Origin of the sequence: Microbacterium sp. bgisy203 (assembly GCF_965345155.1) — a bacterium.
Classification (GTDB): Bacteria; Actinomycetota; Actinomycetes; order Actinomycetales; family Microbacteriaceae; genus Microbacterium.
This window is the reverse complement of record NZ_CBDRLZ010000004.1, coordinates 228,464-285,453: the sequence shown is the minus strand read 5'-3', so window position 1 is coordinate 285,453 and position 56,990 is coordinate 228,464. Positions and strand designations below refer to the sequence as shown.

General features: G+C 69.1%; 49 protein-coding genes and 3 tRNA genes (2 of these 52 running past the window's edge). 18 read left to right on the top strand and 34 right to left on the bottom strand.

The genetic code is table 11. The annotated features are described in order from the left end of the window. Nucleotides 1–2,459, bottom strand: partial view of an ATP-dependent Clp protease ATP-binding subunit gene (locus ACRVYW_RS09080; protein WP_431803822.1) — the 5' portion only. The gene continues 67 nt to the left of window position 1, outside the view; only the first 2,459 of its 2,526 coding nucleotides appear in the window; its start codon is at nt 2,457–2,459; the stop codon falls past the left edge of the window. Nucleotides 2,460–2,672: 213 nt separating this feature from the next. Here ACRVYW_RS09080 and ACRVYW_RS09075 point away from each other — a divergent pair, with 213 nt between their 5' ends. Continuing rightward, on the top strand, nt 2,673–3,293 hold the full coding sequence (locus tag ACRVYW_RS09075) for a hypothetical protein (RefSeq protein WP_431803820.1): 621 nt from the start codon (nt 2,673–2,675) through the stop codon (nt 3,291–3,293). Continuing rightward, nucleotides 3,290–3,532: a helix-turn-helix domain-containing protein gene (locus tag ACRVYW_RS09070; RefSeq protein ID WP_431803818.1), complete on the top strand. Its 243-nt coding sequence runs from the start codon at nt 3,290–3,292 to the stop codon at nt 3,530–3,532. The genes ACRVYW_RS09075 and ACRVYW_RS09070 overlap by 4 nt, the downstream gene beginning before the upstream one ends. Nucleotides 3,533–3,679: 147 nt before the next feature. On the opposite strand, the gene ACRVYW_RS09065 is transcribed toward ACRVYW_RS09070, so the two are convergent. From ACRVYW_RS09065 to ACRVYW_RS09040, 6 genes are all read right to left on the bottom strand, one after another. Then, complete coding sequence (locus tag ACRVYW_RS09065; protein WP_431803817.1) at nt 3,680–4,615, bottom strand: endonuclease domain-containing protein; 936 nt, start codon at nt 4,613–4,615, stop codon at nt 3,680–3,682. A 288-nt stretch (nt 4,616–4,903) separates the two neighbouring features. After that, on the bottom strand, nt 4,904–5,500 hold the full coding sequence (locus ACRVYW_RS09060; RefSeq protein ID WP_431803815.1) for a hypothetical protein: 597 nt from the start codon (nt 5,498–5,500) through the stop codon (nt 4,904–4,906). A gap of 2 nt (nt 5,501–5,502) precedes the next feature. Beyond that, nucleotides 5,503–5,667, bottom strand: coding sequence for a hypothetical protein (locus ACRVYW_RS09055; protein ID WP_431803813.1), 165 nt, complete (start codon nt 5,665–5,667; stop codon nt 5,503–5,505). Continuing rightward, nucleotides 5,664–6,239, bottom strand: a complete 576-nt coding sequence (locus ACRVYW_RS09050) for a hypothetical protein (RefSeq protein ID WP_431803811.1) — start codon at nt 6,237–6,239, stop codon at nt 5,664–5,666. The genes ACRVYW_RS09055 and ACRVYW_RS09050 overlap by 4 nt, the downstream gene beginning before the upstream one ends. 117 nt (nt 6,240–6,356) lie before the next feature. Then, nucleotides 6,357–7,817 carry a cardiolipin synthase gene (gene cls / locus ACRVYW_RS09045; RefSeq protein ID WP_431803809.1) on the bottom strand — a complete coding sequence of 487 codons (1,461 nt, stop codon included), beginning with the start codon at nt 7,815–7,817 and terminating at the stop codon, nt 6,357–6,359. A 47-nt stretch (nt 7,818–7,864) separates the two neighbouring features. Then, the gene (locus ACRVYW_RS09040) at nt 7,865–8,068 is read right to left on the bottom strand and encodes a hypothetical protein (RefSeq protein ID WP_431803807.1); all 204 of its coding nucleotides are present in this window, start codon (nt 8,066–8,068) and stop codon (nt 7,865–7,867) included. Nucleotides 8,069–8,187: 119 nt separating this feature from the next. Here ACRVYW_RS09040 and ACRVYW_RS09035 point away from each other — a divergent pair, with 119 nt between their 5' ends. Further along, entirely contained in the window at nt 8,188–9,375 is a 1,188-nt protein-coding gene (locus tag ACRVYW_RS09035) for a DUF4192 family protein (RefSeq protein WP_431803805.1), read from the top strand. A gap of 9 nt (nt 9,376–9,384) precedes the next feature. Here the strand turns inward: ACRVYW_RS09035 and lysS are convergent, their stop codons facing one another. The 11 genes from lysS to hpt form a co-directional block, all read right to left on the bottom strand. Continuing rightward, nucleotides 9,385–10,920 carry a lysine--tRNA ligase gene (lysS, locus tag ACRVYW_RS09030; RefSeq protein WP_431803803.1) on the bottom strand — a complete coding sequence of 512 codons (1,536 nt, stop codon included), beginning with the start codon at nt 10,918–10,920 and terminating at the stop codon, nt 9,385–9,387. Nucleotides 10,921–11,102: 182 nt separating this feature from the next. Next, nucleotides 11,103–11,798 (bottom strand): DUF2520 domain-containing protein, encoded by a 696-nt coding sequence (locus tag ACRVYW_RS09025; RefSeq protein WP_431803801.1) that lies wholly within the window; start codon nt 11,796–11,798, stop codon nt 11,103–11,105. After that, nucleotides 11,795–13,516, bottom strand: coding sequence for a PH domain-containing protein (locus tag ACRVYW_RS09020; protein WP_431803799.1), 1,722 nt, complete (start codon nt 13,514–13,516; stop codon nt 11,795–11,797). The genes ACRVYW_RS09025 and ACRVYW_RS09020 overlap by 4 nt, the downstream gene beginning before the upstream one ends. Then, the gene (locus ACRVYW_RS09015; protein ID WP_431803797.1) at nt 13,513–14,151 is read right to left on the bottom strand and encodes a PH domain-containing protein; all 639 of its coding nucleotides are present in this window, start codon (nt 14,149–14,151) and stop codon (nt 13,513–13,515) included. The genes ACRVYW_RS09020 and ACRVYW_RS09015 overlap by 4 nt, the downstream gene beginning before the upstream one ends. After that, nucleotides 14,096–14,587: a DUF3180 family protein gene (locus ACRVYW_RS09010; protein ID WP_431803795.1), complete on the bottom strand. Its 492-nt coding sequence runs from the start codon at nt 14,585–14,587 to the stop codon at nt 14,096–14,098. The genes ACRVYW_RS09015 and ACRVYW_RS09010 overlap by 56 nt, the downstream gene beginning before the upstream one ends. After that, nucleotides 14,584–15,153 carry a 2-amino-4-hydroxy-6-hydroxymethyldihydropteridine diphosphokinase gene (folK, locus tag ACRVYW_RS09005; protein ID WP_431803793.1) on the bottom strand — a complete coding sequence of 190 codons (570 nt, stop codon included), beginning with the start codon at nt 15,151–15,153 and terminating at the stop codon, nt 14,584–14,586. Before folK ends, ACRVYW_RS09010 begins: the two co-directional genes overlap by 4 nt. 13 nt (nt 15,154–15,166) lie before the next feature. Next, complete coding sequence (folB, locus tag ACRVYW_RS09000) at nt 15,167–15,535, bottom strand: dihydroneopterin aldolase (protein ID WP_431803791.1); 369 nt, start codon at nt 15,533–15,535, stop codon at nt 15,167–15,169. Further along, nucleotides 15,532–16,371, bottom strand: coding sequence for a dihydropteroate synthase (gene folP / locus ACRVYW_RS08995; protein ID WP_431803789.1), 840 nt, complete (start codon nt 16,369–16,371; stop codon nt 15,532–15,534). The genes folB and folP overlap by 4 nt, the downstream gene beginning before the upstream one ends. 1 nt (nt 16,372) lies before the next feature. Then, the gene (folE, locus tag ACRVYW_RS08990) at nt 16,373–16,957 is read right to left on the bottom strand and encodes a GTP cyclohydrolase I (protein ID WP_431803787.1); all 585 of its coding nucleotides are present in this window, start codon (nt 16,955–16,957) and stop codon (nt 16,373–16,375) included. Nucleotides 16,958–16,977: 20 nt separating this feature from the next. Beyond that, nucleotides 16,978–18,993: an ATP-dependent zinc metalloprotease FtsH gene (gene ftsH, locus ACRVYW_RS08985; RefSeq protein ID WP_431803785.1), complete on the bottom strand. Its 2,016-nt coding sequence runs from the start codon at nt 18,991–18,993 to the stop codon at nt 16,978–16,980. A 103-nt stretch (nt 18,994–19,096) separates the two neighbouring features. Further along, nucleotides 19,097–19,648, bottom strand: coding sequence for a hypoxanthine phosphoribosyltransferase (hpt, locus tag ACRVYW_RS08980; protein ID WP_431803783.1), 552 nt, complete (start codon nt 19,646–19,648; stop codon nt 19,097–19,099). Between the two features lie 102 nt (nt 19,649–19,750). On the opposite strand from hpt, the gene ACRVYW_RS08975 reads away from it, so the two are divergent. Continuing rightward, nucleotides 19,751–20,326 carry a DUF937 domain-containing protein gene (locus ACRVYW_RS08975; RefSeq protein ID WP_431803781.1) on the top strand — a complete coding sequence of 192 codons (576 nt, stop codon included), beginning with the start codon at nt 19,751–19,753 and terminating at the stop codon, nt 20,324–20,326. A 14-nt stretch (nt 20,327–20,340) separates the two neighbouring features. On the opposite strand, the gene tilS is transcribed toward ACRVYW_RS08975, so the two are convergent. Then, nucleotides 20,341–21,327, bottom strand: coding sequence for a tRNA lysidine(34) synthetase TilS (gene tilS, locus ACRVYW_RS08970; RefSeq protein ID WP_431803779.1), 987 nt, complete (start codon nt 21,325–21,327; stop codon nt 20,341–20,343). Between the two features lie 180 nt (nt 21,328–21,507). Here tilS and ACRVYW_RS08965 point away from each other — a divergent pair, with 180 nt between their 5' ends. Then, the gene (locus ACRVYW_RS08965) at nt 21,508–22,041 is read left to right on the top strand and encodes an inorganic diphosphatase (protein WP_431803777.1); all 534 of its coding nucleotides are present in this window, start codon (nt 21,508–21,510) and stop codon (nt 22,039–22,041) included. Nucleotides 22,042–22,108: 67 nt separating this feature from the next. Here ACRVYW_RS08965 and ACRVYW_RS08960 read toward each other — a convergent pair whose 3' ends face one another. Further along, nucleotides 22,109–23,563 (bottom strand): peptidoglycan DD-metalloendopeptidase family protein, encoded by a 1,455-nt coding sequence (locus tag ACRVYW_RS08960; protein ID WP_431803775.1) that lies wholly within the window; start codon nt 23,561–23,563, stop codon nt 22,109–22,111. A gap of 278 nt (nt 23,564–23,841) precedes the next feature. On the opposite strand from ACRVYW_RS08960, the gene ACRVYW_RS08955 reads away from it, so the two are divergent. The 3 genes from ACRVYW_RS08955 (at nt 23,842) to ACRVYW_RS08945 (ending at nt 24,159) form a co-directional block, all read left to right on the top strand. After that, a tRNA-Glu gene (locus tag ACRVYW_RS08955) sits at nt 23,842–23,914 on the top strand. A 27-nt stretch (nt 23,915–23,941) separates the two neighbouring features. Then, nucleotides 23,942–24,015, top strand: a tRNA-Asp gene (locus tag ACRVYW_RS08950). Between the two features lie 68 nt (nt 24,016–24,083). Then, a tRNA-Phe gene (locus ACRVYW_RS08945) sits at nt 24,084–24,159 on the top strand. A gap of 1 nt (nt 24,160) precedes the next feature. Here ACRVYW_RS08945 and ACRVYW_RS08940 read toward each other — a convergent pair. Together ACRVYW_RS08940 and ACRVYW_RS08935 are read right to left on the bottom strand one after the other, a co-directional pair. Further along, entirely contained in the window at nt 24,161–25,267 is a 1,107-nt protein-coding gene (locus ACRVYW_RS08940; RefSeq protein ID WP_431803773.1) for a tyrosine-type recombinase/integrase, read from the bottom strand. Nucleotides 25,268–25,422: 155 nt separating this feature from the next. Continuing rightward, on the bottom strand, nt 25,423–25,620 hold the full coding sequence (locus ACRVYW_RS08935) for a helix-turn-helix transcriptional regulator (RefSeq protein ID WP_431803771.1): 198 nt from the start codon (nt 25,618–25,620) through the stop codon (nt 25,423–25,425). Nucleotides 25,621–25,761: 141 nt separating this feature from the next. Between ACRVYW_RS08935 and ACRVYW_RS08930 the strand changes: the two genes are divergently transcribed. Beyond that, nucleotides 25,762–26,472 (top strand): hypothetical protein, encoded by a 711-nt coding sequence (locus tag ACRVYW_RS08930; protein ID WP_431803769.1) that lies wholly within the window; start codon nt 25,762–25,764, stop codon nt 26,470–26,472. A 151-nt stretch (nt 26,473–26,623) separates the two neighbouring features. On the opposite strand, the gene drmB is transcribed toward ACRVYW_RS08930, so the two are convergent. From drmB to ACRVYW_RS08900, 6 genes are all read right to left on the bottom strand, one after another. Next, on the bottom strand, nt 26,624–28,549 hold the full coding sequence (gene drmB / locus ACRVYW_RS08925; RefSeq protein WP_431803767.1) for a DrmB family protein: 1,926 nt from the start codon (nt 28,547–28,549) through the stop codon (nt 26,624–26,626). After that, nucleotides 28,546–32,049: a helicase-related protein gene (locus ACRVYW_RS08920; RefSeq protein ID WP_431803765.1), complete on the bottom strand. Its 3,504-nt coding sequence runs from the start codon at nt 32,047–32,049 to the stop codon at nt 28,546–28,548. Before ACRVYW_RS08920 ends, drmB begins: the two co-directional genes overlap by 4 nt. Continuing rightward, a complete protein-coding gene (locus ACRVYW_RS08915; RefSeq protein WP_431803763.1) occupies nt 32,046–33,755 on the bottom strand; it encodes an NERD domain-containing protein in 1,710 nt (569 codons plus the stop codon). The genes ACRVYW_RS08920 and ACRVYW_RS08915 overlap by 4 nt, the downstream gene beginning before the upstream one ends. Beyond that, entirely contained in the window at nt 33,743–35,275 is a 1,533-nt protein-coding gene (locus tag ACRVYW_RS08910) for a hypothetical protein (protein WP_431803761.1), read from the bottom strand. The genes ACRVYW_RS08915 and ACRVYW_RS08910 overlap by 13 nt, the downstream gene beginning before the upstream one ends. Continuing rightward, nucleotides 35,272–35,736 carry a hypothetical protein gene (locus ACRVYW_RS08905; RefSeq protein ID WP_431803759.1) on the bottom strand — a complete coding sequence of 155 codons (465 nt, stop codon included), beginning with the start codon at nt 35,734–35,736 and terminating at the stop codon, nt 35,272–35,274. Before ACRVYW_RS08905 ends, ACRVYW_RS08910 begins: the two co-directional genes overlap by 4 nt. A gap of 548 nt (nt 35,737–36,284) precedes the next feature. Beyond that, nucleotides 36,285–37,307: a DNA cytosine methyltransferase gene (locus tag ACRVYW_RS08900; RefSeq protein ID WP_431803757.1), complete on the bottom strand. Its 1,023-nt coding sequence runs from the start codon at nt 37,305–37,307 to the stop codon at nt 36,285–36,287. Nucleotides 37,308–37,807: 500 nt separating this feature from the next. On the opposite strand from ACRVYW_RS08900, the gene mobF reads away from it, so the two are divergent. Both mobF and ACRVYW_RS08890 read left to right on the top strand, forming a co-directional pair. Further along, a complete protein-coding gene (gene mobF, locus ACRVYW_RS08895; RefSeq protein WP_431803755.1) occupies nt 37,808–41,242 on the top strand; it encodes a MobF family relaxase in 3,435 nt (1,144 codons plus the stop codon). A 24-nt stretch (nt 41,243–41,266) separates the two neighbouring features. Next, nucleotides 41,267–41,599, top strand: coding sequence for a DUF3024 domain-containing protein (locus ACRVYW_RS08890; protein WP_431803753.1), 333 nt, complete (start codon nt 41,267–41,269; stop codon nt 41,597–41,599). A gap of 119 nt (nt 41,600–41,718) precedes the next feature. Here ACRVYW_RS08890 and ACRVYW_RS08885 read toward each other — a convergent pair whose 3' ends face one another. Beyond that, nucleotides 41,719–43,404 (bottom strand): ATP-binding protein, encoded by a 1,686-nt coding sequence (locus tag ACRVYW_RS08885; protein WP_431803751.1) that lies wholly within the window; start codon nt 43,402–43,404, stop codon nt 41,719–41,721. A gap of 406 nt (nt 43,405–43,810) precedes the next feature. Between ACRVYW_RS08885 and ACRVYW_RS08880 the strand changes: the two genes are divergently transcribed. Continuing rightward, complete coding sequence (locus tag ACRVYW_RS08880) at nt 43,811–44,362, top strand: putative immunity protein (RefSeq protein WP_431803750.1); 552 nt, start codon at nt 43,811–43,813, stop codon at nt 44,360–44,362. A 192-nt stretch (nt 44,363–44,554) separates the two neighbouring features. On the opposite strand, the gene ACRVYW_RS08875 is transcribed toward ACRVYW_RS08880, so the two are convergent. Both ACRVYW_RS08875 and ACRVYW_RS08870 read right to left on the bottom strand, forming a co-directional pair. Continuing rightward, nucleotides 44,555–45,232 (bottom strand): hypothetical protein, encoded by a 678-nt coding sequence (locus ACRVYW_RS08875; RefSeq protein ID WP_431803748.1) that lies wholly within the window; start codon nt 45,230–45,232, stop codon nt 44,555–44,557. 80 nt (nt 45,233–45,312) lie between these two features. Beyond that, nucleotides 45,313–46,479 (bottom strand): pyridoxal phosphate-dependent aminotransferase, encoded by a 1,167-nt coding sequence (locus ACRVYW_RS08870; protein WP_431803746.1) that lies wholly within the window; start codon nt 46,477–46,479, stop codon nt 45,313–45,315. A 93-nt stretch (nt 46,480–46,572) separates the two neighbouring features. On the opposite strand from ACRVYW_RS08870, the gene ACRVYW_RS08865 reads away from it, so the two are divergent. From ACRVYW_RS08865 to ACRVYW_RS08840, 6 genes are all read left to right on the top strand, one after another. After that, complete coding sequence (locus tag ACRVYW_RS08865; RefSeq protein ID WP_431803744.1) at nt 46,573–46,908, top strand: nuclear transport factor 2 family protein; 336 nt, start codon at nt 46,573–46,575, stop codon at nt 46,906–46,908. Between the two features lie 138 nt (nt 46,909–47,046). Next, a complete protein-coding gene (locus ACRVYW_RS08860; protein ID WP_431803742.1) occupies nt 47,047–48,216 on the top strand; it encodes a polysaccharide deacetylase family protein in 1,170 nt (389 codons plus the stop codon). 175 nt (nt 48,217–48,391) lie between these two features. After that, a complete protein-coding gene (locus ACRVYW_RS08855) occupies nt 48,392–49,522 on the top strand; it encodes a glycosyltransferase (RefSeq protein ID WP_431803740.1) in 1,131 nt (376 codons plus the stop codon). Continuing rightward, nucleotides 49,519–49,806, top strand: coding sequence for a glutaredoxin family protein (locus tag ACRVYW_RS08850; protein ID WP_431803738.1), 288 nt, complete (start codon nt 49,519–49,521; stop codon nt 49,804–49,806). The genes ACRVYW_RS08855 and ACRVYW_RS08850 overlap by 4 nt, the downstream gene beginning before the upstream one ends. A gap of 116 nt (nt 49,807–49,922) precedes the next feature. Further along, on the top strand, nt 49,923–51,728 hold the full coding sequence (locus tag ACRVYW_RS08845) for an aldehyde dehydrogenase family protein (protein ID WP_431803736.1): 1,806 nt from the start codon (nt 49,923–49,925) through the stop codon (nt 51,726–51,728). Further along, on the top strand, nt 51,725–53,416 hold the full coding sequence (locus ACRVYW_RS08840) for a GMC family oxidoreductase (protein WP_431803734.1): 1,692 nt from the start codon (nt 51,725–51,727) through the stop codon (nt 53,414–53,416). Before ACRVYW_RS08845 ends, ACRVYW_RS08840 begins: the two co-directional genes overlap by 4 nt. Before the next feature lie 202 nt (nt 53,417–53,618). On the opposite strand, the gene ACRVYW_RS08835 is transcribed toward ACRVYW_RS08840, so the two are convergent. The 3 genes from ACRVYW_RS08835 to ypfJ all read right to left on the bottom strand — a co-directional run. After that, a complete protein-coding gene (locus ACRVYW_RS08835; RefSeq protein WP_431803732.1) occupies nt 53,619–55,184 on the bottom strand; it encodes a DEAD/DEAH box helicase in 1,566 nt (521 codons plus the stop codon). Between the two features lie 201 nt (nt 55,185–55,385). Further along, nucleotides 55,386–56,372, bottom strand: a complete 987-nt coding sequence (gene pip / locus ACRVYW_RS08830) for a prolyl aminopeptidase (protein WP_431803730.1) — start codon at nt 56,370–56,372, stop codon at nt 55,386–55,388. Beyond that, nucleotides 56,369–56,990, bottom strand: partial view of a KPN_02809 family neutral zinc metallopeptidase gene (gene ypfJ / locus ACRVYW_RS08825; protein ID WP_431803728.1) — the 3' portion only. It continues 251 nt past the right edge of the window; the window shows 622 of its 873 coding nt (coding positions 252–873); its start codon lies beyond the right edge, outside the window — the gene reads right to left on this strand; its stop codon occupies nt 56,369–56,371. Before ypfJ ends, pip begins: the two co-directional genes overlap by 4 nt.

The window sequence follows — 56,990 nt, the reverse complement described above, 5'->3', positions numbered from 1 at the left end:
TTCTCGCCGCGCGGGCCGTGCTCGAACGTGAACGCGCCGTTTTCCGCGTCGACCTTCACGTGATCACCGGCATTGAGTTCGCCGTGCAGGATCCGCTCCGACAGCTGGTCCTCGACCTCGCGCTGCATGGCGCGGCGCAGGGGCCGGGCGCCGAGGGTCGGGTCGAACCCGATCTCGATGAGGCGGTCCTTCGCGGCATCCGACAGCTCCACCGTCATGTCGCGGTCGAGCAGACGCTCCGAGAGGCGCTTGGTGAACAGGCCCACGATCTGGCGGAGCTCGTCCTTGTTCAACTGCGGGAAGACGATGACGTCGTCGACGCGGTTGAGGAACTCGGGCTTGAAGTGACGCTTCAGCTCCTCGTCGACCTTGCCCTTCATCCGCTCGTAGGTCGTCTGCGCATTGCCCTCGACCTGGAACCCGACCGGGCCGCCGGCGATCGCCGACGATCCGAGGTTGGTCGTCATGATGATGACGGTGTTCTTGAAGTCGACGACGCGGCCCTGACCGTCGGTCAGGCGACCCTCTTCGAGGATCTGCAGCAGCGAGTTGAAGATGTCGGGGTGAGCCTTCTCGATCTCGTCGAAGAGGACGACCGAGAAGGGCTTGCGGCGCACCTTCTCGGTGAGCTGGCCGCCCTCTTCGAATCCGACGAATCCGGGAGGGGCACCGAACAGACGCGAGACGGTGTGCTTCTCACCGAACTCCGACATGTCGAGCGAGATCAGCGCACCCTCGTCGTCGAAGAGGAACTCGGCGAGCGCCTTGGCGAGCTCGGTCTTTCCGACGCCGGTGGGGCCGGCGAAGATGAACGAGCCCGACGGGCGCTTCGGGTCCTTGAGGCCCGCACGCTGACGGCGGATCGTGCGGCTGAGGGCCGCGATGGCCTCCTCCTGCCCGATGACGCGCTGGTGCAGCGCCTTCTCCATGAAGACGAGGCGGCTCGTCTCCTCTTCGGTGAGCTTGAAGACGGGGATGCCGGTGGCCTGCGCGAGCACCTCGGCGATCAGACCCTCGTCGACGACCGCGTGGCTCGCGACGTCGCCCGAACGCCACTGCTTCTCGAGGCGGAGGCGCTCGGCGAGGAGCGACTTCTCCTCGTCGCGGAGAGAGGCGGCCTTCTCGAAGTCCTGCTCCTCGGAGGCGAGCTCCTTGTCCTCGCGGACCTTCGCGATCTTCTCGTCGAACTCGCGCAGCTCCGGCGGCGAGGACAGGATCGACAGGCGCAGGCGCGCGCCGGCCTCGTCGATCAGGTCGATCGCTTTGTCGGGCAGGAACCGGTCGGAGATGTAGCGGTCGGCGAGGTTCGCCGCCGCGACGATCGCGCCGTCGGTGATCTGGACCTTGTGGTGCGCCTCGTAGCGGTCGCGCAACCCCTTCAGGATGTTGATCGCGTGGGGCAGCGACGGCTCGGCGACCTGGATCGGCTGGAAGCGGCGCTCCAGCGCGGCATCCTTCTCGAAGTGCTTGCGGTACTCGTCGAGGGTCGTCGCACCGATCGTCTGCAGCTCGCCACGGGCGAGGAGCGGCTTCAGGATGGATGCCGCGTCGATCGCGCCTTCGGCGGCGCCCGCACCGACGAGCGTGTGGATCTCGTCGATGAAGACGATGATGTCGCCGCGCGTACGGATCTCCTTCGTGACCTTCTTCAGGCGCTCTTCGAAGTCTCCGCGGTAGCGGGACCCGGCGATGAGCGAACCGAGGTCGAGCGAGTAGACCTGCTTGTCCTTCAGCGTCTCAGGCACGTTGTTCTTGACGATCGCCTGCGCAAGGCCCTCGACGACGGCGGTCTTGCCGACGCCGGGCTCGCCGATGAGGACGGGGTTGTTCTTCGAGCGGCGCGACAGGATCTGCATGACGCGCTCGATCTCCTTCTCGCGCCCGATGACGGGGTCGAGCTTGTTGTCGCGCGCGGCCTGCGTGAGGTTGCGGCCGAACTGGTCGAGCACCGCCGAGCCGCCCTGGGCGGACGCAGACTGCTGCTCGCCGGCGCCGGTCGCGACACCCGCGGGCTCCTTGCCCTGGTAGCCCGAGAGCAGCTGGATGACCTGCTGACGCACCTTGTTGAGGTCGGCGCCGAGCTTGACGAGCACCTGCGCCGCGACGCCCTCGCCCTCGCGGATGAGGCCGAGCAGGATGTGCTCGGTGCCGATGTAGTTGTGGCCGAGCTGCAGCGCCTCGCGCAGAGACAGCTCGAGCACCTTCTTCGCGCGCGGCGTGAAGGGGATGTGGCCGGTCGGCTGCTGCTGGCCCTGGCCGATGATGTCCTGGACCTGCTCGCGGACGGCATCCAGGGAGATCCCGAGCGACTCGAGCGCCTTGGCGGCCACACCCTCACCCTCGTGGATCAGGCCGAGCAGGATGTGCTCGGTGCCGATGTAGTTGTGGTTGAGCATCTTCGCCTCTTCTTGGGCGAGGACGACGACGCGACGGGCACGGTCGGTGAATCTCTCGAACATGTCAGGCTCCTCCGGGTGCCGAGTCTTCTGGCACCTACGTAGAGGCTAACGACCCACGGATGCCGGTATGCCCGTGTTCGCTGGGGGCGCACCCGCGGGACTGCCGGGCCTCCCTCCGCGGGGCCGCCCGGAATCACGACTCCCTCCTTGACACCGCACGCCCGGCATCCATATCGTTTATCAATACCAACGATTATCGATATGGAGGATGCTGTGACCACGACCATCCCATCCCGCACTCTGTCCCGCGCCGACACCGCTGCGATGTGGCTGTTCATCGTCGTCGGCATCGGCGTCTTCGTCGTCTCCGTCGTCGCCGCCGTGACGCGCATCGCATCGGCGTTCGGATCGGCGCCTGTCCACGTGCCGGCGTGGTTCGCGGGCACGCGAGCCGACGCGCCCATCGGGCCGGACGGCGCTGCCGTGAGCGTCGAACTCGACCGGGCGATCCTCACGACCGATGCCCTCTCGGCCGCCGGGAAGGGCGCGCTCGTGCTCGAACAGGTCGTCGCGGTCGCGGCGATCGGCTCGCTGATCGGATGCCTCATCGCACTCACCGTCTCGACGATGCGCGGGCGGGTGTTCAGCCGACGCAACACGGTGCTGGTCACGACCGCCGGCATCGCGCTGTTCCTCTGGATCTTCGGCGTCCCCTTCTTCGGCAACATGGTCGCCAACGACGCGTTCCGCGCGATCTCGGCCGGCACATTCGACAACGCCATCGCGACGGTCGACGTCACGGGCTTGTTCCTCGCCGCCTTCGTCATCGCGATCTCCTCGACGGTGTTCACCGTCGGCGAGCGCCTGCAACGCGAGGCCGAAGGCCTCGTGTGAGTCCGGCGGACGACGACGAGGCCACCGGCATCCACTGCCGGCTCGACGAACTGCTCGCCGCGCGCGGGATGACGCTCGCGCGGCTGTCGGAGATGGTCGGGGTGTCGGTCGTCAACCTCTCGATCCTGAAGAACGACCGCGCTCGCGCGATCCGCTACTCGACGCTCTCGGCGATCTGCCGCGCACTCGAGTGCGAGGTCGGCGACCTGCTGGTGCGCGCGGACTTGCGCGCGCGCTGACGGGCGCGGCGACCGCTCGCGCTCCCTGGCGGCGTTCCCGGTCGCCACACCATTCCCGGGCGCCGAAACGCGGGTGCGCGCGCCCCACACCCGCAAAGCGGCGCCCCGGAACCTCACGCCCCGACCACCGCACCGCGCTCCCGGGTCTCACCCCGACGCCCGAGCCAGCGCGGCGCGCACGCGCGCGATCAGCGCGCCCGGGGCAGCGAAGACGTCCCCCTTCGTGACGCGCAGCACGCACCATCCCGCCGCCTCGAGACGCTCGTAGCGCGCGATGTCCTTCGCCCACTGCACCGGATCGGTGAGGTGGTGCTCGCCCTCGTACTCCAGCGCGACGCGCGCCTCGGGAAAAGCGAGGTCGACCTGCGCGAGCCACACGCCGTCCTCGAAGACGTCGAAATTGACCTCGGGCGCCGGCAACCCGGCATCCTCCACGACGAGTCGCAGCCACGTCTCGGGTCGCGACCGCGCGCGCTCGCTCACGCGCGGCAGCGCGTCGCGCAGGCGTGCGATGCCGACGCGTCGCCCGGCATCCATCGCGGCGGCGAGCTGGTCGCGCGTCGCGAGCGCCGGCGCATCATCGTCGTGGAGCGGGACGCGGACGACCGCATCTGCGACGGCGACGAGATCGCGCAGGTCGCGCAGTTCCGCCCCCAACTGCGCCCACACGGATGCCGGAGATGCCACCGGCACACCGTGCACAGGGTGAAGCGCGACGTGCGCCGAACCTTCCCGGATCGCGTGCCCTCGGACGCCCGTGCCGACAGGAGTGCGGCGCGGGGAGAACACCCCGACGTCGACGTGAGCGCGGGCGCCCAGCCACGGCGGCAGCGGCAGTCCCCACAGCAGCGCGGCGGTCGCATGCATGAAGAACTGATGCTCCGTCATCCGGTGGGCATACGCGAGAGCTCGCTCCACCGGCATCCGGTCGCCCTGCGACGACGCGTGCGGCGTCACCCGCACGCCGGGAAATGGCCGGCCCAGGTCTCGCGCCCGCAACCGGGAGGCGGTGACGCCGAGCGAGCGCGCGTGCGCGACGGAGAACACGTCGCCCAATTCGGGAGGAAGGGATGCCCGGTGCATCGCCCCACCCTGACGCACGGAGCCGTGGAGCGCGGCTCGCGGCCCACCAACCCGGGATAAGTCGCCGAATCCCCCACCTGTGGAGGAGTCGATGGGCCGCGCCGCCACCGCCAGCCCGCGAACCCCCCAACGTTCCCCGGCGCCAAAGTGCGGGTACGCGCCCGCCCGACCCGCAGACCGGCGCCCCGGAACCGACGCCCCCCAACGCTCCCGGGCGCCAAAGTGCGGGTACGCGCCCGCCCGACCCGCAGACCGGCGCCCCGGAACCGAAACCGACGCCCCCGCCCGCTACCCGACGATCGCGACGCGCGCGCCGTCGACGTCGGCGCGGCCCTGCAGCACGAGCGTCGTGGGGCGGGCGACCGCGCCGGGCACCCACGCGAGCGTCGCGCGCGGCGCGAAGCCAGCGGTCGCCATGGGCGTCGAGGGCGGTCCGAAGGTGACGGTGACCTCGTCGTCGCCGGTGATCTCGGCATCCGCCACGACGAGCGGCGGGCGCGACGATCCCCACGTCAGCACCACGAACTGGCCCTCCGCCGACGTCCAGGCGGCGCTCGGCGCCCCGTCGGTCGGCGTACCCGGCGCGTCGGATGCCGCACCTGCCAGCGCCGGGAGCGGTGCCGAACCCCGGACCGCGCCCGTCACCGTGATCGCCACGTCCTGCGCGGGATCGACCCCCTCCGGCACGGCGACGAGCGTGAGCCTCGGCACGTAGTCGCGCGTCGCGGGGCCGCCCGGGTCGGCGAGGACGACCGACACCGCCTGACCCGTGGCGTCGACCGAGGACGCGTAGGGCACCGCACTCGAACTCCCCCGCGTGACGAGCGCGATCATGCGCCCGCCGTCGAGCCAGACGGCATCCACATCTCCTTCGCCGAGCGCCATGCTCAACTCCCCACGATCGGGACGGTCACCGCCGTCTGGAACTGCGCGTCGCCACCCGTCAACATCACGCTCGCGCCGTCGTCGTCGACGTCGAGCCCGGCGGTCGAGACGAGCAGCGCCCGCGGCGCCATGTCCATCGTGCACACCTGGTCGGCGGGCGGGGTCACGAACGTGACCGTGACGCTCTTCGGGTCGGATGCCTCGACCTTCTCGACCTGCGGGGCGCACGACGACGAGCCCCGGTGAGGACGGCGAACAGGTCGTCGTCGACCCATCCGGCGGTCGGCAGGTAGTCGGTCGCACCGTCGGTCGTGAGGCCCGCGACGCCGTCGAGCTCGGTCTCGCCTCGCCCGCCCTGGCCGCCCGTGACGACGATGTCGACGTCCTTCTCGGGGTCGATGCCCTCGGGCACCCCCACGAGCGTCACACGCGGTGCGTAGTCGGCGGTGCAGGGCCGGTCGGCGTCGCCGTCGTCGAGGGTGACGGCGAGGGTGCCGTCGGCCTGCACGGTGGTCTCCGAGGCCGTCGGCACGCACGACGACGAGCCCCACGTGACGAGGGCGATCTGGCGGCCGCCGTCGAGCCAGCCGGCCTCGACGTCGATCTCGCCGGCATCCGTCACCGTGGGCGACGGGCTCTCGGGCGACGCCGATCCGGGCGACGAGGCGCACCCGGCGAACAGCAGGGTTCCCGCACTGAGCAGGGCGAAGAGGGCGGTGGAGCGGCGAACGGTGGTCATGGTGGTCATCCGCGCGCGTCGATCGGGACGGATGCCGGTAGGCACGCCATCGTCGCAGGCATCCACTCTGTCAGTGTCGCGAGCTGCGCCATCGTCTCACCCGGACGAGGCAATCGTCTACTGCAGCGCCGAGGTGAGGCGCGCGATGTTGTCGAGGACGGTGGAGCGCAGCGGCTGCTGCATCCATTCCTCGAGGGTGAGCTCGCGGCTCGACTCGCGATATTCGTCCTCGACGGCGCGCAGCTGCGAGACGAACTCCTCGCCGCGCACGAGGAGGGTGATCTCCATGTTGAGACCGAAGCTGCGCATGTCCATGTTGCTCGAGCCGATGACGGCGATGTCCTCGTCGATCGACATCGACTTCGAGTGCAGGATGTACGGCTTCTTGTACATCCAGATCTTCACGCCCGAGCGCAGCAGCGCCTCGTAGTAGCTGCGTTGCGCGTGGTACACCATCGCCTGGTCGCCCTCTTCGGAGACGAAGAGCTCGACGTGCACGCCGCGCTGGCACGCGGTCTGGATCGCGAGGAGCAGCCCCTCGTCGGGCACGAAGTACGGCGAGACGATGATGATCTTCTCGCGCGCCGCGAACAGCAGCGTCATGAACAGCTTGAGGTTGTTCTGGAACTCGAACCCGGGGCCCGACGGGATCACCTGGCAGTCGAGGTTGCCGTCGCCGTCGTGCGTGGCGAAGAGGCCCATGCCCTCAACGATCTGGTCGGTCTCGCTGTACCAGTCGCTCAAGAACACGGCGTTCACCGACTGGACGACTGGCCCTTCGAGCCGCGCCATCATGTCGACCCAGTGGAGGCCCCGCTTGATGTTCTTCTTGAGGTTGTAGGTCGAGTCGGTGACGTTCTGCGACCCGGTGAAGGCGACGGTGCCGTCGACGACGAGGAGCTTGCGGTGGTTGCGGAGGTCGGGCCGCTGGTACTCGCCCTGGAACGGCTTCACCGGCAGCATGACGTGCCATTCGGCACCCATGTCGGTGAGGCGCCGACAGGTCTCCTTATAGAAGGGCTTGCCCTGGTTGGCCCAGTGGTCCAGCAGCACACGCACGGGGATGCCGCGGGCGGCGACCTCTTCCATCGCGGCGAAGAACGGCTCGGTCGTGGCGTCGGACTGCAGAATATAGAACTCGACGTGGACGTAGTCGGTGGCCGCGCGGATCGCGGCGGCCATCTCGTCGATGCTCTGCTGGTAGTCGGAGATCATGCGGGCGCTGTTCTGGCCCGACAGCGGCATGGCGCCGAGGTTGCGGTTGAGGCGCACGAGCTGCGAGAACCACGGCGGCGGGTTCGGGCGGAGAGTGCCCATGTCGAGGCCGCTGCTGGTCTTGCGGATGTAGTCGTTGAGCTGCGCCTGCTTCTTCCGGCGCTCGCGCGGCAGGCGCGGGCTTCCGATGAGCAGGAAGAGCAGCACGCCGATGAACGGAATGAAGTAGATCGCCAGGAGCCAGGCCATCGCCGCCGTGGGTCGACGGTTGCGCGGCACGATGATGACGGCCAGGACGCGCACGGTGATGTCGACGACGAGGACGACGATGACCCAGACGAGGGCCCATCCGGACTGATCCACGTAGACTCCCCCGCTGGTCGATTGCGTTCAGCGTACCGACAGCGGCCTCAGACGGTGCGCTGATCTCCCTCGGCGCGCGGCGTGGTCGGCGGCAGTCCGCGCTTGGCGCGCTCTTCGGCCTCGATCCGGGCGTAGGTGCGCCGCTCGGTGCGGTCCATGCGAAGGATCGAGCGGAGCACGTAGATGAACAGCCCGAGCACCACCACGGTCGGCAGCAGCGACCAGACGACGGCAGCCCAGTAGGAGTCCATCCCTCCATGGTACGGAAGTCGCGCAGCGAAGTTGTCCACAGGCGGCGACTTCTCGGATCTGTCCACGGATGCCGGTGTCCCGCTCCCACGCGCCCCCGCGCACGGGCACGCTCGTGCGCATGTCCGTCACCGTGAAAGCCGCCGATGCGGCGCAGTTCCTGTCCCTCGTCCCCCGCCTGCTCGGGTTCACCCCGACCCAGAGCGTCGTCCTCGTGCCGATGGCGCGCGGCCGGAGCCTCGGCGCAATGCGCGTCGATCTGCCGCCCGAATCCGCGCCGGGCCAGTCGCCCGACGACGTCGACGACGGTACCCCCGCCGAGATCGTCGACACCGTCGCGTCGAGCGCGATCGGCATGATCTGCCGCATCGACGACGCCGACGCCGTCCTCGTCGTCGTGTACACCGACGCGCCGTTCGCGGGCGGTCCCGACCGCGCGATCGCAGGAGCGCACGTCGTCGGGGCGCTGATGCGGCAGGCGGATGCCTGCGGCCTGCGCGTCGTCGATGCGCTCACCGTCGCCGGCGACGGCTGGGGGTCGCACCTCGAGCACACGGTGCCGGCGGGAGGGCATCCCCTCGATCTCCTCCGGGTGCGCGGCACGGCGGCGACCGCGCTCGCGGATGCCGGCCTCGATGGCTCACCGCCGGGAGATCAGGTGTCGGGGGCCGCGCTCCCGCGGGTGCCGAAAGCGGCGCGGAAGGCCGTCGCCGAGGCGCTGCGCTCGCTCGCCGCGTCGCTCGAGGTGATCTGCGGCATCCCTTCGACCTCGCGCACAGCGCCGCGCATCGATCCGGCCGCGCTCGAGGCGGCCTGCGCACTCGACGACCTGCCGAGCACGTTCGAGGAGGCGCTCGGGTGGAATGTGCCGGCGGCGCCGATGCGCGCCGCGATGCTCGCGTGGTGCCTCGCCCGGCCCTCGCTGCGCGACATCGCGCTCGTGCAGTGGGCGACCGACATCGAGGGGGGCGACATCGCGATGGAGGCACAGCGCCTGTGGGAGGACGGCGCGGAGTACCCGGCGGATCTCGCCTCGGTCATGTGGGGCGAAGGGCCCAGGCCCGACGCTCTACGCCTGGAGGCGGCTCTGGACCTCGCGCGCGAGGTCGCCGCGCTCGCTCCGCGCACGCACAAGCCGGGGCCGCTCGCCGTGTGCGCGTGGCTCTCGTGGGCGCTCGGCCGCTCGACGCACGCCGACCGCTACGCGACGATGGCCCTGTCGTTCGACGACGAGCACGGCCTCGCCGAGATCGTGCGCTCGTTCGTCCACGCCGGCCACCTGCCCGACTGGGCCTTCCGCCTGCGCTGACCCGCAGCGCTACTTGACGAGGGGGAAGAGGATCGTCTCGCGGATGCCGAGGCCCGTGATCGCCATGAGCAGCCGGTCGATTCCCATGCCCATGCCGCCGGTCGGGGGCATGCCGTGCTCGAGCGCGCGGAGGAACTCCTCGTCGACGCGCATCGCCTCGTCATCCCCGCGCGCGGCGAGCTTCGCCTGCTCGACGAAGCGCTCGCGCTGGATGACCGGGTCGACGAGCTCGGAGTACCCGGTCGCGAGCTCGAACCCGCGGACGTAGAGGTCCCACTTCTCGACGACACCCGGAATCGAGCGGTGCTCGCGCACGAGCGGCGACGTGTCGAGGGGGAAGTCCATGACGAACGTCGGGCGCTCGAGGCCGCCCTTGACGAAGTGCTCCCACAGCTCCTCGACGTACTTGCCGTGGGTCGCGACCTTCTCGGGCACCTCGACGCCGACCTCGGCGGCGAGCGCCTGCAGGTCGGCGAGCGACGTCGCGGGGGTGATGGTGCGCCCGGATGCCTCGGACAGCGAGTCGTACATCGAGATGCGGTCCCAGTCGCCGCCGAGGTCGAACTCGGTGCCGTCGGCCCACGTGACGGTGGTGGAGCCCGAGACGGCGATCGCGGCCTTCTGGATCAGCTCCTGCGTGAGGTCGGCGATGCCGTTGTAGTCGCTGTACGCCTGGTACGCCTCGAGCATCGCGAACTCGGGGCTGTGGGTCGAGTCGGCGCCTTCGTTGCGGAAGTTGCGGTTGATCTCGAACACGCGGTCGATGCCGCCGACGACGGCGCGCTTGAGGAACAGCTCCGGCGCGATGCGCAGGTACAGGTCGGCGTCGAAGGCGTTCGACTGCGTGACGAACGGACGTGCGGCGGCGCCGCCGTGCTGCACCTGCAGCATGGGGGTCTCGACCTCGATGAAGTCGTGCGCGGCGAAGGTCTGCCGCAGCGACGCGTTGACCTTCGCGCGCGCGATCACCGTCTCACGGGCCTGGTCGCGGACGATGAGGTCGAGGAAGCGCGACCGCACGCGACCTTCTTCGGAGAGCTCGGTGTGCAGGTTCGGCAGGGGCAGGAGCGCCTTCGACGCGATCGCCCAGTCCGACACCATGATCGACAGCTCGCCGCGGCGGCTGGAGATCACCGGTCCGGTGACCGAGACGTGGTCGCCGAGGTCGACGAGCTCCTTCCACGCCTGCAGCGACTCCTCGCCCACCTCCGCGAGGGACACCATCGCCTGGATGCGCGAGCCGTCGCCCGACTGCAGGGCGGCGAAGCACAGCTTGCCCGTGTTGCGGCTGAAGACGACGCGCCCGGCGACGGAGACGACCACGCCGGTCTCCTCCCCCGCTTCGAGCGCCGCGAACCGGTCGCGGACGGCCGGGATCGTGTCCGAGACGGGCACGGCGACCGGGTATGCGCCGCCCGCGGCATCCGCCCGCTCCGCGAGCAGCCGCTCGCGCTTTCCGAGCCGCACGGCCTTCTGCTCGTGGACGTCATCGTCGTGGACGTCGTCGATGTCGGCGGCGGGCGCGGTGGCAGGCGCGTCGGTCATGGTGGGAGGCTCCTCGGAAAGTCGCCTTCGATTCTACCGAGGCGGCTTCGCCCCGCGGCCCCGGTCGGCGCGGTGCGCAACGGCAAGGCCCGGCGGGCGACACGCCGTCATCCCGGCGTCGTCGCACGGCGCGTCGGGCAGGAAGCCGTGCAGTTGGGTACGGGCCCCGAGCACCGCACCCCTCAGAGCGCGTCGGGCTCGGCATCCTCTGCGCTTTGCAGCGCGCGGTCGAGGGTCGAGTGGACGAGCATCGACAGGTACCGCCCCGGCTCGTCCACGCCGACGTCGGCGAGCAGCGCCGCCGATTGCCGGATGAGGGATGCCGAGAACTCCGTCGCCGTCGCGATCGCCTCGCCGTACGCGGCGCGGTCGGCCTCGGCGACGACGACGGGCTCGCAGCCGAGCTCGACGGCGAGCGCCTGCGCGATGGGGAGGACGGCGGCCGGGGCCGTCACGGCGGCATACGCGTCCTGCAGCTGGCGCAGGTCGATCGAGGTGCCCGTGAACGCGATGGCCGGGTGCACGGCGAGCGGAATGGCCCCGCGGGATGCCGCGGGCGCGAGCACCTCGACGCCGAACGCCGGGTCGGTGTGCAGCACGAGCTGACCGATCTGCCACGCCCCGAGGTCGGCGAGCCCCGCGACGACGCCCGCGAGCTCCGCATGCGGCAGGGCGAGGACGACGAGCTCGCTCCGTCGGACGATCTCGTCGGCGGCGAGCACGGGGATGCCGGGCAGAATCGCCTCGACGCGGTCGGGGTCGGAGCCCGCCGTGATGCCCGTGAGGGCGTGTCCGGCCCCCGCGAGCGCCGCGCCGATGACCGGGCCGACGTGACCCGCGCCGATGATCCCCACACCGAGTCTGCTCGCCTGGGTCATCGCGCCTCCTCTGTCACGATCACGGGGGCGTCCCCGCCGGGAGCGTCCGCGCCCCACCGGTGCGAACGGTCGCCCGCCGCCGCGGCGACCGCGGCGTGGGCGATGGCGTCCCAGGCATCCAGCGCGTCGCGGCGATCGATGACGCCCAACGCGCCCGACACCGGTCCGAGGATCGTGTGACCCGTGAGGTTCGCGAGATCGCACGCCCGGTCGATCGGCCCCTGGCTGATGCGCACCGACTGCAGACGCGCGAGCGGCAGGACGACGAGAGCGCGCCGCAGCACGCCGTGACGCAGGAGCAGCGCCTCGGGCAGGAGGCGGAGCCCGTTGCGACGCCATGAGAGCGGGCGCAGCCATCGACCGCGGCGGGGCGTCGTCGTGAAGGGGTCGCCCTCTCGGCGCGACGAGCCGGTCATGCCGGTCTCGTAGAGGTCATGCGCCTGCGCGTCGGTGAGCCCCGGCAGCAGCAGCCGCAGCACACGGTCGACGTCGTCGCGGGTGCCGACGGGCAGCACCTCCGACATCTCGAGCGACTGCGTGTCGGTGGCCGACCGTCCCGACAGCCGGTTGATGCGGATGGCCCACCAGCCGAACCGCCGCCACAGGATCGGCTGGCGCACCTCGATCGCGTGGACGCGACCGGGCGGCAGCACCTCGGTGACGGTCGTGAACAGCCCGAACGTGATCCGCACCCCGCCCCGCGTGGGGGCGATCGAGTAGCGCAACGCCTTCGTGATCGACCGGAACCAGTACGCCCCGAAGCCGAGGATCGTCGGGATGATCGTGAACAGGACCCACGGCGTCCCGACGACCGCGCCGACGACGACCGCGGCGATCAGGAGAATCAGCCACACGGTCGTCCCCGACAGCAGGTGCGAGGTGATGAGGCGCCCGGTCGGGATGTGGACGACGGATTCCGGCTCGTCGGCATCGCCGTCGACGCCCTCGATGAGCCCCGTGATGCCGGCGGATACGGCGTCGACGGTCGCACGCGAGAGCGGGACGCCGTGGGCCTCGGCATCCTGCAGCTCGGTCAGCTGACGACCCGACGCGAGGCGGAGGATGTCGGCGCGCACCGCCTCGGCGTTGGTGGTCGAGAGGTACTCGAGCTTGACGTTCGCGTCGAGGCCCGCCCCCACGACCTCGAGCTTGGCCGCTCCGAGGAGCCGCGCGATCATCGGCCGGGTGAGGTTGACGCCCTGCACGCGGTCGAGCGGCGCGCGGCGGTGGGTGCGGAAGAGCACGCCGCTGCGCACCTCGACCGCGTCACCGGTGATGCGGAAGGTGTGGAAGCGCCACGACACCCAGAAGAGCGCGAAGATCACGAGCAGGATGCCGAGGACCCCGAGCAGCGCGATGAGCCACAGGTCGTGCTCCCACACGTAGTCGACGGGGTCGCCGTCGGCCTGCTCCCACTCGGACATGCCGGGAACGAACCAGGCGATGAGGCGGTCACGGAGGTTCGTTATGACGATGCCGAGCACGACGAGCAGGAAGAGTCCGCCGCGGAGCACCGGAGTCAGCGGGTGCAGGCGATGCCATTGCCCGTCACTGAGGGGCGACCGCACGGGGGCGACCGCGGTCGGCGGGGTCGGGTGCGCGTCGGTGCCGGTCGCCGGCGGCGTGGACGGGATGCCGGACGGCGGCGGCGTGGACGGGATGCCGGACGAGGGGATGCCGGGCGGGGGCGGCGTCGAGGGGGGCGGTTCGCTGGTCACAGGCCGGTCCGGCGGGTCTCGGCGACGGCGATGAGGGTGTCGCGCAGGCGCTCCGCCGCATCCTGCGTGAGCCCCGGGATCGTCACGCCCGTCGCGGCGGCGGCGGTCACGAGCTTGAGCTGCGCGATGCCGAAGAGCCGGTCGAGGGGGCCGTGGGTGATGTCCACGAGCTGCATGCGCCCATACGGGACGGCGACCATCCGCTGCCAGAGGATGCCGCGGCGGAAGACGAGATCGTCGGCGCGCAGCTGATATCCGTACGCGCGCGCCTGGCGCGGCAGGATGATGAGGGTCCACAGGGTGATCGCGAGCACGATGCCGGCGGGGATCCACACCCAGACCTGGCCCCACCAGACGCCGACGACCAGCGCGATCGCGAGGACGAGGGCGAGGAACGCCCCCGTCGAGATGACCTGGACGGTCACGTACTTGCGCGAGATCTGGTGCCACACGCCGTCGCCGAGAGGCAGGCGGTTGTCGCCGCGCGGTTCGAGGACGTGGTCGTACGTGCCGGCGTCGAGCGCGGGGTCCTCGACGGGTGCGGGCACGGTCGGCGCCGCAGGAGAGGCGGCGACGGGTTCAGTCGTGGTGGGAGAGTCCGAAGCCGGGCTCAGGGGGTCCGGGCTGTTCGTCATCATCGTCCTTCCGGATGGTGCAGAGGTGCTCGGCGACGAGAGCCGCGGCCAGCAGCACGAGGGCCGCGATGAGCGTCGCGACGACCGCGACCACCGAGTCTACGGGGGCGACGGGGCGGGTGAGCAGGAAGGTGAGCAGGCCCGCCGCGACCCCGGCGACCGCCGCGCCGACGATGCTGGATGCCTTCGCGAGCATGACGACGCGCACCGCGCGGAACGGATCGACCGGGTTTGGGTCGGCGCCCGTGATCGCGCGGCGGATCGGGATCGCGAACAGGATGTCGGCGGCCCCGAGCAGGATGAGGAGCACCGGCAGAAGGAGCGAGGGGGTGAACGTCGACCGTCCGGCTCCCGTCAGGAGCTGATCGACCCCGAACCCCACGATCGCGCCGACCACGAAGGCGGCGACGAGCACCCCGACTCCCGTGCGCTTCACGCGTGGTCCTCCGGCGCGGCGGGAGGGGCGGATGCCGGCGACGCGCGCACCTGCGCGAGGAGCTCGTCGACGCGCCCCGCGCCGGGGAGCACGGCATCCGGGTCGACGACGAGCCAAGGGCCGAGGACGAAGTCTCGCTCGGCCGCGCGCGGGTGCGGCAGCGTGAGCGCCGGGTCGGTGCTGTGCACATCGCCGTACGCGATGAGGTCGAGGTCGAGGGTGCGGTCGCCCCAGCGCGCGCGACGCTCGCGGCCGTGCTTCTGCTCGATCGCGTGGAGGTAGCCGAGGAGCACGCTCGGCGCGAGGCGGGTCGTGAGGAGCGCGACAGTGTTGAGGTAGGCGGGAGCGGAGGCATCCGGGCCCTGCGGGGTCACCGCGACCGACTCGATCGGCGCCGCCGCGCGGACCTCCGTCGTCAGCGGCAGGCGCCCGAGGTCGCGGAGGGCCTCGTCGATCGTCGCCGCGCGGTCGCCGAGATTCGCGCCGATCGCGACGACGGCGACCGTGTCGGCATGCTCGTGCGGCGGGTCGTCGCTCGAAAAGCCCTGGGCGAGACGGCGGTTCACGGTTCGGTCCGGATCATGGGGTGCTCCGTTCGCGGCGGATGGTGACGGCGACATCGCCGAAGGGGACGGTGATCGGCGCCTGCGGCTTGTGGACGGTGACCTCCACGGCATCCACTCGCTCGTCCGCGAGCGCGGCGACCGCGATGCGGGCGGCGAGCGTCTCGAGGAGATCGACCGGGTCGCCCGAGAGGATCGCGGCGACCGTCTCGGCGAGCTCGCCGTAGTGGACGGTGTCGGCGACGTCGTCGCTCAGCGCGGCGGGGGCGAGGTCGAGCTCGAGCGCGACGTCGGCGACGAAATCCTGCCCGTCGCGGCGCTCGTCGGGGTAGACGCCGTGGAACCCGGTGGCGCGGATGCCGCGGAGTGCGATCCGATCGGTCATGCGTGCTCCCATCGGTCGAGGACGGTGAGGGCGTCGCGGGTGGAGGCCGCGTCGTGCACGCGCACGGCCCACGCGCCCGCCTGCGCGGCGAGGACGCTCGTCACGGCGGTCGCGAGGTCACGCCGCGCATCGTCCACCGGAGCAGCGTCGACGGCGGCGAGGTCCCCGCCTTCGCCGGCGCGGGCCTCGACGAGCGCCTCGGCGAGGAACCGCTTGCGGCTCGTGCCGACGAGCACGCGGGGCCCGAGGGCGACGATACGGTCGAGCGCGCGCAGGGCGTGCCAGTTCTGCCCGCCGCGCTTGCCGAACCCGATGCCGGGGTCGAGGATCACCCGGTCGGGCGAGATCCCGGCCTGGGCCGCGGCACGTACGCGCTGCTGCAGTTCGGCGATGAGCTCTCGCTCGACGTCGCGGTAGTCGGCGGCCGCGTACATGTCGCTCGAGGGCCCCCGCCAGTGCTGCAGCACGATGTCGGCACCTGTCGCGGCGACGGCGGCGAGCATGCCGGGGTCGGCGAGCCCGCCCGACACATCGTTGACGATCCGTGCACCGGCTTCCACCGCGGCGACGGCGGTGGCGGCGTTCATCGTGTCGATGCTGACGATGACGCCCTCGGCGGCGAGCGCCGCGACGACGGGGAGGACGCGCTCCCGCTCGATCGCCGGGTCGACGCGCTCCGCGCCCGGGCGCGTCGACTCGCCGCCGACGTCGACGATCGTGGCGCCGTCCGCGCGGAGCGCGAGACCGCGGGCGATCGCGGCATCCGCATCGAGGAAGCGCCCGCCGTCGCTGAACGAATCGGGGGTGACGTTGACGATGCCCATGATCGCTGTCATGTCAGCGGCCCGTCACGAGCATCATGATCTCGGCGCGGGCGGCGGGCTCGGCGAGCGCCCCACGCGCCGCGACGGTGACCGTCTCGGCGTCGGGCTGCCGTCCGCCGCGCATCGTGACGCACTCGTGGGACGCCTCGAGGACGACGAGCACGCCGCGCGCATCGAGCGACGCGGCGATCGTGTCGGCGATCTGCTCACCGAGGCGCTCCTGCACCTGCGGGCGGGCGGCGAGGACGTCGACCACCTTCGGCAGCGCCCCGAGCCCGACGACCTGCTCACCCGGGAGATAGGCGAGGTGCGCGCGCCCGGCGAACGGCAGGAGGTGGTGCTCACACACGGAACGGAACCGGATGTCGCGCAGCATCACGGCGCCCGAGGGCAGGGTGTCCGGCGCGGGTCCGCGCGAGACGGAGATCGTGTGGGCGAGGGGCGCCGCGGCATCCTCCCCCACTCCGGCGAAGAACTCCGCGTAGGCGTCGGCCACGCGCTGGGGCGTCGCTTTGAGCCCGGGGCGAGCCGGGTCCTCCCCGATCGCCTCGAGCATCTCGCGCACCGCCGCGGCGACGCGGTCACGATCGACGGCCACGTTCCGAGCCTAGGCGATGGCTATGCGGTCGCGGGGCGGGCCTGCCCGGCCTGGTGCCGCGCGGGGGCCGTGCCGGCCGCCGACTGCGTCGACGCGTCAGCCGCGGCGGATGCCGCGAGTCCGGCATCCTGCTGCCGACGGGGCACTTCCACGGGCGGCAGCGACGAGACGGGCCGCTCCTGGCTCGAGAGCCACTGCGGGCGCGGCGGCAGCTTCTTCACGTCCTTGAAGATGTCGGCGAGCTCGAGGTGGTCGAGCGTCTCCTTCTCGAGGAGCGCGAGGGCGAGCTTGTCGAGCACGTCACGGTTGTCGTTGATGACCTGGTAGGCCTCGTTGTGCGCCTGCTCGATGAGGTCGCGCACCTGCTGGTCGACGCGCTCGGCGATGCGCTCGGAGAAGTCGCGGCCGTGACCCATGTCGCGGCCCATGAAGACCTCGCCCGACGACGAGCCGAGCTTGACGGGGCCGACGTCGGTCGTCATCCCGTACTCGGTGACCATCTTGCGGGCGATTCCGGTCGCCTTCTCGATGTCGTTCGACGCACCCGTCGTGGGGTCGTGGAAGACGATCTCCTCGGCGACGCGGCCACCCATCGCGTAGGTGAGCTGGTCCTGCAGCTCGTTGCGGGTGACGGAGTACTTGTCGTCGACGGGAAGCACCATCGTGTAGCCGAGGGCCTTGCCGCGCGGCAGGATCGTCACCTTCGTCACCGGGTCGGTGTTGTTCATCGCGGCGGCGGCGAGCGCGTGGCCGCCCTCGTGGTACGCCGTGATGAGCTTCTCGCGGTCCTTCATGACGCGCGTGCGGCGCTGCGGGCCGGCGATGACGCGGTCGATCGCCTCGTCGAGCGCACGCATGTCGATGAGCTGCGCGTTCGAGCGGGCGGTGAGCAGGGCCGCTTCGTTGAGGACGTTGGCGAGGTCGGCGCCCGTGAAGCCGGGCGTCTTGCGTGCGATGACCGAGAGGTCGACCGACGGAGAGAGCGGCTTGCCGCGCCCGTGCACCTCGAGGATCTTCTGGCGGCCCTTGAGGTCGGGCGCGTCGACACCGATCTGACGGTCGAAGCGGCCCGGGCGCAGCAGCGCGGGGTCGAGGATGTCGGGGCGGTTCGTCGCCGCGATGACGACGACGTTGACCTTCGGGTCGAAGCCGTCCATCTCGACGAGCATCTGGTTGAGCGTCTGCTCGCGCTCGTCGTGACCGCCGCCCATGCCGGCCCCGCGGTGACGGCCGACGGCGTCGATCTCGTCGATGAAGATGATCGCCGGGGAGTTCTCCTTGGCCTGCGTGAACAGGTCGCGCACGCGGCTCGCGCCGACACCGACGAACATCTCGACGAAGTCCGAGCCCGAGATCGAGTAGAACGGCACGCCCGCCTCACCGGCGACGGCGCGCGCGAGGAGCGTCTTGCCCGTTCCGGGAGGGCCGTAGAGCAGCACGCCCTTCGGGATGCGGGCGCCGACGGCCTGGAATTTCGCCGGGTCCTTCAGGAAGTCCTTGATCTCCTGCATCTCTTCGATGGCCTCGTCGGCGCCGGCGACATCGGCAAAGGTCACGGTCGGCGTCTCCTTCGTGACGAGCTTCGCGCGCGACTTGCCGAACTGCATGACCTTGCTGTTGCCGCCCTGCGCGGCTGAGAAGAAGAACCAGAAGAGGAGGCCGAGCAGCAGCAGCGGCAGGAGCAGCGACAGCATGCTCTCGAAGAAGGTCGTGCGCGGCACGACGTCGTCGAAGCCGTCCTTCGGGTCGGCGCCGTTGATCGCCTCGAGCACCTGATCGGCGCGCGCGTCGACGTAGTAGAACTGCACCTGCGTCGAGCCTTCGTACGCCTTCGAGAGGGTGAGGTCGACGCGCTGGTCACCGTCGGTGTTCGTCACCTCGGTGACCGTGCCGCCCTTCAGCAGCTCCAGGCCCTCCTGCGTCGTGATCTGCTTGGCGCCGGTGAGCGACGTGATGAGAGACACGCCGAGCAGCAGCATCAGGCCGATGAGCAGCACGTACACGAAGGGGTTCCGCGTGAGCTTCTTGAAATCCATGGTGCGCTCAGGCTACCCCGCCCGCACTATGACGGCACTGTGCATTCGCCCACGGCGTACCGTGAGCGTCGCGTCGCGACACCCTCGGTCTCGCGAGCCGTCCTCAGGAGTAGACGTGCGGCGCGAGCACCGCGACGTCGCGGAGGTTCCGGTACTGCTCGTCGTAGTCGAGCCCGTAGCCGACGACGAACTCGGTCGGGATATCGAACCCGACGTACTTCGAGTGGATCTCGACCTTCGCCGCCTCGGGCTTGCGCAGCAGCGCGAGGATCTCGATCGACGCCGCGCCGCGCTTGGCGAAGTTGTCGAGCAGCCACGACAGCGTGAGCCCCGAGTCGATGATGTCCTCGACGATCAGCACGTGCCTGCCGGTCAGATCCGTGTCGAGATCCTTCCGGATCTGCACGACCCCCGACGACTTCGTTCCGGCCCCGTACGAGGACACGGCCATCCAGTCCATCGTGAGCGGGCGCGACAGGCTCCGCGCGAAGTCGGCCATGACCATGACCGCGCCCTTCAGCACCCCGACGAGCAGCAGATCCTTGCCCTCGTAGTCGGCTTCGACCTGGCGGGCGAGCTCGTCGAGCTTCGCGCGGATCTCCTCCTCGGTGACGAGGACGGTGGTCAGCTGGTCCGCGATCTCGGCTGCACGCATGAGGAGATTGTAGGCAGATCGCCCCTGCCGTTCGGCATCCCCCGGTCGTAGGCTGAGCGCGACGGGCGGCCCTCGCCCGCGCATCTCGAGGGGGAGAAGGACATGGCCGGACTGGACGACATCCTGCGAATGCTGCCGATCGATCAGGTCGCCGCGCGACTGGGCGTCGACCCCGACACCGCGCAGGCGGCGGTCACGCAGGGCGGGGGCGCGATCCTCGCGGGGCTGCAGCAGAACGCGGCCACGCCCGAGGGATCCGCCGCGATCGAAGCCGCCCTCGGCAAGCACTCCGGGCCGGGCGCGGTCGTCGAGACCGAGCGCATCGACATCGCCGCCGTCGACACCGCCGACGGCGAGAAGATCCTCGGACACGTCTTCGGCGGCAACGAGCAGCAGGTCGCCGCGACCCTCACCGACAACCCGCAGACCGCCGGCATCGACTTCGGCAAGCTCCTGCCGATGCTCGCGCCGATCGTCATGGGCATGCTCGCGAAAAATCAGAGCACCGCGCAGACCTCCGGCTCGTCGTCGACGGATGCCTCGGCATCCGGTGGCGGAATCGGCGACATCATCGGCGGGCTGCTCGGCGGGTCGAGCGGCCCGGGAGGCTCGGGCGGCTCGGCCGGCGGCTTCGACGTCGGCGGGCTGCTGGGCGGGCTCTTCGGCGGCGGGCGGTAGTCACCGCCGACGCGTCACTGCGCGGAGATGACGACGCGATCGCCCGTGCGGGCGGCGCGGCACCCGGGGAGGTCGATCGGCCCCTGGCCGCGCCAGTCGGTGACGAGGCGGGCGACCTCGAGGGTCTGCGCGCGGGTGAGGCTCTCGCCGAACTCGCTCGCAACGACGTGGCGGATGATCCGGTGGCGGAGCGCCGGCGGGTTCGCCGCGAGCGCCGGCACCGACACGGCGATGCCGGCCTCGGCGTGCTCGACGATGTCCTCGATGGTCTCGTCGATCATGTCGGCGAACGCCGCGGCATCCTCGCGCAGCTGATCGCTCGTGCGGGCCAGGGCCTCCGCGACGCCGGGGCCGAGCTCGTCTTCGAGCACGGGCATGACGTCTTGCCGCACGCGCACGCGGAGGAAGCGGCGGTCGAGGTTGTGCGGGTCTTCCCAGACCGGCAGGCCCTGGGCCGCACACGCGGCGCGCGTCACCCGGCGGCGGACGCCGAGCAGGGGCCGGAGGATCCGGATGCCGTCCTCTTCACGGTCGGGCGACATGCCGCCGAGGCTCGCGGCGCCGGAGCCGCGGGCGAGCCCGATCAGCACGGTCTCGGCCTGGTCGTCGAGGGTGTGCGCGAGGAGGACGGCCTCGGCATCCGCGGCTCGCGCCGCGTCGAGGAGGGCGGCCCGGCGGGCGTCGCGTGCCGCGGACTCGGGCCCGCCCGCGTCGGCGACATGCACGCGGACGACGTGGGCGGGGAGGTCGAGACCCTCCGCGACCGTGGCTGCGCGGGCCGCGACGACGGCGGATCCCTCCTGCAGGTCGTGGTCGATCACGACCGCCGTCGCCACGAGTCCCGCCTTCGGCGCCTCGAACGCGACCGCCGCGGCGAGAGCGAGCGAGTCGGCGCCGCCCGAGAGGCCCACGAGCACCGGACCCGAGACGGTGGCCAGAGCCTGCCGCACGGCGAGGCGGATCTCGGCGACGGCGGGGTCGAGGCCGGGGCGGTGCTCCATGGCATCCACGCTATCGCCGCCGTCGCGTTCCGAAAGCAGGGAGATATCGACCTCGGCGCGCCTCAGACCGCCCGTCGGTGCGATTCGCCCTGCTTTTGGGAGCTTTGGGGACGGGTGGAAGGTCAGAACCGGGCGACTAGGCTGGTCCCGCATCCCACAGACTTCCGAAGGAGCACCATCATGGGCGCATACGACGCCGTCATCGAGATCCCGCGCGGCAGCCGCGTCAAGTACGAGGTCGACCACGGTACCGGTCGCGTCTTCCTCGACCGCGTCCTGTTCACCCCCATGGGATACCCCACCAACTACGGCTTCTTCGAGGACACCCTCGGCGAGGACGGCGACCCGCTCGACGTGCTGGTTCTGCTCGACCGCGACCTATACCCGGGCGTCATGGCCAAGGTCCGCCCCGTCGCGGTCCTCAAGATGCTCGACGAGGCCGGCGGCGACGACAAGGTCATCGCCGTGCTCGCGAAGGACCCGCGCTGGGACCACATCCAGGACGTCGGCGATCTCGACGAGTGGACCAAGGGCGAGATCACCCACTTCTTCGAGCACTACAAGGACCTCGAGCCCAACAAGTGGGTCAAGGTCGACGACTGGGCGGATGCCGCCGAGGCCGAGCGCCTGGTCTCGGAGGCGTTCGACCGCTTCCAGACCGAGGGCGCGCAGACCGCGACCCAGGGTGAGGGCCACGCGCCAAAGACCATCTGACGCAGGTGTCAGACGAGAAGAGCGGATGCCTCGGCATCCGCTCTTTCGCGTATCCGGGTCGGAGTCTTCAGAGCGAGATGCCGCGGGCGCGCAGGAACGGCGCCGGGTCGATGCGGAGAGAGCCGTTCCAGACCTCGAAGTGCAGGTGGCAGCCGGTCGACGCGCCGGTGTTGCCGACGTAGGCGATGACCTGCCCGGCAGAGACCCACTGGCCGACGCTGACATTGAACCCGCCGTTGACGATGTGCGCGTAGGCGGTGACGGTGCCGTCGGAGTGGCGGATGCGGACGCAGTTGCCCCACGAGCTGAGGCCCTGTGCGATGATCACCTGACCTGCGGAGGCGGCGTAGATCGGCGACCAGCAGCCGGCCCCGAAGTCGATTCCCTGGTGACCGGTCGTGCAGTAGCCGTTGCCGCAGATGGTGCCGCGGTTGCCGTACCAGGACGTGATGCCGCCGGATGCCGGGCGCACCCAACCGCCCGTGCCGGGCGTCCCTCCGGTGCCACCGCTCGATGAGCCGCCGCTGGACGAGCCACCGCCGCCTCCGCCGCCGCCGCCGCCACCACCGTTGTTGTTGTTCGCGGCCTCCTGCGCGCGGCGCTCTTCGTCGCGCTTGCGCGCCTCTTCGGCCTGACGCTGGCGTTCGAGTTCGAGCTGGCGCTGCCGCTCCTCCTCGGCCTTGCGGCGCGCTTCGACGCCGGCCTGGTAGTCGGCGATCGTCTTGCTGGTCGTGTCTTTGAGCGCGGCGAGCTGGGCTTCGAGCGTGTCGCGGTTGGCGTTCTGCTCGTCGAGGGCGGCCTGCGCGGCGACGGCGGCCTGCTGGGCCGCCATCATCTTCTGCTCGGCTTCCTTCTGCAGGCGGTCGCGCTCGTCGCGGGCGACGCTCGCCTGGTCGCTGAGGCTCTGCGCGTTGTTGCGCGCGCTCACCGCGTCGGCGTAGGTCGACTGGTTTGCCTCGACGAGGCGATCCATCGTGCCGAGCCGGCTGAGGAGCTCGTCAGCGGTCGCGGCCGAGCCCGAGAAGAAGAGTTCGAGCGCGGCGTCGTCGCCGCCGGAGCGGTACTGCTGCGCCGCGAGGCGCCCGAGCTTCTGGGCGGTCTCGGTGGCGCGCTGCTCTTCGGCATCCGCCTGCTCCTGCAGCGACACCGCCTTCGCCGCCGCCGTCTCGTACGCCTCTTGCGCGGCGGCGTACTCGTCGGCGAGGCGCGCGGCCTCGGCCTGCTTGTTCGCGACGTCGGCTTCGAGGTTCGCGATGAGGCCTTCGATGCGGGAGATCTCGTCGGCCTTCGCGGCCTCGTTGTTCTTCGCGCGCTGCACGTCGTCCCACGAGGGGTAGTTGTCGGCGAACGCGGCCGAGCCGAATCCCATACCGAGCGCGCTCAGGCCCAGGATGCCGAGACCACCGAGACCCAAAGCCGTGCGCCGCGTCAGCGGGCTGCGCAGCGAGGGTTCACGCAGCTCGCGGAGCTCACGCGGCGTCGGCGCGCAGCCGCAGTCATCCGTCGATTCGGACTCGCTCATCACCGCGCCTCGGTCTCTCGTGCTTCGGGGTCTGTGCTGGGTGGCACCGCGTCGGGTCGGGCGGTGCGGGCCGGATTCACACCGACACCACCAGTCACAGTAACAACACTCTCAGCCAGATCCCAGGGGGATCGAGGCATCCGCAGTCGTGGACATTGTCGCGGGGGTCGCGCGTGCGGCAGCGCAGGCGCGCCCTCGATTTCCGATTTGCCGGGGGATCTCGTATGCTTGACCCTCGGTAAGCGTGAGCCCGAGTTCTTGGATTCAGGGGTTCGCTCGGCCCCATCGTTTAGCGGCCTAGGACGCCGCCCTTTCACGGCGGTAGCACGGGTTCGAATCCCGTTGGGGTCACTTTCCACCACACAACTGAAAAAGCATGGCCCTGTAGCGCAGTTGGTTAGCGTGCCGCCCTGTCACGGCGGAGGTCGCGGGTTCAAGTCCCGTCAGGGTCGCTCTGAGCGACGGGCCCTTTCTTCGGTGAGGGCCTTTCGTCTAGACATGGCCTCTTCGGACGCCATGCGGCTCTGTAGCTCAGTTGGTAGAGCGCACGACTGAAAATCGTGAGGTCACGGGATCGACGCCCGTCGGAGCCACCATCTAAAGTCCAGGCGGATCAGGATTTTTCCGGCCTGACGCTTCGCTTCTCTCCCAGTTCTGCTGGGTTCGGGCCATTCTTGGGCCATTGCCGCGGCCAGACTTGCCCTTGCGCCCTGCTCCGGTGCCCTTCCCAGTGCCGCCGCCGAGAGCCTGGTCGAGCACGGCTCCGGCGCGCAGCGCGACGCCCTCGCGGGCACGGGAGTACCGCTCGGTGACCTGGAGGCTGGAATGCCCGAGGGTCGCCTGCACGTCTGGCGCGCTGGCCCCGGCGTCAAACAGGATCGTGGCGAAGGTGTGCCGGAGGTCGTGCATCCGCAGGTCAGGTCGGCCGATCGCCACCCGCAACACGTCCCAGTCGACGGCACGGCGCGCGTTGTGGTTGGTGAGCCGACCGCCATCGGGACCGGACAGCAGCAGGTCGTCCGGCTTCTTGCCGCGGGCGGCGTCTTCGACATGGGGACGCAGCGCGGCGATGAGCGGCACCTCGCGGGACTTGTGGCTCTTGGGGCTCTGCTCCACCAGCTCGCCGTTCCTGCCGGGGCTCAGCGACCGGCTGACCCGGATGATGTTGTGCGCGAAGTCCACGTCGCGCACCCGCAGCGCGGTCGCCTCGCCCGCGCGCATCCCCGTGTAGACGAGGGTGGCGAGGTAGCGCCGGTACACGCCCTCGGGGACGAGCGTGAGCAGGGTGGCGACCTGCTCCAGCGTCAGGGCGCGGGAGATGGGCGAGACGGATTCGCGCATGCTGGGCCGCTTGACCTCGCGGGCCGGGTTGTCGTCGATGAAGCGCGAGCGCCGCGCAGCATCCAGTAGGCGGGACAACACCGCGAGGGCGTCGTTCTTGGCCGACGCACCGCCGGGCCAGGTGACCATCGCGGACTCGATCATGGGCGACGTGATGTCCTCCAGCCGCTGCCGCCCCAGGCTCGGCTTCACCCGTAGCCGCCAGCCCACGTCGTAGCAGCGCGCGGTCGCCGGGCGCACGGACGCCTCGATCGCGGGCCAGTACCGCTCATGCCACTGCTCCAGCGTCATCGAGCCGTTGGGGTTCCGGCCGGCGATGACCTTCGCCAGCTCGCGCTTGGCCTCCGCAAGCGTGAGGAACATACGCGACCGCTCGGCCGCTCCCCCGTCCACGCTCGGGCCGACGACGCGAATCTGATACCGCTGTCGGTCAGCACGCCAGCGGATGCCCTCGGGTAGCGGCCGGCCCGTGCGCGGGTCGATCCGCGCGGGAGAGCCCTTCCCAGGCCGCCCGGCCATCAGGTGTCCGTCCCGCCGCGCGCCAGCAGCTCATCGATGGTGTCGGCACGCCAGAGCAGGTGCTTGCCCATCCGGGCGTCGGGCTCGGGCACGAGGCCGTCCCGCCGCAGCTTGTCGAAGGACGAGACGGGGATACGGCACCGCTCGGCCGCCTCGACGCGGTTCAGGTACTCGACCCGAGACGTCGTCTCGATCATGCCGCGCTCCTTCCACCCGGATAGCCGCGTCCTCTGCGCCCGTATGACGGTCGCAGATAATTGCAGTTATCTGACTGTGGTACCTCGGGCGGATTTCGGCAAGTATCTGAGTTAGAGCGGGAAAGCCGATACACTCGGCGGGTGCCCATCACTCCTCCGCGACGCGGCTACCAGCCCTACGACGGGCTCATCACCGCGGACGACCTGCCCGAAGGCTGGTACCTGCCCGACCGGTTCCCCGGCGAGCGCGAGGACGACGCGAGTAACGAGATCGACGCCCTCCTCGGCTACGACGACTCGCTCGTCACCGACGAGCAGCGCCAGTCGCAGGCGGCGTCGGACGAGAACGAGACCGTCGACGGCCGCTGGCGCTACATCGAGCACACTGAGACCCATACCCGCGTCATGATCCGGCTCCAGCGGCAGATGTTCGCGGTCCTCGAGGAGGTGCGGATCACCGGGGTCATCTATCTGCCGTGGCGACCCGGCGACCCCATCACGAGCCAACTCCTGCGCGAGCTGCCGACCGCCCGCATCGAGGCCGCGATCAACAAGCGCCTATTCGCCATGAAGCGCGCTGAGACGATCACCGGCGGCAAGATCGTCCTCCCCTCCGGCAGCAAGGTCAGCGAGCGCGACCTGCTCAAGCCGCTCGGCGACCCGAAGAAGACACCCGACTTCTACGAGCTGGTCGCCCTCCAGCACGGCCGCCTGACGCGGGAGGGCGACCGCAACCCGAGTGCGACGATGGCGCAGATCAACGGCGTCGCGCTCTCGACCGCGCAGGGGTGGGTGACCAAGGCACGGGATCGTGGGCTGTTGCCGCCAGGGCGGCGAGGGCGGGCAGGGTAGTCAACGGGGAGGGAGTCAAACTCGATCAGCTCCTCCCGCCCACAGGGCCGTGAACCTGTGCTCTGGCCCGTGTTTCCGGGCCTCGCGGAGGGTCACGCCGTCCATGTTTGTTGCCGTTCTGGTGCCACGGTTGCACGCTTCGGAGGCGGTATCAGCCGGTGAACGTGTCGGAGAAGTAGCCGAGGTTCGGGTCATCGAGAGTGCCGACCACAAGCCCTCTGTCGAGGAACCGATTGAACTCCTCGCAGCTCGTCTCGGGGAGCAAGCCGCAGGCGTGACACGCGGCGAGATTGCACGAGTCCGGCCCCTGGCCGTTCTTGCCCGCGTCCATGCACACAGGGTCCGTCGAGCACCAGTGGGCGTCAGCCAGGGCAGACGCAAAGACTTGGCGCAGGTTGTCCGGGCGGGCCATGCGAACGAGGCCGCCCATCGTTCCTTCGGAGTCACCTGCCGCAGTGTAGATCAGTGCCCCGGCCATGTTCCGTTCGGTCGACTCGGAAACGTAGAGGCGCTCTCGGAGCGACGCGGAGCTGTAACCGCAGGCAAAGATGAGCTCGTTGATGAGTAGATGAGACACCGTGTGCAACAGCACGAACCGTGGGCTGATCGTCCGCCCGAGCAGCCCGCGCTGACTCGCGACCGATCCGTAGTGATCGGTGAGCAGCTGGGCGCGGGCTTGGACCTCCGCACGCCCCTCCCAGGCCGCCAGCCTCGCGCCGTCGAGCTCGAAGTAGATTCCTTCGCCCTTCACCACGTAGGCCGGGAGCCAGTCCTGCGCAGGCGTCAGGCTGGTTCGCCTGAGCATCGCCTTCCCCTCGGTGAGTTTCAGCTCTCCGTCACGCACTCGCGTGAACCCTCGCAGCGCGCGCGTCTCGCGAAGGACGTCTACCGACCTCACGCGGGAAAGGTGGCTTGTCAGATCAGCGTGAAGCCCCGGGTCGGAAGCTGCGAGGAAATCGTCCTTAGGCGTCTCGCGGATCTTCACATATTCGGGGTGACGCCAGATGTCGTCGCTCGTAAGACTCTCCGCGTCAACCGGAGTCTCGGCCGACTCCTCCCCGCTGTTCTCGCCGATACCGAACTGATCCTGATACGCCGCCAGTAGCTCTTCGTCAGAGATGGGAGCAAAGAGCTCGGGTGGGACGTTCCGCTCCAGCAGTTTCCGCAGTTGCCCACCGGACACCTCATCCAGCCCCAACTGGAACACGTTGTTGAAAGTCGTGCTCACAGCAGGATGTCGAAGCAATTGATGGACCTCCTCGCTCACGGCGCCTTCGCGCCGAGGAAGATAAATTGAGGACTCCACCTTCGGGAAGTAGACATTTCCCGCCGCGCGCAAGGCGCCACGAATCGGCTGATCACAGACGCCATCAAGCTGTGCGAGCCATGGCCGAGCTCCACCGCACAGATAGGGCTGGTCCGGCGACACAAGCTGATCGCTCAAGTTCGTGTGCTCTTCGCCATTCTTGTCGAACCGCGCCTCGGTGACCCCACGAAGTGAGCGCTCCTGCTTGCAGGCGTCACACGTCACGACCTGTCCTTCGAGCCCACCGCCTCCGCGCGACACGAGGCGGAGCGTGCCCGTACACGACGGGTTAGCGGAACGGTGTACCCACTTGTCGAATGGGAAGTCATTCAGGTGCCCACGGGTGCAGATTGCCACGAACGGAACCTGCGACATCTTCGGCTTGTACTTCTTATCGGCATGTTCCTTGTCATGGCACTCCACGAGCGTCTTCATCGTGAGCTTGCTGAGTTCCAGACGCTTGCAGTAGATACAGAACGACCATCGCGGGAAGCGAAGCACAGGAACAGTGAGTCGAACATTCCGGAGGTCGCTACCCTGAGCCGACGGCCTGTAGTCCGGGGGTAGCCGGAACTCAGACACCTTGAGCCGGGACTCAAGCCGCCAGTCGTGTTCCTGGTATTCCTCCATCGCGAGAGCGCTCTGATCGACGACTTCATACCAGTGATCAAGGCCCGCGGTGATGACGGAGGTCCCGTTTACGAGCACACTCATGGCACCGACACCGAACGGTGTCACCAGTTGCGCTCGGCGCATCGCTCCAGTGCTCATGCAGGTTCCTCCGCTGCCGTGTCCGCGAACAGGTACGCCTGACTGATCTCAAGACGGCATTCGGCATCGACGTTCCGCATACTTGTCGGCACGTCCCAGATCGTCGCGCGGCGGTCAAGATCAGGCAGCGTTCCTGCGAACCGCATAAGTCCTTGCAGTGGATCACCGAATGGAGCAGGGTTTGCATCCCACTCGGTGCGCTCCCACCCTCCCCACTGCCGGGCGCGATCACGCGCAAAGCGATCCAAGACGGGGACCTCGTCCGGCTCGGCGATCTCCGCTCGCTCCCGCAGCAGCCGAACGGCCTCATCGTAAGCAGACAAAGGGAACGGGTCAGGCCCAAGCGTCTCGGGCGAGGTCTGCCGAACATAGGCGACGGCGGCCGCGTGGAGTGCTCTGCGAAGGACAGGCATGGCGAATGGGGTGACGGAAGTCGGCTCCACTTGCGCGTAAAGCTGCTGATGGTAGGTGCGGAAGCGCTCGTAGTGACTGCGATCGCGTGGTTTTGCGGCCCCGTAGATGGTGATGACCAGCCCAGGGCTGACCTCCGGGTTCCGGCCGACTCGACCGCTCACCTGGATGTACTGGGCTGTAGTTTTCGGCTGGCCGACGATCGTCATCAGGGCGAGTCGATCGATGTCCACACCTACCTCGATGATGTTCGACGCCAGGCAGATGTCGAACGCTTCCTGGCGCTCCTTGCCGACGGCGTACTTCACCTGAAGTTGCTCGATCGCTTTTGGAATCTCGTCTGAACGACGCCGCGACGTGAGCTCCATCGTGCGATGCGGCCAGCGAGGGTCGATGCCGTCGCGTCGCCGGAGTCCAGTGAGGTAGTCCGGAATGTCGGACTGGACGAGCGAGACCGTGTTTCCGAGCTCTCGAAGCGAGTTGAGGAAGTTGAGGTTCGTCCAGTAGCCGTCCCGGTCCTCCTCCGGGATGTCGACCGCGGCCTGAAGGGTTGCGGCTGCGACACGGACCTGGACGGTCTGAGTGGAGCCCAGCGATGCGCTCATGACGCCGATATAGCGTCGCCCTGGCTCCGGGGTGCCGTCGGCGGACGTCGCTGGTTCAGCAAAGAAGGAGCGGCCTTCCTCGAGACCGTGCGGCGGGAACAGCGCGACGGTCTCCCTGCCGAACAGTCCCTTGATCTGGTCCTCATAGCGCCTGACCGTCGCGGTGGAAGCGATGATCTTAGGCAACACAGGGCTTGCGCCGCGACGATCAGTGCAGAGTTCGTCGATCACCGGCTCGTAGAGACCGACCATCGAACCAAGAGGGCCGGAGATGAGGTGCAGCTCGTCCTGAATGATCAGGCTGGGTGGAGACACCTCCCGAGCACCGCTTGCACCCAGACCAAAGATATTCCGTGCTCGCGGTCGCCACGCCATCATCGCGAACTTGTCGACGGTCCCGATAACGATCGACGGTCGAACTTCGTAGATATCGTCGTCGACCACATGGACAGGCAGACCAGCACGGCGTGAATACTTGCACTCACCGTCAATGCAGCGAAGCACGACCTTGCCCGCCGCTTCCTCGTACCCGATCGGTTCCTGTCCGCCGCCCTTCTTAGGCTGCGGGCCCATCTGTGCACCGCACCAGGGGCACCTCAGCAGAAGGAAAAGGTTCTGTTCGTGAGGCCTTCGACGCAGAGACCGCAAATTGTCAAGTGCCTGCTTCCAGGTATTCGGCGTTGAGCTGCCACCCAGCCAAATCCCGATCCCAAAGGGAGCAGCACCGAGAGTGTCAGAGTTCTGCTCCCGAATGTCTTCGAGCACGCAGACCAGCGATGCAGCACGGAGGAACTGCTGCGCCGTGAGGAGACGCAGGGTGTATCGCATGAGGGTGTCTGTTCCTGTGTCTCCGGGGTTGCGGAGCCGCCGGGAAAGCAAACTGACGGCGGCCGCGCCAAGGTACGCCTCTGTCTTGCCACCACCAGTGGGGAAGAAGATCAGATCGACGTCGCTGCGAGTCTGGCGTTCTGGCTCAACGAGTTCGGGCAGCACCGCAAGTAGGAACGCAATCTGGAATGGACGCCAGTATCCCCGGCCAGTCGGCACTGTGAGCGCGGGGTGCGCTCCCTCGACTCTCCAGCGACCATCACCGCTCTGCTTGGCCTCGCGCAGCTCGAATCCGGATCGGACCTGCTGGAGCAGCATCGCCTCGTTTGCCCAGCGAAACGCTCGCGCAGCTCGATCATTCACTGTCACGAGGTTCCAGCCTGTTCGCATCCGCGTCAGCGCAGCTCGTGCTCGACGCATGTGCTCACTCGCGGCGTCCTGATAGCGCGGAAGCAACTCGCGGATCTCGGCCTCTCGCCGATCGATCCACTTCTCATACTGACTGAGGACAAGCTCCACTTGGGCGGCGCCGTCCTCGTTACCACTTGCCAGGGCAGCCATACTGACAGCCACCGGCTGCCGCTTGCCATCGACATCGAAGGCAGGGTTCCCGTCATCGTCAGACAGGTACACGTTCGGTGAGAGGCTGACGACCTCATACGCAGGCAGAGCCGCGGCCCGCACGAACGGCACAACTCCATCGGCGTTGACTGCCCCCCACTCGGCTGCACAGCCATGCCCGATCGCATAGGTGCGTTGGTTCCGGTAGAGGAGGTCAAGCGATCGCTCCTCCTCGTCCCGATCGGGCAGCTCAACCTCTGGATAGGGGACGATGTCAGCGTCGCCGACAGTCGACACCTTGAAGCCAACCTGAAAGACCGCCGCAGACGGGCCGGAACCAGGGGAATCATTGACGACTGCGACGGTTACGATCCTGAGAGCCGGGTCGTCCGCCCCAGGGATCGGACGACTGAACACTCGCACCGCAAGAGGGACAACACCTTCGCCGCTCAGGAGCATGACGTCAACGACTTTGAGCCGATTCGTCTCCCGCAGAACCGTACGACCCGAGATCGTGCCGACCGCCTCGAAGGGGCGCCTGACCCACCAATCGACTGGTCTAGCGACACCTGCGATGTGGACCGTCAGCTTCTCGTATCTCGCTCCGACTACCTCAACGGTGAGGGCTCCCGCGTCAGCCATGCGAGTCTCAAACGAGACGGCCATCGCGGACGGCTTGAACGTGTTGGCATCCGTAAGATCGAAGTCATCCGAGTCAGCGATATCGTGACGGACGTGGCCCTGAATCTCGACAGGCGGCCCAATCAAGTCGTCCTCAGAGAGCGCTATACCGGTGACTCCGTCGAGGGCGTCGGAACCCTCCTCGACGGCGCTTTCCACCGGCGAGCCGCCGACGGTAGCGCCCGCGAACAAGACTCCGACGCCGTAGCGCTTGAGCGGGGTGCCGCTCGTGAGAATCTCCTGGCCACTGTCCGCATCATGGAACTGGCCCCGGGATGCCTCCTTCTTCTCGAAATGCACGACTCCGGCGTTAATGGTCAGCGGCTGCCCCCGCACGGGATCACCGTCGAGGGGGCCGAAGAGCTCGCGCCGTAGGGCCGCCTCAACGGTCTCACGGGCTTCGATTCCGCTCATGCCTCACCTCCAATCAGTCGCCGCAGCGTCTTCGTTTCTACCAGGGCGGTGAGGCGATCCGTCGCACGTGTCAGCCCGACGTAGACGAGCGCATCAAAGTTCGACCCACCCGAGTCGTCAAGGTCAGTGACGACGACAGTCGGCGCGTCCAGTCCCTTGAACGAGTGGATGGTGGCGTGGCGGAGCCGTCCCTTGATCGGCTTCGACCCGTCTGCGGGACTCAGCACTTGACGAAGCCAGGGGTCGGATGTGCTCGCAGCGACAGAACTATCGGCAAGCGGGCTGAGCACGACGATCTCTGTCAGATCGAAGCCTTCGTCGCGAAGATCGCCTACGATCTTCCGCAGTATGGCGGCCTGGTCCTCGCCGCGGACGTACTTGATGATCGTCGGATCGATGCCGTCGTCCGATCGTCGAAACTCCCTGAACCCGGGAGCGAGATGTCCTAGAAGATTCACCTGATACCCGATGCGAGGAAGGTTGCGGCAGTTCTCAGACAGTCGGAACGACGCCAGATGCGGCGCTCGGGAGCGAAGCACCTCGCGTGCGCGCTCGCTGCCATAGATCGCCTGACGTTCAAAGTCACCGAACATGAGCACCCGACCGTTGCGCAGCCCGCCCTTGACGAGCAGATCGAGGAAGTCCAGGTACGTGTCGGTCGCGATGTCCTGAATCTCATCGACGATGAGGAAGTCCCCGACCTCCTCCGCGCTCTGCTCAGCAAGGCCCTCAAGCGCCAGCTCGGGCAGCACTCGATTCCAGAAGTCGCTATCAGCGTTTGCCGGCGGGCCGCTCATGTCGGCGAGCCGGAGCATCTCCTTGTGCAAGGTGCCCACGCGTAGCCCGACGATATCCGAGAGCTTCTCGCCGAGGCTGTGCCCAAGCAGGCGGTTGAAGCATAGAAGCCGCCCCGTTCGCCCCTGAGCGACCTCCCGCTGAGCCGACTCGGCGGCAAGGAAGGTCTTGCCCGTTCCGGCAGGGCCGGTAAACAAGACGCCTCTGTTGTCGGCGGCTGAGTCCAGTGCGCGGTACTGCTCTTCGACGAACTGTGCGAGCTGACCCTCTCGCGCTTGTCGGCGGTCCCCAGCAGTCATCACGACCTCGAACCGCGGGCGAAGCGTGGCAACGATCCGTTCAGTGTTGGCCTGGTCCGGGCCGAATCCGCCAAAGCCGAAGTACTTGATCGTGGAGGCGAGGTGCTGCGCTCCCTCTCTCATGACTCGTTCAACCGCTTGAACTGCGCTCGGCAGATCGCTCGAATCGAGCACCTGCCACGAGTGCCACTCCGGTGAGTCGGGCAGCGTCGCTCGCGCACGCACTCCTGTGAACCACACGGCGTGCAAGATCGGGACATCCCGCAGCTCGACTCGTTTACTCAGGAGATAGTCCCGGATACTATGCATCGCCTCCTGTGCCTGCTGAAAGGGTCCTCGCACTGTCGGAGGGTCCTGACCGAGGCGCCAGGCGCCATCGGAGCTACGCGCGACCGACAGGTGCGACTTCACCTCGATCACCACCAGCCCGGCATCGGGCGCGACGATGACGAAGTCCGCCTCACCTTCGACTTGTCGCTCATGCTGCGCGATCCCAAGTGAGTGCAGCACCGTCCAGTGCTCAGCCCCAGCTACATCTCGCAGCGCCGCGAAGACGGCCTTCTCCCCTGGAGGCGCGGACTCGGCGCAATAGGCCGGAATCATTCGAGCCATTGAGCACCCTCGTCAGCAAAGGGCACGCGAGCGTCGTGGCGGGCGATCAGCTCCGTAAATGGCGCGATCGCGAGGACGCGGGTAACGAACATGCCCCGAAAGCCCGGCTCGACAATATCTAGCGTCATGTGACCAACGCGCTCGAGCTCGTGAAGATCCGCGACATCTGCTGCCGCTTCCAGCCGGTCACGCAGCTCCCGAGTGGCTCGGTGCACCTCGTGTCTCAGCAACGAGGCGTTCCCGAAGTGCGGCTGCACCGGTAGCCCCAGCCATCCGAGGAGCCGCTCGAAGTCACCATCGCTCTGCGGACGGATAACGTGCGGCGATGTCCAAGCGCGGACCTGGCCGGCCGCGCGAACCCCGAGTGCACGCAAGGCGCTTTCGGAGTCGCGGGCGCTTCTCCCCCTGAGCCGCTCAATCAATGCGGACTTCCAGGACGCCTGCGACTCCTGGATTACTGACGCGCGAGGGCCGATTCGCCCGAATGCTCGCGCGTGGAGGGACTCGCGCTCAGCCTCACCTTCACGCAGAAGCAGGTACGTGCCCGGAGCGACCGCGGACACATCGGAATAGCCAACGCGCTCGCCGGGCGGCTGTGTCGGATCAAGCGCACGGATGCGCTCACCATCGTCATCAAGCCAGATCGCGCGATTCCCCGAAAGAAGGACTTTGCGCGCCTCCACCTCGTCCGCGTTCGGCGCGCGGTCCTCACTCACCCGACTCCCCCAGACCGGCTGCGGAAGGAGGTCCTCCTCTGGGATCGGCTCGGTCTCCGACGTCGCAGGCTCCGGCAACGCGGGTAGTGGATCGCCAGCCTCGACGATGCGCGCCGCGACCTGGATGCCGCCCTCGGCATACTGTGCGATCGCCGACCTCGGGACAGTTCGATCGCCGAACCACGCCGGGAGGATGAACGTGACCTCCAGTGTGCGGGGGGCTGTGACCGCCGCCGACTTGAAGAATCGTGGCGGACCCACGAAGTAGGCGATGTCTTCGGAAACATCGACGCGCTCAAGCTCGCCTAGCGTGAGAACTCGTGTGCCAAATGAGCCAAGCCATTCGCCCAGGGCTTCTCGCGATCGACTGCTCGCAGCCACGACAACTGCCGATTCCGGGCCTACCTCAGTGAGCGACTCGCGCAGTACGACGCCCATGAGTGGGTCACGGGTGCAGAGAGCAGCCGCGGCGTCAGCAATCTCTCGCAGCAGCGCGTCTTCGTCGACGGCGCCGATCAGCTGCCGGGCCTGACGACCCACCCCGCCCGCGGCGGCCGTGAGCTGGGCATTGCGTTCGATCGGCATGGGATCGGTGATTAGGTGCCAGCGCAGTGCTTTCGCGGCACCGGCGAGGTGATCCCAGACCCCAGGCCCATCCCGCTGGATCAGCCGGAACAGGCTGCGGGTGGCCGAATCGAACCTCGCGCCGCGCTCGTCCCGAACGGTGATGATCTCAACGCCATGCCGCACCAGCGAAGCCGAGGCCGCGTATCGCTGATCAAGTCCGATGATCCGGGGCGTCATAGCGCCACCGTGAATCCGAGTGCCTCGATTCCCGCAGGCGGAGTCCAGCCCAGCTGAGACGACAGCGCGAGCGGCTCCCCGCGCGAGTTTCTGAGTTGTACGACCTGTTCCGCTGCGCTCTCGTCTGCAATCGATCGATCGAAGACACACACGACGACGGGGCTGAGAACATCATTGAGATACTTGATTGCGCCCTGGCCGTCCAGAATCGTGAGTAATACGTCGTCGGGCAGCGGAAGCTGGTCGGCAAAGCCCGAAGACGAGTAGATGCGTGAGAACCAAGTCGCCGACTTCCCAGTCCTTGGGAGAAGCAACGATGCCAAGGAGTCCCCATCGCCATCATCGCCGCGAGCTAGGACGGCTTCGAGGTCGTCACCGATCCAGCTCTTCGTTCCCACAATTGCAAGGTCGGCTGCGGGTGCAACGAGCCGCCGCACCCAGTCTCGATCGACCCCGCTCATGCGACCGATGCTCCCGACTTGCGGGCGAGGCATTTTCTCTGCCGGGTCACTCTCTGCCACGGGTGCAACGGCCTCAAGTCGATCAACGGCCCAGTGGCCCGCCAAAGCAACCCGCGCCGGCGTGCGGCTTTCATCGAGTCCCTGAAAAGGCCCCGAGATCACGTGTGTCGCGTTCAACGCACGGTAGTTGCCTCGCGGCAGACCTCCTCGAAGCACTGACAACGGATCAGTCTCTACCTGAGCGGGCGGCCTTCCAAGAGTCCACCCGACCCCGATTAGCACCGCGGCGTACTCGCGGCTTGGGACCGAAACCGCGACGATCAGCTGACGGCCGGCGAAGGTGTCCGCCTTACGCGCAAGTCGTGTCCCAAGCGCGAGGATCGGGCCGATCCACGCTGACCGCACCGGCGTGGACTCAGGACTTTCAGCAAGGCTAAGGAGCACGTTCGGCCCAGGCCGATTCCCCGCCTCGCTCATCGCCTTCCCCCGCTCGTCGCCATTCGACTGTAGCGATGACGACCGACATTCGGCGGTGACAACCATGCCGACTACGCAGCCGTCTCCTGGCCGATGCTCGGCACCGCAGTCAGCGCAACGCGGGTGGCCGCAGCAAGAGAACTCGCCACTGGCGGCGGGACCGCGTTCGAGACCTGCTCTACCTGCTGCGAAAGAGTGCCTTCGAGGACGAAAGTCTCAGGGAAGCCCTGAAGGAGCATCGCCTCGTAAATGCTCAGTCTGCGAGTTCCGTCTGGGTGCACGTGAATCTCACGGTGCCCGTAGGCCACCGTCGGGCTTGGCTTGTCCCACGAGAGTCGTCGGAAGCTCCTGGTGGGCGCGGGGCCGTCGGTCTCGCCCTTGAATCGCTTGGACCGGGGAGTCATCGTCCAGTGGTTCGGATGAGGTCGGATCTCGTCGACTGAGAGACTCCGCGAGAAGAACGCTGGCTGAGGGAGGAAACCGATCGTGCCACGCACGGTCAAGTCGACTTCCTCGCGAGGGATGGTCTTTGGCTTGAAGGCTCTGGCCGCGGCCTCGCTCTTGAACCCCGAGATGATCACTCGGTTCCGCGTCTGGGGCACGCCGTAGTCGAGAGCCGAGTGGTCGGCGACGCCTGCCGTGAGTTTCAACTCCTTGAACCGCGCGAGGATACCGCGGAAGGTCACCGAATGCTTCGCATCGCGGATGCCCATGACGTTCTCGAAGAGGACGAACTGCACGTCGTAGCGCGCTTGCAACGCCTCGACGATTTCGAGGTAATAGGTCGGCATCTGGTTGCGAGGGTCGTCGGCGCGAGAGTTCGGGTTCGCGCGGGAGAATCCTTGGCAGGGCGGACCGCCGATGATGCCGATTGCCTCGCCATCCTTCAAGACTTTCGCGATCTCATCCAGGATGACGAGCCTCCCGGACGGCTCACTCCGGGCCGTGATGTCCGCCGCGACTGACGTCGTCGTCGGGAAGTTGCGCTTGTGCGTCTGGATCGCAGCCACCATCCGATCGACCGCGAAGGCGATCTCGTAGCCCTCTTGATGGAAACCAAGATCAAGTCCGCCGGCACCCGAGAAGAGGCTCACGATACGAGGCAAGACCATCGGGCGCTCCTTCGGCTACGCAGGCGCCCGACTGGGCCTTTACGCACCAGCGTACCGCCAACAGGGAACCAGATCCGAGCGGCGTCAGCGTGTCGCACAACCTGAACGCGAATGCCGGCTAGGCGGGCGCCGCCCGCTGCGAGAGCGGGCCTGACCGCGTCGTCCAGCGCAAGCGAGGCAGTGGATCACGGAACAGCGAGACGGTGTGAACCCGCCCGGACCAGTCCGGCGGAGGTCAGGGACCGGGCGGCCGGAACGGACTGCAGGCCAGGGGCGGCGAGCCGGGATCGGCGTTCCATCCCGTTCCATCCACTCCGCGTCCCAGCTCCTCCACCACCCTTCTGCTCCCTCCCCTCCTCCCGTAATCTCCCCCTCACCCCCCACCCAACCCCCGCTACCCAACTCTCTCCTTCCCCTCCCTGGATGAATGGACGTATGCTACCTTCGATAGTTGCAAGTATCTGAGTAATCAGGAGGCGAGCATGAAGGGCGGCGTGATCCTGTTCCGGGGCACCGGGACGGATGCGTTGCGCTATCTGGAGGCCGACCGCTCCAGGGCCGATGAGTATTACCTGGAGGCGGGCACCGCTCTGGCCGAGTTCACGGCCGTCGATGCCGAAGGCCGGGTCGTCGGTGAGGTCGCGCTGAGCGCGGACGAGTACCGCCAGTGGGTCGATTGGATCAACCCGCTCACCGGCGAGTCGATGGGCAAACCCCGGATGCCCGGCGATGGGCGGCGGGGGTCTCCTCGGTTCGCGGAGATGGTCGTGAATGTCCCCAAGTCCCTCTCGGTCGCCGCTGCCCTGCACCCCGAGGTGTCGGAGGCTCTGGACGCGGCGCAGCGCGACGCCGTGGCCGAGATTCGCTCCTGGCTCGGGCAGCACTCCGTCACGCGGGTCGGGCCGCGAGGCAAGCAGGAGGTGGTGCCGGTCGAGCAGTTGGAGACGGTCGCCGTCTCACACAAGACGAGCCGGGCCGGTGATCCGCACCGACATATCCACTTCCAGACCAGCACCCGCGTCTGGGCCGGCGGGAAGTGGCGCGGACTCGAAACGGCGGCGCTGTTCCGGCAGCAGGGCGCGATACGCGCGCTCGGCACCACGGTCATCGCCGCGCACCCGCAGCTCGCCGACGTGCTCGACGCGCACGGGCTCACCCTCGATCCGGTGACCGGCGAGGTTGCGGAGCTGGAGCCATGGAAAGCGCTCATGTCGAAACGTGGCGTGCAGGTGGCACGCAACCTCGACAAGTTCATGGCGGAGTGGGAGGCGGCGCATCCCGGCCAGGAGCCGGGGCCGGTGGTGCGGTCCCGGTTGCAGGCGAAGGCATGGGATCACGAGCGCCCGAACAAGAAGCCTTCGCAGCTCGGCTCCGAGGCCGGGTGGCTGCGCGAGTTGCAGGAGGCCGGCTACACACCGAACCTGCCGCGCGCCGCCGTGCAGTCGGCGCGCATGCTGGACGAGCTGGCTGTGCAGCAGGTCGCGTCTCGTGCGCTCGACCGTTGCGCCGCCGCCGCGTCGGCGTGGACGGTGCATGACGTGCAGGAGCAGGTGGCGCGCATCGTCACCGAGGCCGGGGTGCGTGCCACCCCGGCCGAGCTGCGCGAGTTCATCGGGATCACGACGCGGCTGGCGGTAGACGACTGCCTCTCGATCCTCCCGCCGGGCGCACCGACGCCGGAGCATGTGGCGCACCTGACCACGCTGCACGTCGTCGCGGTCGAGACGGAGCTGCGCGACCGGCTCGCCGCACGCGCCACCGCACGCACACTCGGCGCAACCCCGACCGTGCGCGAGCCTGGCTTGGATGCGGACCAGACGCGCGCCGCTGCCGCGGTCGCCTCATCCCGGCCGCTGGTCGTGGTCGAGGGCGCGGCCGGTGCAGGCAAGACCACCATGCTCGGCGCGGCGATTCGCACCGCCGAACAGGACGGCCGCGCGGTGCGGGTGGTGACGCCGACGAAGAAGGCCGCCGAGGTCGCCGCGATCGAACTCGGTGTGCCGACCGACTCCGTGGCCGCACTCGTCCACGCGCACGGGTTCCGGTGGAACGCCGATGGCGTCTGGACCCGGCTCATGCCCGGTGACACGGACCCAGAAACGGGCGCGACCTACCACGGCCCCGCCAAGGAGAACCGCCTTGCTGCTGGTGAGCGGGTCGTGGTGGACGAGGCCGGGATGCTCGACCAGGACACCGCCCTCGCCCTCCTGACCGTCGCGGACGAAGCCGGCGCGACGCTCGCCCTGGTCGGGGACCGGGCACAGCTCCCCGCAGTCGGACGCGGGGGCGTGTTCGACATCGCCGCCGCGCTCGTGCCGCGGGTGTATGACCTGACGAGCCTGCACCGCTTCACCGATCCCGACTACGCGCAGCTCACCCTCGACCTCCGCGCTGGCCGCGACCCGGTGGCGCTGTTCGATCGGCTGCACGCGCTCGGCCTGGTCCTGCTGCACGAGGACACCGAAACGCTGCGCGCTGCGGTCGCCGCCGAACGGATCAACGGGGCCGCGATCACCGCGGCGACGAACGACGAGGCCCGCGAGCTGAATGCCCTGATCCGCGAGAACCGGGTACGCGCCGGGCTGGTCGACGACGCCCGCACCGTCGAGGGCTCGGACGGGTTGAGCATGGGCCGGGGCGACCTAATCCAGACCCGCCGCAACGACGCCGAGGTGGGCGTGACGAACCGGCAGACCTGGATCGTCCAGCAGGTCGGGAACGATGGCGACCTGTGGGTACGGGACGCTGCATCCGAGCGGAAGGGGCAGCACACCGTGCGGCTGCCTGCGGCGTACGTCGTGGAACACGCACACCTGGCCTACGCCGCGACCGCTTACGGTGTCCAAGGCCTCACGGCGCCGGAGTCCCACACGATCCTCACCGACGCCCTCGACGCCGCCGGCGTCTACGTCGGCCTCACCCGCGGACGGGAGGCGAACCGCCTGCACATCGTCGCCGCCGACCCCGGAGACGCCCGCGAGCAGTTCGCCGCCGCACTCGAGCGCGATCGCGCCGACCGCGGACTGGTTGAGGCGACGCAGCGGGCACAGGCTGCGGTCGCCGGGATCGTCGCCGACGGTCCCGTGGCGGTCGTAAACACCGAGCGTGCCCGTCTCGCGAAGCTGATCGAACAAGCCGAGCGCGCGGCGGCGAAGTGGGAACGGGACGCCGCCGCGTTCGCCAAGCTGTCGAATCGGCACGAGAGCGAGGCGGATGAGCAGCAGATGATCGTCGCTGCGGCAGAAGCGGAGGCCCAGCGAGTGCGAGAGGAGGAGGTCGGTCCGCTCGTCGCCCAAGCAACCACGGACGGCACGGCGGTCATCACTGCACAGTCTCGGATGTGGGAGGCATCGCGGGCGCGGAGTGCGGCGCGAAGGTTCCGCAAGCGCAGTGCGGCCCGTGCCCTGAGTGCCGCGACAGGCGAGCGTGAGACCGTAGAGACGGCCGCTCGCCAGCGTTGGGGCAGCATCCCTGCCACGGCCGCAAGCGTTGAGGGGTGGGCCGCGGCCGTCGCAGGTCGTGAGGCCGACGCGCACCCTCGCGTGGTCGAGCAGCGTGAGCACGTCGCGGATGCCAAGCAGAAGCAGCAGGAACTCGCAGCCCGGCACACGCAGGAGAACCGCACCCTCATCGCCCAGGCGTTCGGGGATCGAACCCCGAGCAGCCCACGGAAGCTCGCCGTCCAATGGCGGGCGCAGGTAGAGACGGTCCGCCGCGACCTCGCCACCATCGAGGCCCTACCCGTGGGCGAGGCAGCGCAACTCATCCGCGACCGCGCCGCTCAGGAGCAGGCTCGACGCGAGGCTGCCGAGCGCGCCCTGGTCGCGCGGAAGGCACGCGCCACGCAACTCCACGACTTCACGCGGCGCCCGCCCGACCACGGGCCGAAGCCGCCGACCCGTGGGCTCGGGCTGTAACGGCACGGCTGGTAGGAATGAGGCATGCCCTTGCCGGACGCCGACTTCGACCGCATCCAGTTGTGGTGCCGCGGGGTCTGGCCGGAACACCTGTGGGATCAGGCGAAGGTCGAGGCGGACGTGTCCGCACGACACGTCGACATCGTTGAGGTCCGCCCGCCGTGGGATGGCATCGGCGAGCACACCCGCTTCCCGATCGCACGACTGCGCTACACCGCCTCGACCGGACTGTGGTCGATCTATTGGCGGGATCGGAACCTCAAGTTCCATGAGTACCGACGCAAGCGCCCGACGAAGAATGTGCAGGCGCTCCTCGACCACATCGGCAGCCACGACGATCCGATCTTCTTCGGGTAGTCGAGGCCCTCCGTCAACAAGCCATCAACAAAGGCAGGCGCCAGAAACCCTTGAGAACACGGGGCTTCGAGCCGCTCGGCCGGTTCGTTGCGGGTCCGCGATCAACGAGCCATCAACAATCAGCGGGCTGGCTCCGAGAGGCCGACGGCCCAGAACGGGATGTAGCGGCGGTTACGCGGACCGGCGTTCTTGTCGTAGGCAACGACGAGACCGCGGTCGAGCGCTTCCTTAATCAGCCGGGATGCGACCGACTTGTTCTTCTCCTCGATGCCGAACCGCTGGCGGATCGAGCTGTTCGTCGTGTCTATACGGGAGACCTGGTTGAGGCAGGCGTGGAGGTACACAGCGTGCGCGCGCTCGTCGGGTGTCATGCTCCCGAGTGGCCTCGGCGACAACAGCGTCACGCGGGTGGTGTCCGAGGTGGTCAGCACTTCTGGAGCCGGCAACTGGTGGAACTCGACTTCGAAGGCGACCTTGTCCCAGCCGCTTCCGCGCTCCTCGCAGATGCCCATGCGCCTCATGAGCGCCGCGAGCCCTTCGTTCCGAGACTTCGGCGGAGTGTCGATGAGCCTTGCCGGGTCAACGATCGGTGACCCGGGGTTGGAGATCTCGACGCGATCATCGAAGACTTCCACGATCGGCCCTGAGCCTGTGATGGCGAAGTCCTGATGGATGAGCGCGTTCGCGATGAGCTCGCGGATCGCCAACGGTGGATACAGCGGCGTCGTCGTCCGAAGCGCCACGCCGATCGCCTCGTTCGCGGGGAAGAACGCACTGACGTAGTCGATGAGCCCCTCGAATCCCGAGGCATAGCCGCGACCGCCGATCTGCTCCTTCGTCGTCTTCAGCCGGTCGACCCCGTCGTAGCGGATGACGCGGAGGGCTTTCCGCGAGAGCGACGGGAAGTCCGTCAGTCGCTTCGCGAGCAGGATCGCGCCAAGGTTCGCGACTTTCCACCCGGTGCCCGCCATACGGCCGATCAGGCTGTCACTCTCCAACGCACCGAGAATCCCGACTCGGTTCTCCGGGAGCGGCAGACCGAGCAGCTCGAAGTACTTCGGGTAGTCGAGCAAGTCGAGCACCTGCTCATCTGTCAGCCGCTCCTTCGCGGTGCCGCCCTCCCAGCCGCGCTCATCAAATGCGCGCCACAACCGCCGGGCATGGTCTGGATACCGATCGAGTTCCTGGGTGTTCTCGCTCACCCGAACGAAGGCCTTTGGCCCGAACCGTACCGGCTCGAAAGACGCGGGAACGATCGTGAGTACAACGAGCCGCAGCCCACCAACTTGGACGGTCTCGAACTCGAAGTGGATCTGCGGGTGGATCGAGTGCGCGAGCCACGCCTCAAGCGCCTCATTCCCCTTCTTCGCCGTCTCTGGCTCGAACGTGGTGCCGATGATCTTGTGCGTACCGTCCTCAACGCCCCAGATCAGGTAGCCGAAGTCCTGGCCGTTGATCTTCGCCGAGTTCGACAGCGCGGAGATGCGCTCAGCGATCATCGTCGGATCCGTGTTGTTGACCTTGAACTCGACCCACTCGGCCTCTGCTGGCAACGCGGTGAGCTGCGGGATGAGGTGAAGGAGCTGGTCGCGCGAATGGATCATGTCGCGCCTCCTGTCGCCTCCGTGTCGAGCATCCAGCGTAGTGATCGGACTAGGAAACGGCGGCCGGCCCGCCGCCTTGCGCCGTGATGCAGTTACTCTCACATCTACTACAACGCCGATGTCAGAGCGCGTTAGAGTAGCCCGCTCCACCAAGGCGGACAGAGGGTCGATCCGTGCGATAGCCCCTCTGGGGCGGGCCATATCCGGGCCATATCCGCCCGCCGAACCAACTGAGAGCAACTGCGACCATCCAGGAAAATACCTGGTCAGAAGCGAGCCGCCACCATAGATACAGTGCGAAAACGCCCCCGAACTCACTGAAAATCGTGAGGTCACGGGATCGACGCCCGTCGGAGCCACACGGACCGTCGTTACAACGGTCCCAGAAACCCTCGCCTAGCTTCTACATGGCGGGGGTTTTGCCTTGCCCCGGCGAGGGCTGGTTTTCTCGCTTCTGCGGATGGCTTCGACCACGGTCGTTGAGCGAGCGCAGCGAGTCGAACGACTCGAACGGACGCCGGCACGCAAGGCTTGTCAAAGGCTCGGGCCGCCTGGGCCGGTCGTTGAAATGTCGACCCCGGCGCCGCCGCGACTGGGAGGATGAGGCGTGCCCTCCCCGCAATCACTGAGTGACAGGGACCGACGACTCGTCGCCGCCTGGGCCGCGGATTGCGCCGAGCACGTCATCGACCTGTTCGAGCGCGAAACTCCCGACGACGACCGTCCGCGAGACGCCATCGCTCGAGCCCGTGCGTACTCTCGGGGCGAACTGGACGCGGCACGCGAGATCCGACGCCGGTTCGTCGCGGGACGTGCGGCATCCGCGGTCTCGTCCCCACCCGCGATCGCGGCCGCACATTCGGCAGCGCAGGCAGCGGGCGTGGCACACATGGGTGCGCACGCGCTGGGCGCAGCCGCCTACGCCGCGAAAGCTCGCGGCCTCAGCGCCGCACACGAGAGCGACGCGATCGCGGACGAGGTCCGATGGCAGCTCTCGATCATGTCCGAGCCAGCGCGCGCAGCGCTCCGCCAGCTGCCCCCGGTCGGCGAGGACTCAGCGGGCCCCCTCGGTGCGGGCGGCCTTCTGGCAACCGGCATCCTCGGCTCGGTGATCAGGACGATCCAGCAATCGTTGCGTCGCTCGGGACCGTCTGATTGACGGCCCATGTGACCGTGCCCGACCGCGACAAGGCGCGTACGAGCGTTGAGCGTCTGTACACACCATCAGGAAAGATCGCGTGTTCGGGTTCGCGGGGGCGACGCGGCGTCGGACGGTGTTCGTGTGGATGCCGAGATCGCCGGCTGCCCTCCGCAACGACGAGCGGTGCTCGGGCCAGCGGATCCGCACGCGTTATCGGCGCACGAACTCCAGCTCCAGGTACGGCAGGTGCTCCCGCGCGATGACGGCGGTGAGGGTCCCACCGTCGGGCAGCGCGGCGCCGACGGCGTAGACGAACGGGTCGGTGTCGATCTCCACACCCGGAATCGGGCGGCCGTCCAGCACGACCGGGACACCACGGCGCACCCCCCGCCGCGAGGTGAGCGCCGGCGAGTCCCACTCCCCCAGCCCGAGGCCCGCCTGCTCGCGGAACTGGTTCATGATGATGTGGTTCGTGTGGGTGACGAGATGATCTTCGAGGGTCGCACGTCGGGAACCCGGACGGGTCCAGGTGGTCTGCACCGCTTCCCACAGCATCGGGTACCGCATGCGCTCGACCTGCTCCACAAGCCACGCCGGGCGCGGCCATGGCGGCACATCCTCGATCGCGCTGCGGGTCGCGTCGTCGAGCTCGGCGAAGTTGACCGGGTCCGATCTGTCCGCGGGATTCCGCCACAGCGTCGACGAGACCGACACCGACATCTCGGAGAGGCCGTCGGCGCCACCGGTCGTGCCCACGCCGAAGTCGGCACCATCCACGGCCGGCTGGGGCGCGAGCTCGACGATCGGGATGGGCATGAGCGCCAGCATCTCGCGCCGCCGGTCGCGCGGGTCAGGGGCATCCGGGGGCAGCACTCCCGCGATTCGCATGGGGCCATCCTCCCCGGTTGCGGCGTGCGCCGCCAGAGACGACGGTCGCGATCGCGGCGCCCAGCCCGGCACCCGCCCGATCACGACGCGCGCGCCGCGACCTCCACCGGAACCGGCAGCGCCTCGAGCCCGCGCACGAGGTCGGCCTCGTCGCTCGCCGCGCAGATGCGGATCCATCCCTCGCCCGCGGGGCCGAAGGCCGACCCGGGGGCCACCGCGACGCCCTCGGTGACGAGGAATCGCTCGCACCACGCGGCGACATCCCCGCCGCTCGCGTGGGAGACGTCCACCCACAGGTAGAACGCTCCGGTCGGCGGCAGGTAGGGGATGCCGCGCTCATCCAGGATCCGGGTGCTCACCGCGAGGCGATCGCGGTACAGGTCGGCGGCGCGCTTGACCGACTCCTGCGATCCCGTGAGCGCGCCGTATCCGGCCCACTGCACCGGCGTATTGACACAGCTTGTCGTCGCCTCCTGGATCTTCGCCATGATGCCCGCGAGGCCGGGCGGAGTGACGAGCCAGCCGAGGCGCCCGCCCGTCAGCGCGTAGGTCTTCGACACCGAGTGCACCGTGAGCGTGCGCTCCGCCGCGCCCGGCAGCGTGGCGATGCTCACGTGCGGAACCCCGTAGGTGAACCGCTCATACACCTCGTCGCTGATGATCCAGAGGTCGTTCTCGACGGCGAGATCGACGATCGCCTGCAGCGTCGCGCGATCGAACGCCACACCGAGCGGGTTCGAGGGCGAGTTCACGACGATGGCCCGCGTGCGGGGCGTGATGAGGGAGCGGATGACCGCGGCATCCGGGGCGAAGCCTCTCTCGGGTTCCAGGCGGTACCGCACCGGCACCGCGCCGATCATGCGCGGCGCCATCGAGAAGACGGTGTAGCCGGGGTCAGGCACGAGGATCTCGTCGCCCTCCGCGAGGGTGAGGAGCATCGCGTGCGACAGCGCCTGCGTACCGCCCGCCGTGACGACGATCTGGTCGAGGCCGACCGTCATCCCGTTCTCGCGCGCGAGCTTCTCGGCGATCGCACCGCGCAGGGGCGCGATGCCGCCGTTGGCCGTGTAGCGCACGTCGCCGCGCTCCCACGCGTCGATCGCGGCGCGCGTCGCCTCGATCGGGGGCGTCGCGAACGGCTCGCCGACCGCGAGCATCGTCGTCCCCGGCCGCTCGAGGGCGAGTTCGAAGATGCGGCGGATGCCCGACTCGGGCATGGCGAGGGAACGGGACGAGACCTCGGGCATGCGTCCATGGTAGGCGCGTCGACGGACGCTCGACCTCACCCCCTGACGCCCCACCGGCGCGCGGTGCAGGATGGACGCGGAGAGGAGACGCACATGGATGCCGAAACGATCGTCCGCGGGTTCTACGCCTGCTACAGCGAGGGCCGCCCCGAGGACTTCGACCGCTACGTCTCGCCCGACTACCTCGACTGCGGGCACACTCCTCCCGGTCGCGGGGCGGAGGGCGCCCGCGACGACTACGTACAGGCCGTCGCCAAGGTCGGCGGCATCGTCACCTACACGCTCGACGCGATCGTCACCGATGAGGACGTGGTCGCGGTGGTCTGGACGGGCACCCTCCCGAACGGCGACCACATGCGCGGCCTCAGCACGTATCGGATCGCGGACGGTCTGATCGCCTCGACGCGCCACACCCTCCTCAGGCGGTAAGGCCCGCGCGGGTAAGGCCTCGCGGGGTAGGGCTTCGGCGTAAGGCTCGGCGGCGCCGCCCAGGTTCTGGGCCGCGCGCCCCCTACGATGTCTCTGGCGCCCACCTCGGGACGGCGAGCGCCAGGAACGGGGACACACGTGCGCACCATTCACTCCCGCCGGGGGCGCATCGTCGCGCCGATGACCGGGCTGCTCGTCGGCGCCGTCGCGGTCGGCGCGCTCCTCACCGGCTGCGCCGCAGAGTCGACGGATGCCACAACCTCCGACCCCAGCGCGACGAGCGCGACGCCCACGCCCACCCCGACGCCGCTCACCCCCGCCGAGCAGCTCCTCGCCGACAACGCGACGGTCGCGGGAGCGTGCGCCGTGTCGTTCCAGCTCGACGGCGCCGCGCTCGACCCGCAGCTGCAGATCCAGGATCGGCTGTACGTGCGACTGCCGATCCCTCGCGCCGACGGTCGCGCCTTCGCGGGCTGGTACGCCGATCCGGCCGCCGCCGCTGCGGCATCCGCCGATCCCGCGACAGGGGCGAGCAACCCCGCCGTCCGGGTAAACGGATCAGACCTCGTCGCCTGCACCGACCAGCAGACGACGCTCTACGGGGCATGGACGACTCCCGAGGCCGTCGCGGCCGTCGGCGCGCGCATCCCGATCATGATGTACCACCAGTTCACCGACAAACCCGAGGGTGAGAGCGGCTGGCTGCGCGGCAACTACTCGTACATCGAGGACTACCGCGCGACGATGCAGTACATCAAGGATTCGGCGTTCTACCTGCCGACCTGGGACGAGCTCGACGCCTTCATCGATGGCGCCCTTTACCTACCCGACCACTCCGTCATCGTCACCGACGACGACGCCGACCCCACGTGGCTCACGATGGCCTCCCCCATCAACGAGCAGCTCCAGGTCATGGCGACGTCGTTCGACATCACCGGCGACGGCGCCTCACCGCAGAACCGGTTCATCCTCCCCCGCTCGCACACCAACAACATGCACACGGCCGGCGCGAACGGCAAGGGTCAGATGGTGAACCTCACCCCCGCCGAGATCGCCGCCGACATGACGGCGTCGGTGCAGGCGCTCGAGGGGATCGGCGTCTCCCCCGAGAGCGCGACGGAGATCATGGCATATCCCTTCGGCCACAACGACGAGAGATCGCACGAGGGGCTGCGCGAGGCCGGCTTCGTGCTCGCGCGCACGATCGAGCAGGGCTACGTCAAGGTCGGCAGCGACAAGCTCACCCTGCCGTGCATCCGCATCAACTTCGGCATGGGCGTGGATGCCGTGAAGAAGCTCATCGGGTGAACGGATTCTGACGGGCAGGTGGCGCGGGGGTTCCTGAACGGCGGCCGACGGAGGAAGCATGCGTATCGCTCAGGTTTCGCATAGCGAACTGACAGAGCGCGGCCTGTTTCCGCCAGGCATCCCCCGGCTACGCTGAGACCACCTTGTCCGCCGTCCGATTCGCGAGCCTTCCCCCATGGACCTCACCGTCATCGTTCCGACCTTCAACGAAGGCCCGAACGTCGCCGAGCTCGTCGGCCGTCTGGGGGCCGCGCTCGAGGGCCGGGATGCCGAGATCCTCTTCGTCGACGACTCGACCGACGACACCCCGGCGATCATCGCGAGCGTGGCCACGACCTCGACCATCCCGGTACGACTCATCCACCGCGACGAGCCCGTGGCGGGACTTGGCGGGGCGGTGCTGGAGGGGTTCCGGGCCGCGCGGGCGCGCTGGTGTCTCGTGATGGACGGCGACCTGCAGCACCCGCCCGAGGACGTCCCGCGCATGCTCGACCGCGCCGCCGTGGGCGACGTCGACATCGTCGTCGCCTCGCGCTATGTGACGGGCGGGACGGCGGGCGGCCTTGCGGGAGCCACGCGCACCGCCGTGTCGCGGGCCTCGACAGCGCTCACGAAATCGATGTTCCCACGGAAGCTCCACGGGACGACCGACCCGATGACCGGCTTCTTCCTCGTCGACCGCGACGCGATCGACCTCGATGCGCTCCGCCCGCGCGGATTCAAGATCCTGCTCGAGATCCTCGCCCGGCGCCAGCTGCGCATCGGCGAGGTGCCGTTCGCGTTCGCGTCGCGCTACGCCGGCTCGTCGAAGGCGAGCTTCACGCAAGGCATCCGCTTCCTCACCCAGCTCGCGATGCTCCGCTTCGGCCGCATGTCGGCCTTCGCTGTCGTCGGCGGCGTCGGCGCACTCGCGAACCTCGCGATCATGTGGGGGCTCATCCACCTCGGCATGGGGTACCTGCCGGCCGCGATCATCGCCTCCGAAGTCACGATCATCGGCAACTTCTTGCTGCTGGAGTACCTCGTCTTCTCCGACATGCGCGCCGACTCGGGCCTCATGCGCACGCGCTTCATCAAGTCGTTCACATTCAACAACGTCGAGGCGCTCGTGCGCATCCCGGTGCTGGCGTTGCTCGTGCAGGATGCCCATATCCCGAGCGTCCTCGCCGCGGCCATCACCCTCGTCGCGGCGTTCATCGTCCGTTTCGTCTTCCACGCGCTCTGGGTCTATGCCCCCAAGAGCCAACCATCGGCCACCCCCTCTCCGGCCCTCCCTCAGCCGACCGGTCGTACCCTGGAATCATGACGACCCCCTCCGACATTCCCGCCGGCCCCGACGCCGACACCACCATCACGATGTTCGGCGCCGACTGGTGCCGCGACTGCCGCCGCACCAAGGCGCAGCTCGACGGTCTCGGCATCGCGTACACGTACGTCGACCTCGAAGCCGACCCCTCCGCCGCGGACGTCGCCCGCGACATCTCGGGTCGCACGAACATCCCCGTCGTCGTGTACCCCGACGCCACGCACCACGTCGAGCCCTCGAATGCCGATGTCGAGGCGAAGCTGCGCGAGCTCGCACTGATCTGACGCCCCGCGCCCCGGGCCTGACCCGGAAGGCATCCGGGTGCCACAAGACCTGGAACCCGGTGCCACCGGCGACGTAGGCTGTCTCTCACGCTGAGCCGGCCACGAAGGAGTGAGTTGTGACGACGACCGACGCATCCGCAACGCCCACGAGGACGCCACAGCCGAAGCCGAAGAAGGCGCCCGCTCGCACGACGCGGAAGACGCCCGACCTTCCCGCCGAGCAGGCCGCCGACCTCGACGCCGCCATCTCCGAGCTCGAGACCGGCGCCCGCGCCTGGAGCGCGCTCACCCTGATGCAGCGGCGCACGCTCCTCGAGCGCATCCACGCCGCGACCGCCGCCGTCGCCGAGGAGTGGGCCGATCTCGCCGCCACCTCCAAGGGGCTCGCGCCCGGGCATCCCCTGCGCGGCGAGGAGTGGCTCTCGGGCCCGTACGCCGCGCTCGTCGCGCTCGACGCGTACCGCGACACCCTCGGAACCCTCGCCGACGGAGGATCGCCGCTCGACGGCATCCGCTCCGGCACCGCTCCCGGCGGACGCCTCGCCGTGCGCACCTCTCCCCTGAACGCCACCGACGCGCTGCTGCTCTCGGGATACAAGACGCAGGTGTGGCTGCAGCCCGGCGTCACCCTCGCCGATGCCCGCGGCGCGGCCGGGCTCGGGCAGCTCCGGCCCACCGAGTCCGGGGGCGTCGGACTCGTCCTGGGCGCCGGCAACATCACATCGATCCCGTTGCTCGACGTGCTCTACGAGCTCCTCGCCTTCAACCGGGTCTCGATCCTGAAGGTGAACCCCACGCAGGACGCCCTCGTGCCCGTCTTCGAGCGGGCGCTGGCACCGCTCATCGAGCCGGGGTTCCTCCGGATCGTCCGCGGCGGCGGCGACGTGGGTGCATACCTCACGCAGCATGCGTCGATCTCACACGTGCACATCACGGGGTCGGAGTCGACCTTCCGCGCGATCGTGTGGGGCACCGGCGCCGACGCGACGCGGCGCCGGGAAGAGGGGCGGCCGCTGCTCGAGAAGCCGATCTCCGCCGAGCTCGGCGGCGTCTCGCCGATCATCATCGTGCCCGGTGAGTGGTCGCGCGCCGACCTCCGCTACCACGCGGAGCACGTCGTCACGATGCGGCTCCACAACTCGGGCCACAACTGCATCGCCGGCCAGGTCGTGATCGTCAGCCGCGACTGGGCGCAGCGCGACGACTTCCTCGATGAGCTGCGCGCCGCGTACGAGCGCGCTCCGCAGCGCCCGGTCTGGTACCCGAAGAGCGACGAGAAGCTCGCCGCCGCGAGCGAGGACTATCCGGATGCCGCGCACTGCGGCGACGGGTCGCGCCTGCTCATCGAGACGACGCCCGACGACGCCGGCGCGCTCGAGACGACGGAGTACTTCTCCCCCGTGCTCGGTGTCGTGGGTCTTCCGGGCGACGGGCAGGAGTTCCTCGACGCGGCCATCGCGCACGCGAACGACAAGCTCACCGGCACGCTCGGCGCGAACGTCCTCATCGACCCGGCGACGCAGGATGCCTTTGGCGCAGGGTTCGCGCGGGCGATCGCCGACCTCCACTACGGCACCGTGGCGATCAACGCCTGGACGGCCTTCGGCTTCCTCACTCCGACCGCGACGTGGGGCGCCTACCCCGGCGGCACGCTCGAAGATGCCCCGAGCGGCATGGGCGTCGTGCACAACGCGCTCCTCCTCGACCGCGTCGAGCGCACCGTCGTCACGGGACCCTTCCGCCCGTTCCCCCGCTCCGTCTCGGCACTCACCCACCGACGCGGCGTCTCGGTGCTGCCGAAGCCGCCGTGGTTCGTGACCTCGCGGACCGGCGCGGCCGTCTGCGAGGGCTTCACCCGGTTCCGCATCGACGGCGACTGGGCGAAGATGTCGGTCGTTCTCGTCAAGGCCTACGGCGCATGAACGCCCGCGCGACGGGGTCACGACGTGGTAGCCCCGGCATCCGCTCGCGCCGTGCGCGCCGCCGCGCGCAGAACCTCGACGCGGACTACGTCGTCGTCGGTGCAGGTTCTGCCGGTGCCGCCCTCGCCGCACGGCTGAGCGAGGACCCGGCCGTCTCCGTGCTGCTGCTCGAAGCGGGGCCCGTCGACAAGGCGCTCGAACTGCACGTGCCGGCGGCGTTCTCGAAGCTGTTCCGGGGGATCTACGACTGGAACTACGACACCACGCCGCAGCCGGCGCTCGAGGGTCGCACCGTCTACTGGCCGCGCGGCAAAACCCTCGGCGGCTCGTCGTCGCTCAACGCGATGATGTGGGTACGCGGTTTCGCGGCCGACTACGACGAGTGGGCGACCGTCGCGGGCGAAGGCTGGTCGTGGCAGGCGCTCGCGCCGTACTTCCGGCGCGTCGAGAACACCGAGGGCGCCGCCGATCCCTCTCTCGGAGTCGGCGGAGCGCAGGCGATCGAACGCCAGCGCGATCCGCGACCGCACACCGCCGCGTTCCTCGCCGCCGCCCGCGAGCGCGGCCACGCCGTGACGACGGCGAACCTGCCCGAAGGGCAGGGCTTCTCGCAGACGATGGTGTCGCAGCATCGCGGCGGCCGGGCCTCGACCGCCGACGCGTACCTCCGCCCCGCGCGGAAGCGCGCGGGCCTCCGCATCGTGACCGACGCCCTGGTGCGGCGCGTGACGTTCGCCGTCGGAGGCGCGGATGCCCCGCCGCACGCGACCGGCGTCTACGTCGAGATCGACGGCGTCACCCGCCACGCGCGCGCCCGACGCGAAGTCATCCTCTGCGGGGGCGCGATCAACACGCCCCAGCTCCTGATGCTGAGCGGCATCGGGCCCGCCGACCACCTCGCCGAGCACGGAATCGACGTCGTCCTCGACGCCCCGGGGGTCGGCGCGAACCTGCAGGACCACCTCGTCGCGGGCCTTGCGCCCGAGGCATCCGGCGGCACGCTCTACAACGCCGAGAAACCGGGCGAACTCGTGCGTTACCTGACGGCCCGCCGCGGGATGCTCACCTCGAACGTCGCCGAGGCGTACGGCTTCATCCGCACGAGCGTCGCCGACGAGACCGACGCGCCCGCAGACCTGCCCGACATCGAGATCATCTTTGCGCCCGCGCCGTACGTCGGCGAGGGCCTCGTGCCGCTCCCGGGCGAGGGGCTGACGGTCGGCGCGATCCTTCTGCGCCCGCGCAGCCGCGGGACGATCCGCCTCGCGTCCGCCGACCCGCGCGCGGCGGCGGTGATCGACCCGGCCTACCTCAGCGACCCCGACGGCGTCGATGCACGGACCCTCCGCGCCGGACTCGCCGAGTGCGAGGCGCTCATCGCGACCGACGCGCTCCGCGCGATCACGACCGGCGGGTGGGTGCAGCCCGCCGGCGGCGAGACCATGACCGCCGATGAGCGCGACGAGCTCGCGATGCGCCGGTACTCGCACACCCTCTACCACCCGGTCGGCACCGCGCGGATGGGCGAGGACGAGGCATCCGTCGTGGATCCGGAGTTGCGCGTGCGCGGGGTGACGGGACTGCGGGTCGCGGATGCCTCGGTCATCCCGACCGTGATCCGCGGGCACACCAACGCCCCCGCGATCGTCATCGGCGAGCGCGCCGCCGACCTGATCCGCGGGCGCTGAGGCCGGCGGGATCCGCCTGGAGCGCGGCGCGCGTTCATAACTCCGGAGATGGCGCACCGCGCGAGCGCCCGGCCCGCAATCACGCGGCCGACGACGGGAACGCTCCCGATTCTCCGGAGTTGTGAACGGCGCGCGCCGGAGTTGTGAACGGCGCGCGTGCCATGGCGAGAGCGCCCGCGGCGGGTATGTGCGCCGCCGCGGGTCAGCGGCCGGAGCGGCGCTGGCCCCCGCCGTTCTGGCGGACGACGGAGCCGACGGTGAGCTTGCCCGAGCCGCCGGCGTGCGAGGCACGACGACCCGAGGTGCGAGGGTTGCCCTGGGCGTGCTGCGGCGCGCCATGATCGCGTGCCGGGCGGTGCTCACGAGGGACGTCGGATGCCGGACGGCCCGAGCGCTCTGCCTGCGGACGACCCGACCGGTCCTTGCGCGGCTGACCGCCCTGACCGGCACCTGCACCCTGGCCGGCGCCCTCGCGCGCCTCGCGCGCGGCGCGCTTGCGCTGCGCGTTGGCGCCCTGGCTGCGACCACCGCCGGAGCCGCCCGAGCCCGACCCGCGGCGCTGCTGCTCCGCCTTCGGCGCGGGGGCGACGTAGGGCGCGACCTCGCCGACGAGTTCCGTGACGTCGGCGGAGGTCGCCGAGACTTTCACGGGCGTCGCCGTGATCGCGGCCTTACGGAGGAGGTCCTTCACGTCCTTCTCCTGGCCGGGGAGGACGAGGGTCACGACCGAGCCCTCCGCGCCCGCGCGAGCCGTGCGGCCCGAGCGGTGCAGGTACGCCTTGTGCTCCATGGGCGGGTCGACGTGGATGACGAGCTCGACGTCGTCGACGTGCACTCCGCGCGCGGCGACGTCGGTCGCGACGAGCACCTTCGCCTCGCCCGACGCGAACGCGGCGAGGTTCCGGTCGCGGGCCGGCTGCGACAGGTTGCCGTGCAGGTCGACCGCGGGGATGCCCTGCGCCGTCAGCTGCTGCGCGAGCTTCTTGGCGTGGTGCTTCGTGCGCATGAAGAGGATGCGACGCGACGCACCGGAGGCGAGCGTCTTGACGAGGTCCTTCTTCTCCTCGACCGACGCGACGTGGAAGACGTGGTGCGTCATCGCGGCGACCGGCGAGTTCGCCTCGTCGACCGAGTGCAGCACCTCGTTCTCGAGGAAGCGGTTCACGAGCTTGTCGACGCCGTTGTCCAGCGTCGCCGAGAACAGCATGCGCTGACCGGCCGACGGCGTCTTGTCGAGGATGCGCGTCACCGACGGCAGGAAGCCGAGGTCGGCCATGTGGTCGGCCTCGTCGATGACCGTGATCTCCACGGCATCCAGCTTCACGAAGCCCTGCTGCATGAGGTCTTCGAGGCGGCCGGGGCACGCGACGACGATGTCGACGCCGTCCTTCAGAGCGGCGACCTGGCGGTTCTGGTTCACGCCCCCGAAGATCGTCGTGGTCTTCAGCCCGTAGGCGGATGCCAGCGGCGCGAGCGTCGCGTTGATCTGCGTCGCGAGCTCGCGGGTCGGGGCGAGCACAAGGCCGAGGATGCGGCCGGCGCGGCGCGATCCGCCCGCGAGCGCGCCGCCGAGGCGAGCCGCGAGCGGGATCGAGAAGGCGAGGGTCTTGCCCGAGCCCGTCTTGCCGCGGCCGAGGACGTCGCGGCCGGCGAGGGTGTCGGGGAGGGTGTCGACCTGGATGGGGAACGGGCTCGTCTTGCCGTCCTGCGCGAGGACGTCGAGGAGCGGAGCGGGCACGCCGAGCGTGCGGAAAGTGATGTCAGACATAGGGGTGTTTCTGGGCAGGATGCCCGGATCGGTGGCCTCTGCGCGGATGCGCACAGGGTCGCCGTACGAAGAATGTCAGCCGATCATCCGAGCATCGCTCGGGCGGCGAGGGAAGCGTTCTACGACGCGAGCGCACCGAACAGATTCAAGGATCAGAGATTCAAGGATCGGTGCGACAGGTGAGATCAGTCTAGCAGTGCGCTAGGACGCGAAGCGGTCGGTCGCGTCGCGCAGCGCGCGGGCGATGCCGGGTTCGGTCGCGGAGTGCCCGGCATCCGGCACCACGATGTACTCCGCCTCGGGCCACGCGCGGTGCAGATCCCATGCGGTCATGAGCGGGGTGCAGATGTCGTAGCGGCCCTGCACGATGACGGCGGGGATGTCGCGGATCGCCCCGACGTCGTCGATGAGCTGCCCCTCGCGCATCCAGCCGGCGTTGACGAAGTAGTGGTTCTCGATGCGGGCGAACGCGACGGCAGCCTCGGGCTCGGCCATCGACGAGACGAGGTCCGGGTCGGGCAGGAGCGTGAGGGTGGATGCCTCCCACGTCGTCCAGGCGATCGCGGCGGGAACGTGGACCGCGGGGTCGGGGTCGGACAGGCGCCGGTGGTACGCCGCGATCAGCCGCGACCGCTCGAGCACGGGGATGGGCGCGAGGTAGTCCTCCCAGAGGTCGGGAAAGATCGCCGACGCCCCTCCCTCGTAGAACCATTCGAGCTCGTAGCGACGGAGGGTGAAGATGCCCCGGAGGACGAGCTCGGTGACGGCATCCGGATGCGCCTCGGCGTACGCGAGCGCGAGCGCCGAGCCCCACGATCCGCCGAAGACCTGCCACTTCTCGATGCCGAGGTTCTTGCGCAGCAGCTCGATGTCGGCCACGAGGTGCCACGTCGTGTTGTGACGGAGGTCGGCGTCGGGGGCGCTCACGTGCGGCGTCGATCTGCCGCACCCGCGCTGGTCGAACAGGATGATGCGGTACCGCTTCGGGTCGAAGAAGCGTCGATGCCAGGGCGAGGTGCCCGCGCCGGGACCGCCGTGGAGGAAGACGACGGGCTTTCCCTCGGGGTTCCCCGACTGCTCCCAGTAGAGCCGCTGCCCTTCGCCCGCGAGCAGGAAGCCGGTCTCGTACGGCTCGATCTCCGGGTAGAGGATGTCGTCGAGGTGACTCGGCCCGCGGAAGTCGCTCACAGGTCCCTGCCCGAAACCGAGAACGTGTCGCATGCCCCGACGCCCGACTTGTAGCCGGTCGCGAACCAGCGCTGACGCTGCTCGCTCGACCCGTGCGTCCAGGTCTCCGGGTTGACGTACCCCGACTGCGACTGGATGTGATCATCGCCGACGGCGGCCGCGGCCTCGAGCGCATCCTGCAGCTGGGCTTCGGTGGGCGCCTGCAGATACGGGACGCCGTTGTCGTCCTTCTGCTCGGTCATCGCCGAGATCCAGCCGCCGGCGAAGCAATCGGCCTGCAGCTCGGAGCGGACGCCGTTGCTGTCGGGGCCTGTTCCGTTGTCGGGGTACTGGTCGAAGATTCCCGTGATCTGCTGGATGTGGTGTCCGTACTCGTGCGCGAGGATGTACAGCTGCGCGAGGTTGCCGGTCTCGGCGCCGAACTGCTGGCGCATCACCTGGAAGAACGTGGGGTCGATGTAGACGGTCTCCTCCGGCGGGCAGTAGAAGGGGCCGGTCTCGTTGGATGCCGTGCCGCACGCGGTCTCGGTCGACCCGTCGACGAGGACGAGCTGCGGCTCGCGGTAGTCGGTCACCTTGCCCGCCCAGAACTGGTTGATGGCGAGGGATGCCGCGGCG

What these genes read in the sequence shown, in the direction of transcription:
- ACRVYW_RS08835 (WP_431803732.1), bottom strand. Translation starts at nt 55,184, where the DNA reads ATGTCTGACATCACTTTCCGCACGCTCGGCGTGCCCGCTCCGCTCCTC.
- lysS (WP_431803803.1), bottom strand. Translation starts at nt 10,920, where the DNA reads ATGACCGACGCGCCTGCCACCGCGCCCGCCGCCGACATCGACGACGTC.
- ACRVYW_RS08870 (WP_431803746.1), bottom strand. Translation starts at nt 46,479, where the DNA reads ATGCCCGAGGTCTCGTCCCGTTCCCTCGCCATGCCCGAGTCGGGCATC.
- folP (WP_431803789.1), bottom strand. Translation starts at nt 16,371, where the DNA reads ATGACAGCGATCATGGGCATCGTCAACGTCACCCCCGATTCGTTCAGC.
- ACRVYW_RS08935 (WP_431803771.1), bottom strand. Translation starts at nt 25,620, where the DNA reads ATGATCGAGACGACGTCTCGGGTCGAGTACCTGAACCGCGTCGAGGCG.
- ACRVYW_RS08960 (WP_431803775.1), bottom strand. Translation starts at nt 23,563, where the DNA reads ATGAGCGAGTCCGAATCGACGGATGACTGCGGCTGCGCGCCGACGCCG.
- ACRVYW_RS08975 (WP_431803781.1), top strand. Translation starts at nt 19,751, where the DNA reads ATGGCCGGACTGGACGACATCCTGCGAATGCTGCCGATCGATCAGGTC.
- ACRVYW_RS08940 (WP_431803773.1), bottom strand. Translation starts at nt 25,267, where the DNA reads ATGTTCCTCACGCTTGCGGAGGCCAAGCGCGAGCTGGCGAAGGTCATC.
- ACRVYW_RS08850 (WP_431803738.1), top strand. Translation starts at nt 49,519, where the DNA reads ATGACGACCCCCTCCGACATTCCCGCCGGCCCCGACGCCGACACCACC.
- ACRVYW_RS09025 (WP_431803801.1), bottom strand. Translation starts at nt 11,798, where the DNA reads ATGACCCAGGCGAGCAGACTCGGTGTGGGGATCATCGGCGCGGGTCAC.
- ACRVYW_RS08905 (WP_431803759.1), bottom strand. Translation starts at nt 35,736, where the DNA reads ATGAGCGGGGTCGATCGAGACTGGGTGCGGCGGCTCGTTGCACCCGCA.
- ACRVYW_RS09060 (WP_431803815.1), bottom strand. Translation starts at nt 5,500, where the DNA reads ATGGCGCTCGGCGAAGGAGATGTGGATGCCGTCTGGCTCGACGGCGGG.
- mobF (WP_431803755.1), top strand. Translation starts at nt 37,808, where the DNA reads ATGAAGGGCGGCGTGATCCTGTTCCGGGGCACCGGGACGGATGCGTTG.
- hpt (WP_431803783.1), bottom strand. Translation starts at nt 19,648, where the DNA reads ATGCGTGCAGCCGAGATCGCGGACCAGCTGACCACCGTCCTCGTCACC.
- ACRVYW_RS08865 (WP_431803744.1), top strand. Translation starts at nt 46,573, where the DNA reads ATGGATGCCGAAACGATCGTCCGCGGGTTCTACGCCTGCTACAGCGAG.
- ACRVYW_RS09050 (WP_431803811.1), bottom strand. Translation starts at nt 6,239, where the DNA reads ATGACCACCGTTCGCCGCTCCACCGCCCTCTTCGCCCTGCTCAGTGCG.
- ACRVYW_RS08890 (WP_431803753.1), top strand. Translation starts at nt 41,267, where the DNA reads ATGCCCTTGCCGGACGCCGACTTCGACCGCATCCAGTTGTGGTGCCGC.
- ACRVYW_RS09040 (WP_431803807.1), bottom strand. Translation starts at nt 8,068, where the DNA reads ATGGACTCCTACTGGGCTGCCGTCGTCTGGTCGCTGCTGCCGACCGTG.
- drmB (WP_431803767.1), bottom strand. Translation starts at nt 28,549, where the DNA reads ATGAGCACTGGAGCGATGCGCCGAGCGCAACTGGTGACACCGTTCGGT.
- tilS (WP_431803779.1), bottom strand. Translation starts at nt 21,327, where the DNA reads ATGGAGCACCGCCCCGGCCTCGACCCCGCCGTCGCCGAGATCCGCCTC.
- ACRVYW_RS08875 (WP_431803748.1), bottom strand. Translation starts at nt 45,232, where the DNA reads ATGCGAATCGCGGGAGTGCTGCCCCCGGATGCCCCTGACCCGCGCGAC.
- ACRVYW_RS08855 (WP_431803740.1), top strand. Translation starts at nt 48,392, where the DNA reads ATGGACCTCACCGTCATCGTTCCGACCTTCAACGAAGGCCCGAACGTC.
- ACRVYW_RS08965 (WP_431803777.1), top strand. Translation starts at nt 21,508, where the DNA reads ATGGGCGCATACGACGCCGTCATCGAGATCCCGCGCGGCAGCCGCGTC.
- folB (WP_431803791.1), bottom strand. Translation starts at nt 15,535, where the DNA reads ATGACCGATCGGATCGCACTCCGCGGCATCCGCGCCACCGGGTTCCAC.
- ACRVYW_RS09015 (WP_431803797.1), bottom strand. Translation starts at nt 14,151, where the DNA reads ATGACGAACAGCCCGGACCCCCTGAGCCCGGCTTCGGACTCTCCCACC.
- ACRVYW_RS09035 (WP_431803805.1), top strand. Translation starts at nt 8,188, where the DNA reads ATGTCCGTCACCGTGAAAGCCGCCGATGCGGCGCAGTTCCTGTCCCTC.
- ACRVYW_RS08915 (WP_431803763.1), bottom strand. Translation starts at nt 33,755, where the DNA reads ATGGCTCGAATGATTCCGGCCTATTGCGCCGAGTCCGCGCCTCCAGGG.
- ACRVYW_RS09065 (WP_431803817.1), bottom strand. Translation starts at nt 4,615, where the DNA reads ATGCACCGGGCATCCCTTCCTCCCGAATTGGGCGACGTGTTCTCCGTC.
- ftsH (WP_431803785.1), bottom strand. Translation starts at nt 18,993, where the DNA reads ATGGATTTCAAGAAGCTCACGCGGAACCCCTTCGTGTACGTGCTGCTC.
- ACRVYW_RS08910 (WP_431803761.1), bottom strand. Translation starts at nt 35,275, where the DNA reads ATGACGCCCCGGATCATCGGACTTGATCAGCGATACGCGGCCTCGGCT.
- ACRVYW_RS08920 (WP_431803765.1), bottom strand. Translation starts at nt 32,049, where the DNA reads ATGAGCGGAATCGAAGCCCGTGAGACCGTTGAGGCGGCCCTACGGCGC.
- ACRVYW_RS08885 (WP_431803751.1), bottom strand. Translation starts at nt 43,404, where the DNA reads ATGGCCCGCCCCAGAGGGGCTATCGCACGGATCGACCCTCTGTCCGCC.
- ACRVYW_RS08840 (WP_431803734.1), top strand. Translation starts at nt 51,725, where the DNA reads ATGAACGCCCGCGCGACGGGGTCACGACGTGGTAGCCCCGGCATCCGC.